39 protein-coding genes (2 of these 39 only partly in view) are annotated in these 57,671 nt (G+C 69.3%); 22 read left to right on the top strand and 17 right to left on the bottom strand.

The features are described 5' to 3' along the window. A protein-coding gene (locus ACWPXE_RS02225; protein WP_454016512.1) for a DUF3108 domain-containing protein crosses the window boundary here: on the top strand, window positions 1-566 show its 3' portion. The gene continues 229 nt to the left of window position 1, outside the view; 566 of the gene's 795 nt are visible here — the last part of the coding sequence; its start codon lies off the left edge, out of view; the stop codon is at window positions 564-566. Between the two features lie 6 nt (window positions 567-572). Here the strand turns inward: ACWPXE_RS02225 and ACWPXE_RS02220 are convergent, their stop codons facing one another. The 4 genes from ACWPXE_RS02220 to ACWPXE_RS02205 all read right to left on the bottom strand — a co-directional run bounded on the left by ACWPXE_RS02220 (window position 573) and on the right by ACWPXE_RS02205 (window position 8,882). Next, a complete protein-coding gene (locus ACWPXE_RS02220; RefSeq protein ID WP_237907663.1) occupies window positions 573-1,157 on the bottom strand; it encodes an RT0821/Lpp0805 family surface protein in 585 nt (194 codons plus the stop codon). 104 nt (window positions 1,158-1,261) lie between these two features. After that, window positions 1,262-3,346 (bottom strand): response regulator, encoded by a 2,085-nt coding sequence (locus ACWPXE_RS02215; protein WP_454016511.1) that lies wholly within the window; start codon window positions 3,344-3,346, stop codon window positions 1,262-1,264. Between the two features lie 10 nt (window positions 3,347-3,356). Continuing rightward, a complete protein-coding gene (locus ACWPXE_RS02210; protein WP_454016510.1) occupies window positions 3,357-8,306 on the bottom strand; it encodes a HAMP domain-containing protein in 4,950 nt (1,649 codons plus the stop codon). A gap of 141 nt (window positions 8,307-8,447) precedes the next feature. Beyond that, window positions 8,448-8,882, bottom strand: coding sequence for a response regulator (locus ACWPXE_RS02205; RefSeq protein WP_454016509.1), 435 nt, complete (start codon window positions 8,880-8,882; stop codon window positions 8,448-8,450). Window positions 8,883-9,309: 427 nt separating this feature from the next. On the opposite strand from ACWPXE_RS02205, the gene ACWPXE_RS02200 reads away from it, so the two are divergent. From ACWPXE_RS02200 to ACWPXE_RS02190, 3 genes are all read left to right on the top strand, one after another. Next, on the top strand, window positions 9,310-10,596 hold the full coding sequence (locus ACWPXE_RS02200; protein ID WP_454016508.1) for a pentapeptide repeat-containing protein: 1,287 nt from the start codon (window positions 9,310-9,312) through the stop codon (window positions 10,594-10,596). A gap of 294 nt (window positions 10,597-10,890) precedes the next feature. Next, entirely contained in the window at window positions 10,891-11,262 is a 372-nt protein-coding gene (locus ACWPXE_RS02195) for a c-type cytochrome (protein WP_454016507.1), read from the top strand. Between the two features lie 256 nt (window positions 11,263-11,518). Then, on the top strand, window positions 11,519-12,112 hold the full coding sequence (locus tag ACWPXE_RS02190) for a DUF4142 domain-containing protein (protein ID WP_454016506.1): 594 nt from the start codon (window positions 11,519-11,521) through the stop codon (window positions 12,110-12,112). Between the two features lie 60 nt (window positions 12,113-12,172). Here the strand turns inward: ACWPXE_RS02190 and ACWPXE_RS02185 are convergent, their stop codons facing one another. Then, entirely contained in the window at window positions 12,173-14,167 is a 1,995-nt protein-coding gene (locus ACWPXE_RS02185) for a methyl-accepting chemotaxis protein (protein ID WP_454016505.1), read from the bottom strand. A gap of 349 nt (window positions 14,168-14,516) precedes the next feature. Between ACWPXE_RS02185 and ACWPXE_RS02180 the strand changes: the two genes are divergently transcribed. After that, window positions 14,517-16,511 (top strand): methyl-accepting chemotaxis protein, encoded by a 1,995-nt coding sequence (locus tag ACWPXE_RS02180; RefSeq protein WP_454016504.1) that lies wholly within the window; start codon window positions 14,517-14,519, stop codon window positions 16,509-16,511. 33 nt (window positions 16,512-16,544) lie between these two features. Here ACWPXE_RS02180 and ACWPXE_RS02175 read toward each other — a convergent pair whose 3' ends face one another. The 8 genes from ACWPXE_RS02175 to ACWPXE_RS02140 form a co-directional block, all read right to left on the bottom strand. Further along, on the bottom strand, window positions 16,545-17,639 hold the full coding sequence (locus tag ACWPXE_RS02175) for a prohibitin family protein (RefSeq protein WP_454016503.1): 1,095 nt from the start codon (window positions 17,637-17,639) through the stop codon (window positions 16,545-16,547). Continuing rightward, window positions 17,636-17,833, bottom strand: a complete 198-nt coding sequence (locus tag ACWPXE_RS02170) for a hypothetical protein (RefSeq protein ID WP_040136327.1) — start codon at window positions 17,831-17,833, stop codon at window positions 17,636-17,638. The genes ACWPXE_RS02175 and ACWPXE_RS02170 overlap by 4 nt, the downstream gene beginning before the upstream one ends. A 118-nt stretch (window positions 17,834-17,951) precedes the next feature. Further along, a complete protein-coding gene (locus tag ACWPXE_RS02165) occupies window positions 17,952-18,497 on the bottom strand; it encodes a YcjF family protein (RefSeq protein ID WP_454016502.1) in 546 nt (181 codons plus the stop codon). Between the two features lie 214 nt (window positions 18,498-18,711). Beyond that, window positions 18,712-19,452 carry a thioesterase II family protein gene (locus ACWPXE_RS02160; RefSeq protein WP_454016501.1) on the bottom strand — a complete coding sequence of 247 codons (741 nt, stop codon included), beginning with the start codon at window positions 19,450-19,452 and terminating at the stop codon, window positions 18,712-18,714. After that, the gene (locus ACWPXE_RS02155) at window positions 19,452-21,104 is read right to left on the bottom strand and encodes a cyclic peptide export ABC transporter (protein ID WP_454016500.1); all 1,653 of its coding nucleotides are present in this window, start codon (window positions 21,102-21,104) and stop codon (window positions 19,452-19,454) included. The genes ACWPXE_RS02160 and ACWPXE_RS02155 overlap by 1 nt, the downstream gene beginning before the upstream one ends. Beyond that, window positions 21,101-22,750 (bottom strand): ATP-binding cassette domain-containing protein, encoded by a 1,650-nt coding sequence (locus tag ACWPXE_RS02150; RefSeq protein WP_454016499.1) that lies wholly within the window; start codon window positions 22,748-22,750, stop codon window positions 21,101-21,103. The genes ACWPXE_RS02155 and ACWPXE_RS02150 overlap by 4 nt, the downstream gene beginning before the upstream one ends. Beyond that, a complete protein-coding gene (locus ACWPXE_RS02145; protein WP_454016498.1) occupies window positions 22,747-23,763 on the bottom strand; it encodes a TauD/TfdA family dioxygenase in 1,017 nt (338 codons plus the stop codon). Before ACWPXE_RS02145 ends, ACWPXE_RS02150 begins: the two co-directional genes overlap by 4 nt. Then, window positions 23,760-36,347, bottom strand: coding sequence for an amino acid adenylation domain-containing protein (locus ACWPXE_RS02140; RefSeq protein ID WP_454016497.1), 12,588 nt, complete (start codon window positions 36,345-36,347; stop codon window positions 23,760-23,762). Before ACWPXE_RS02140 ends, ACWPXE_RS02145 begins: the two co-directional genes overlap by 4 nt. A 368-nt stretch (window positions 36,348-36,715) precedes the next feature. On the opposite strand from ACWPXE_RS02140, the gene ACWPXE_RS02135 reads away from it, so the two are divergent. After that, window positions 36,716-36,919, top strand: coding sequence for a DUF3008 family protein (locus ACWPXE_RS02135; protein ID WP_237907678.1), 204 nt, complete (start codon window positions 36,716-36,718; stop codon window positions 36,917-36,919). 39 nt (window positions 36,920-36,958) lie between these two features. Here ACWPXE_RS02135 and ACWPXE_RS02130 read toward each other — a convergent pair whose 3' ends face one another. Then, on the bottom strand, window positions 36,959-37,564 hold the full coding sequence (locus ACWPXE_RS02130; RefSeq protein ID WP_454016496.1) for a DedA family protein: 606 nt from the start codon (window positions 37,562-37,564) through the stop codon (window positions 36,959-36,961). A gap of 211 nt (window positions 37,565-37,775) precedes the next feature. Between ACWPXE_RS02130 and glpD the strand changes: the two genes are divergently transcribed. The 9 genes from glpD to ACWPXE_RS02085 all read left to right on the top strand — a co-directional run bounded on the left by glpD (window position 37,776) and on the right by ACWPXE_RS02085 (window position 47,887). Continuing rightward, a complete protein-coding gene (glpD, locus tag ACWPXE_RS02125; RefSeq protein WP_454016495.1) occupies window positions 37,776-39,317 on the top strand; it encodes a glycerol-3-phosphate dehydrogenase in 1,542 nt (513 codons plus the stop codon). 67 nt (window positions 39,318-39,384) lie between these two features. Next, window positions 39,385-40,488 carry an ABC transporter ATP-binding protein gene (locus ACWPXE_RS02120; protein WP_454016494.1) on the top strand — a complete coding sequence of 368 codons (1,104 nt, stop codon included), beginning with the start codon at window positions 39,385-39,387 and terminating at the stop codon, window positions 40,486-40,488. A gap of 16 nt (window positions 40,489-40,504) precedes the next feature. After that, entirely contained in the window at window positions 40,505-41,593 is a 1,089-nt protein-coding gene (locus tag ACWPXE_RS02115; protein ID WP_454016493.1) for an ABC transporter ATP-binding protein, read from the top strand. Continuing rightward, on the top strand, window positions 41,593-42,477 hold the full coding sequence (locus ACWPXE_RS02110; protein WP_059399526.1) for a carbohydrate ABC transporter permease: 885 nt from the start codon (window positions 41,593-41,595) through the stop codon (window positions 42,475-42,477). The genes ACWPXE_RS02115 and ACWPXE_RS02110 overlap by 1 nt, the downstream gene beginning before the upstream one ends. Before the next feature lie 15 nt (window positions 42,478-42,492). Continuing rightward, a complete protein-coding gene (locus tag ACWPXE_RS02105) occupies window positions 42,493-43,290 on the top strand; it encodes a carbohydrate ABC transporter permease (RefSeq protein WP_014242527.1) in 798 nt (265 codons plus the stop codon). A gap of 19 nt (window positions 43,291-43,309) precedes the next feature. Further along, a complete protein-coding gene (locus ACWPXE_RS02100) occupies window positions 43,310-43,603 on the top strand; it encodes a DUF2160 domain-containing protein (protein ID WP_094306232.1) in 294 nt (97 codons plus the stop codon). 58 nt (window positions 43,604-43,661) lie between these two features. Continuing rightward, window positions 43,662-45,416 (top strand): ABC transporter substrate-binding protein, encoded by a 1,755-nt coding sequence (locus ACWPXE_RS02095; RefSeq protein ID WP_454016492.1) that lies wholly within the window; start codon window positions 43,662-43,664, stop codon window positions 45,414-45,416. Window positions 45,417-45,595: 179 nt separating this feature from the next. Further along, window positions 45,596-47,101, top strand: a complete 1,506-nt coding sequence (gene glpK / locus ACWPXE_RS02090; RefSeq protein WP_454016491.1) for a glycerol kinase GlpK — start codon at window positions 45,596-45,598, stop codon at window positions 47,099-47,101. Window positions 47,102-47,113: 12 nt separating this feature from the next. Further along, window positions 47,114-47,887: an SDR family NAD(P)-dependent oxidoreductase gene (locus ACWPXE_RS02085; RefSeq protein ID WP_454016490.1), complete on the top strand. Its 774-nt coding sequence runs from the start codon at window positions 47,114-47,116 to the stop codon at window positions 47,885-47,887. On the opposite strand, the gene ACWPXE_RS02080 is transcribed toward ACWPXE_RS02085, so the two are convergent. After that, on the bottom strand, window positions 47,877-48,443 hold the full coding sequence (locus tag ACWPXE_RS02080) for an AAA family ATPase (protein ID WP_454016489.1): 567 nt from the start codon (window positions 48,441-48,443) through the stop codon (window positions 47,877-47,879). The two genes, ACWPXE_RS02085 and ACWPXE_RS02080, sit on opposite strands and share 11 nt — an antisense overlap. Before the next feature lie 49 nt (window positions 48,444-48,492). On the opposite strand from ACWPXE_RS02080, the gene ACWPXE_RS02075 reads away from it, so the two are divergent. Both ACWPXE_RS02075 and gltA read left to right on the top strand, forming a co-directional pair. After that, window positions 48,493-48,960 carry a flavodoxin family protein gene (locus ACWPXE_RS02075; protein ID WP_454016488.1) on the top strand — a complete coding sequence of 156 codons (468 nt, stop codon included), beginning with the start codon at window positions 48,493-48,495 and terminating at the stop codon, window positions 48,958-48,960. Window positions 48,961-49,083: 123 nt separating this feature from the next. Next, window positions 49,084-50,424 (top strand): citrate synthase, encoded by a 1,341-nt coding sequence (gene gltA, locus ACWPXE_RS02070; protein WP_454016487.1) that lies wholly within the window; start codon window positions 49,084-49,086, stop codon window positions 50,422-50,424. Between the two features lie 15 nt (window positions 50,425-50,439). On the opposite strand, the gene ACWPXE_RS02065 is transcribed toward gltA, so the two are convergent. Then, on the bottom strand, window positions 50,440-51,303 hold the full coding sequence (locus tag ACWPXE_RS02065; protein ID WP_454016486.1) for an aldose 1-epimerase family protein: 864 nt from the start codon (window positions 51,301-51,303) through the stop codon (window positions 50,440-50,442). A 22-nt stretch (window positions 51,304-51,325) separates the two neighbouring features. Next, a complete protein-coding gene (locus ACWPXE_RS02060) occupies window positions 51,326-51,952 on the bottom strand; it encodes a MarC family protein (protein ID WP_247889784.1) in 627 nt (208 codons plus the stop codon). A 197-nt stretch (window positions 51,953-52,149) separates the two neighbouring features. On the opposite strand from ACWPXE_RS02060, the gene ACWPXE_RS02055 reads away from it, so the two are divergent. From ACWPXE_RS02055 to cheB, 5 genes are all read left to right on the top strand, one after another. Continuing rightward, on the top strand, window positions 52,150-52,557 hold the full coding sequence (locus tag ACWPXE_RS02055) for a response regulator transcription factor (RefSeq protein ID WP_454016485.1): 408 nt from the start codon (window positions 52,150-52,152) through the stop codon (window positions 52,555-52,557). Window positions 52,558-52,599: 42 nt separating this feature from the next. Next, window positions 52,600-53,268, top strand: coding sequence for a chemotaxis protein CheC (locus ACWPXE_RS02050; RefSeq protein WP_454016484.1), 669 nt, complete (start codon window positions 52,600-52,602; stop codon window positions 53,266-53,268). Between the two features lie 89 nt (window positions 53,269-53,357). Continuing rightward, complete coding sequence (locus ACWPXE_RS02045) at window positions 53,358-55,331, top strand: methyl-accepting chemotaxis protein (RefSeq protein WP_454016483.1); 1,974 nt, start codon at window positions 53,358-53,360, stop codon at window positions 55,329-55,331. 22 nt (window positions 55,332-55,353) lie between these two features. Continuing rightward, window positions 55,354-56,919 carry a chemotaxis protein CheW gene (locus ACWPXE_RS02040; protein WP_454016482.1) on the top strand — a complete coding sequence of 522 codons (1,566 nt, stop codon included), beginning with the start codon at window positions 55,354-55,356 and terminating at the stop codon, window positions 56,917-56,919. Window positions 56,920-56,937: 18 nt separating this feature from the next. Continuing rightward, a protein-coding gene (gene cheB, locus ACWPXE_RS02035; protein ID WP_454016481.1) for a chemotaxis-specific protein-glutamate methyltransferase CheB crosses the window boundary here: on the top strand, window positions 56,938-57,671 show its 5' portion. 370 nt of this gene lie beyond the right edge of the window; 734 of the gene's 1,104 nt are visible here — the first part of the coding sequence; its start codon is at window positions 56,938-56,940; its stop codon lies off the right edge, out of view.

The following is a 57,671-nucleotide window of genomic DNA, read 5'->3' as shown; positions in this document are numbered from 1 at the left end:
AGTCCGCAGGACGGCTGGAGGCCGGCGCCGCCGAGCCGGACCACTTCCGCGGCGAGCGCCGCTTGCGCCGCAAGATGGACATCATGACGCTGACCTTCGGCCCTGACGGGGTGGATGTGACGGCCGATCCCCCGCTCAGCCCCGACAAGGCGGCGCGGGTGCCGCCGGACAGCCGCCGGGGCAGCATCGATCCGTTGAGCGCCGGGGCGGCGGTGATCCTGACCGCCAGCCGGGCGGGCGGCTGCGGCGGACGCTATCCCGTCTATGACGGGCGCCGCCGCTACGACATCATCATGACGCCGCAGGGCAAGGGCGACCTGCCGTCGTCGCGCTACCGCATCGCCACGGGAACGGCGGAGGTCTGCGCGGTCACCGTCCGCCCGGTGGCCGGCTTCCAGGGTGACCGTGATCGCGACCGCTTCTTCGCCGAGGGGGTGGAGCGCAAGGCGACGGTGTGGTTCGCCCGCGCACCGGAGAGCGGGCGCGTCGTCCCCGTGACGGTGGAGGTGCCGACCGACACGATGACGGTGCTGGTCCACACCGTCGGTGTGAAGGCCGGGTCGTAATCCGCGTTACGGATTAGCGGCGAGGCGCCACTGACCGTCGTCGCCGCGGCAGGCGGTGCCGGTGGCGGACTCCTGGCGGCCCTCGATGGTCACCTTGTGCTGGAACTCCTTGCACTCCCGCCCGGCGGAATCGCGCCCGGCGCGGATCGGGGTGATGGTGCCGCTGGTGTTCGTGCTGTCCGGGCTGTTCCAGCGGATGGTCTGGCCGACTGGCGCGTCGAGCGCGCGGGTCTCCGCGCTCTGCGCCGCGTTGCGGCTGCCCGGGCTCAACTGCTCCATCAGATAGCCGCCAGCGAAGTAGCCGAGCAGGCCACCGGCGCCAATGGCCAGCAGGTTGCCGCTGCCCTTGCCGATCTGCGATCCGGCGAGCGCCCCGACGGCGGCCCCGCCGAGCTTGCCCAGCAGGTCGTTGTCGATGCCGAAGGTCGTGTTGCCGCCGCTGCTCTGCGGGTTGGTTTGGGTCGGCGCGCCGTAACCGCCCTGGGTGAACACCTGCGCCGCGGCCGGCGCGGCGGTCAGGGGCAGGGCGACGGACAGGCCAAGGCACAGGACCGAGGCGAAGCGAATCCCGGACAGGCGGACAGCGGACACGTCGACTACTCCTTTATTGCAACGCGATGGTCATCTGAACACCAAGGCCCCGCTCACGGTTGAGGCAAAAGGGCGACAATGGCCTTCGACGAAGATGGCAACAGTCAGGCGCGCTTCAACTTCGGGAAGGCATCCGCCACGCTGCCACCCAGCGCCTTGCGGACGGCGCGGGCAAGGTCGCGGTCGCGGTAGGGCTTGATCAGGAACTCGGCCCCCGGCCCCTCACCGCTCAGGCCCCCGGCCACACCATGGGCGTAGCCGGAGGCGTAGAGCGCCTTCAGGGTCGGATAGCGGCGCTGCGCCTCCTGGGCCAATTCCAGCCCGTTCATGCCGCCCGGCATCACCACGTCGGTGAACAGCAGGTCCACCCGTGGCTCCCTGGCCAGCACGGCCAGCGCCTCCGGCCCGTTCTCCGCCTCGACCACGGTGTAGCCGAGATCCTGGAGGGTCAGCACGGCGACCTGACGCACGTCGCGGTCGTCGTCCACCACCAGGATGACCTCGCCGTGGCCGGGCAGCGGACCGGTGTCCTCGGTGTCCTCCGGCGTCTTCGCCTGACGGACGGCCGCGGGGGCGCAGGGCAGATGGAGGTGGAAGGAGGTGCCGCGCCCTGGCTCGCTCTCCACCCGGATCAGCCCGCCCGACTGCTTCACGAAGCCGTGGATCATGCTGAGCCCCAGCCCGGTGCCCTTGCCGATCTCCTTGGTGGTGAAGAAGGGCTCGAAGGCGCGGGCCAGAACCTCCGGCGGCATGCCGCAGCCGGTGTCGCTCACGGTCATCCGCACATAGCATCCGGGGCGCAACTCCGCATCCCCCTCCTTGGCCTCCACCATCGCAGTGGCGATGGTCAGCCTTCCGCCCGCCGGCATGGCGTCGCGCGCGTTGATGACGAGGTTCAGCAGGGCCGATTCCGCCTGAGTGCGGTCCACCAGCGCCGGGCAGAGGGACGGCGCGCTGTCGATCTCGACGGTGATCGCCGAGCCCAGCGTGCGCTCCATCAGCTCGCCCATGTTGCGGACCAGCGCCTCCATGTCCACGCTCTCGGGGTGGAGCTGCTGGCGCCGCGCGAAGGCGAGCAGCCGCCGCGTCAGGTCGGAGCAGCGCAGCGACGCCTGAAGGGCCATCTCCACCCGCCGCGCCGCCTTGGGGTCGTCGAAGGCCATGCGGCCCAGCCGCTCCAGGCTGCCGATGACCACGGTCAGCATGTTGTTGAAGTCGTGGGCGATGCCCCCGGTCAACTGGCCGATGGTCTCCATCTTCTGGACATGGGCGAGTTGGAGTTGAAGCTCCCGCGTGTCGGTGACGTCCAGCACCGTGCCGCAGAGTTCCGGCGGCCGCCCGCCCTCGCCCGGCAACAGCATGGCCTTTTCCAGAAGCGTGCGGTACTGCCCGTCGGCGGCGCGCCAGCGGTATTCGACGGTGGACACGCCACCCTGCCGCATCGCGTCGAACTGGACGGCGGCGCGCTCGCGGTCGTCCGGGTGCAGGCGCGATTCCCAGAAACCGCCGTCCGTCAGGAAGCGTTCGGCGGGGAAGCCGAACAGCGCCTCGACATTCTCGGTGACGTAGCGGAAGGGCGTGCCGCGCTCCGGCCCGGCGGTGTAGAGCAGGATCGGCAGGGAGCGGGCGATCATCGCCTGCCGCTCCTCCGACCGGCGGAGCGCCTGTTCTGCCTCCAGCTTCTCCGCCCGCACGCGGTAGTTCTCGGCCATCAGCCGCTCGCGCAGGGCGGCCTGGCGCTTGACCTCCTCGGTCTTGCGGTACAGTTCGACAAAGACGGTGACCTTGCTGCGCAGGATGACCGGGTCCACCGGCTTGAACATGTAGTCGACCGCCCCCGCGGAATAGCCGCGGAAGATGTGCATCTCGTCCTTGTTGATGGCGGTCAGGAACAGGATGGGGATGTGCCGCGACTTGCGGCGGTTGCGGATCAACTCCGCCGTCTCGTAGCCGTCCATGCCGGGCATGTGGACGTCCATCAGGATCGCCGCGAAGTCCTGGTCGAGCACGCGCTTCAGCGCCTCCTCGCCGGAGCGGGCGAGGATCACCGTGGCGTCGAGGTCGGCCAAGGTCTCCCGCATCGCCAGCAGGTTCCGCGGATCGTCGTCCACGACGAGCACGCGGACCTCCGGCGGCGGCAGGGTGGCGTCCTCGATCTCGGTGATGCTGGGAATCTGGGTGTGGGGCATGGGCTTCTCCTCACTCCCGTCCGGCGTTGTGGCCTACGGCGGGGCCGTCGTCCTGCCGGCGTCCGGCCCAGACCCGCAGCAGCGACAGCAGGTGGTCGATGTCCACCGGCTTGGCGAGATAGTCGGTCGCCCCCGCCTCGATGCACTTCTCGCGGTCGCCCTTCATCGCCTTGGCGGTGACGGCGATCACCGGAAGGCCGCGCCCGGCTGCGGTGGCGCGGATTTCCCGGATGGTCTGATAGCCGTCCATCAGCGGCATCATGATGTCCACCAGCGCCACGTCGAGGTCGGGGTGCGCCTTCAGCAGGTCCAGCCCCTCCAGCCCGCTCTCGGCGTGCAGCACCGTCATGTCGTGGGCCTCCAGGACGCTGGCAAGCGAGAAGATGTTGCGGAAATCGTCGTCCACGATCAGCGCCTTGCGGCCTGCCAGCACCGGGTCGCGCTGGCGGATCTGGTCGAGCGCGTTGCGCTTGTCGTCGGGCAGCCGGTCCACCGCCCGGTGCAGGAACAGCGCCGTCTCGTCGAGCAGCGAGTCCGCGGAATGGACGCTGCGCAGCACCACTGTTTCGGCCAGCCGGCGCAGCCGCGCCTCGTCCTCCGGCGCGATGGTGTCGCTGACATAGGCGACGACCGGCATCCAGGCGGTGGAATCGCGGGTGCGCAGGCTGTCGATCAGCTCGAAATCGCTGGGCTGGGGGATCGTCAGGTCGAGCACCATGCAGTCGAACCGCTCCTGCGCCAGCAGGGCGCGGGCGGCCTCGGCGGAGGTGACGGTGCTGATGTCGATGTCGTCACCGGCCCCGCCCCCGACGCCTTTGTCGTGGTCGATCAGGCCGGCGATGCCGCCGGTCTCCGGGTTGGGGACCTTCTCAACGATCAGCAGCCGGCGCTGGTGGCGCTCCACGAAGCCCTTGACCTTGGCGAGTGCCGCGAAGATCGCCTCGCGGTCGGCCGGCTTCTCGGTGTAGTCGAAGGCGCCCATGGCGAGGCCCCGGCGGCGCTCCTCCTTGGCGGAGATGACGTGGACCGGTATGTGGCGGGTGTGAGGGTCGCGCTTCAGCAGGTCGAGCAGCGCCCAGCCGTCGATGTCCGGCAGGCCGATGTCCAGCATCACCGCGTCCGGCCGGTACTTGCGGGCCATCGGCATGGCCGGGCTTCCGGCATGGGAAAGGATCGCCTTGAAGCCCTTCTCCCGCGCCAGATCGACCAGGATCGAGGCGAACTTCACGTCGTCCTCGACGATCAGCACCACCGGGTCGCCGGGGCGGATGCGCTCGCGGTCGTCGGCGACGGGGTGGTGCTGCGGCAGCGCCAGCCGCTCCTCCGGCCCCGGCACCACGATGGGCCGCGTCGGCGTCGGGAAGGGGGCCAGCTTCAGCGCCGGGTCGCCGTAGCGGGCGATGTCGAACTCCATCGGCACGTAGAGCGTGAAGGCGCTGCCCGCCCCGGATTCGCTCTGCACGCGGATCTCACCGCCCAGCAGGCGGGCGATCTCGCGGCTGATCGACAGGCCGAGGCCGGTGCCGCCGTACTTGCGGCTGGTCGTGCCATCGGCCTGCTGAAAAGCCTCGAAGATGATGCGCTGCTTGTTCTCGGGGATGCCGATGCCGGTGTCGATGACGGTGAAGGCCAGCACCCCCTCCGCCGCGTTCAGCACGGGGTGGGCCGCGCTCCAGCCCTCGCCGGCCAGACCGACGCGGAAGGTGACGCCGCCGGTCTCGGTGAACTTGAAGGCGTTGGACAGCAGGTTGTTCAGCACCTGCTCCAGCCGCTTCTGGTCGGTCTGGATGGCCGCGGGCAGCGGCTGGGTCATGTCGATGTCGAAGCGCAGCCCCTTCTCCTCGGCGAGCTGGGCGAAGGTGCGCTCGACATGGCCGCGCAAGTCGTCCAGCACCACGGCGCCGATCTCCAGCGTGACCGTGCCGGATTCGATCTTCGACAGGTCGAGGATGTCGTTGATGAGGTTCAGCAGGTCGGACCCGGCGGCGTTGATGGTGCGGGCGAACTCCACCTGCCGGGGGGTCAGGTTGTGGTCGCCGTTGTCGGACAGCAGCTTGGACAGGATCAGCAGGCTGTTCAGCGGGGTGCGCAGCTCGTGGCTCATGTTCGCCAGGAACTGCGACTTGTACTTGGAGGTGAGGGAGAGCTGCTCCGCCTTCTCCTCCAATGCCTCGTTGGTCTGGCGCAGCTTCTCCTGCTGGGCCATCAGCAGCTCCTCCGACTGGCGGAGCGAGGCGGCTTGATGCTCCAGCCGCTCGTTGGTGGTCTTCAGCTCCTCCTGCTGGCTCTGCAACTCGGCGGTCAGGCGCTGCGACTGCTTGAGCAGCCCTTCGGTCCGCATGTTGGTGGCGATGGTGTTGAGGACGATCCCGATGCTTTCCGTCAGCTGCTCCAGGAAGGAGCGGTGCGTTTCGCTGAAATGGCCGAAGGAGGCCAGCTCCAGCACGGCGTTCACCTCGTTCTCGAACAGCACGGGCAGGACGATGATGTTCAGCGGCGCCGCCTCGCCGAGGCCGGAGCTGATGCGCACATAGTCCTTCGGCACGTTGGTCAGCAGGATCGGCTTCTTCTCGTGGGCGCACTGGCCGACCAGACCCTGCTTCAGCGTGAAGCGGGTGCCCAGCCCGTCGCGCTCCTTCAGCGCGTAGCTGGCGACCAGATCGAGGACCGGCTCGTCGCCGTCGCGGCTGGTGACGTAGAGGACGCCGTGCTGAGCGTTCACCAACGGCGCGATCTCCGACAGGATCATGTTGGTGACGGTGACCAGATCGCGCTCACCTTGGAGCATCCGGGTGAATTTGGCGATGTTGGTCTTCAGCCAGTCCTGTTCCGCGTTCTTCTGCGTCGTGTCGCGCAGGTTGCGGATCATCTCGTTGATGTTGTCCTTCAGGGAGGCCACCTCGCCCGACGCCTCGACGGCGATGGAGCGGGTGAGGTCGCCCTTGGTCACCGCGGTCGCCACCTCGGCGATGGCGCGGACCTGGGTGGTCAGGTTGGCGGCGAGCTGGTTCACGTTGTCGGTCAGGTCGCCCCACACGCCGGTGGCGCCGGGGACCTTGGCCTGCCCGCCCAGCTTGCCCTCGATGCCGACCTCGCGCGCCACGTTGGTGACCTGATCGGCGAAGATGGCCAGCGTCTCGATCACGCCGTTGATGGTGTCGGCCAGCGCCGCGATCTCGCCGCGCGCCGCCACGGTCAGCTTGCGCTTCAGGTTGCCCTCGGCGACCGCCGTCACGACCTCGGCGATGCCGCGCACCTGACCGGTCAGGTTGGCGGCCATCATGTTGACGTTGTCGGTGAGGTCCTTCCAGGTGCCGGCGACACCCTTCACCTGGGCCTGTCCGCCCAGCTTCCCTTCGGTGCCGACCTCGCGGGCGACGCGGGTGACCTCGCTGGCGAAGCTGTTGAGCTGGTCGACCATCGTGTTGATGGTGTCCTTCAGCTCCAGGATCTCGCCCTTCACGTCCACGGTGATCTTGCGCGACAGGTCGCCGTTGGCAACGGCCGTGGTCACGTCGGCGATGTTGCGGACCTGATTGGTCAGGTTGCCGGTCAACAAATTGACGTTGTCGGTCAGGTCCTTCCAGGTGCCGGCCACACCCTTCACCTGGGCCTGACCGCCCAGCTTGCCCTCGCTGCCGACCTCGCGGGCGACGCGGGTGACTTCCGAGGCGAAGCTGTTGAGCTGATCGACCATCGTGTTGATGGTGTCCTTCAGCTCCAGGATCTCGCCCCTCACGTCCACGGTGATCTTGCGCGACAGGTCGCCCTTCGCCACCGCCGTGGTGACCTCCGCGATGTTGCGGACCTGGCTGGTCAGGTTGGTCGCCATCGCGTTGACGTTGTCGGTGAGGTCCTTCCAGGTGCCGGCCACACCCTTCACCTGGGCCTGACCGCCCAGCTTTCCTTCGGTGCCGACCTCGCGCGCCACGCGGGTGACTTCCGAGGCGAAGCTGTTGAGCTGGTCGACCATCGTGTTGATGGTGTCCTTCAACTCGCGGATTTCGCCCTTCACGTCCACGGTGATCTTGCGCGACAGGTCGCCGTTGGCGACGGCGGTCGTCACGTCGGCGATGTTGCGGACCTGATTGGTCAGGTTGCCGGTCAACAAATTGACGTTGTCGGTCAGGTCCTTCCAGGTGCCGGCTACACCCTTCACCTGGGCCTGACCGCCCAGCTTGCCCTCGCTGCCGACCTCGCGCGCCACGCGGGTGACTTCCGAGGCGAAGCTGTTGAGCTGGTCGACCATCGTGTTGATGGTGTCCTTCAGCTCGCGGATTTCGCCCTTCACGTCCACGGTGATCTTGCGCGACAGGTCGCCCTTCGCCACCGCTGTGGTGACGTCGGCGATGTTGCGGACCTGGGCCGTCAGGTTGGCGGCCATCAGGTTGACGTTGTCGGTGAGGTCCTTCCAGGTGCCGGCGACGTCCTTCACCTGGGCCTGTTCGCCCAGCTTGCCTTCGATGCCGACCTCGCGCGCCACCCGCGTCAGCTCCGCCGAGACGGTGACGAGCTGCTCGACCATCCGGTTGACCGTCCGGGCGGTCTGGAGGAAGTCGCCCTGGAGCGGACGCCCGTCGACCTCCAGCGGCATCGACTGCGACAGGTCGCCCTTGGCGACCGCGCCGATGACGCGGGCCATCTCCCGGGTCGGCTGGGTCAGGTCGGCGACCATGGCGTTGACGCTGTCCACGCAGGCGCCCCAGCCGCCCGAGGCGGTGGGCAGGCGCACCCGCTGGCCGATGCGACCCTCCTTGCCGATGGCGACGCTGACCCGGCCGACGTCCTCCACCAGGGCTTCGTTCATCTCCACCACGTCGTTGAAGGCGGCGGCGATCTCGCCGTCCAGCCCATCCAGGTCGAGCGGCAGGCGCACGGAGAAGTCGCCCTTGCGGAACTGGCGCAGCGCGCGCAGGAGAAGCTGGGGAGAAAGCCGGTCGTGAGCGTCGGTCATCGTCATGACGCGAGGGTCCCTAAGAAGTCCAGGCCTGTGTCTCGGGTGTCCCCTCGCGCAGGATCGACGGCGCGCCCGGCGGAACGCCGGAATGGCCGCGCGCCGGAGCGGCGCAGCCATGGGACGGCAAGCGGAAGGCGGCGGGGGCTAATGCCGGGGGGCGGCGTTGTTCAGCAGGGTCTTCAACTGGCGCTCATCGTAGGGCTTCTGGATGAAGCCGTGCGGGCCGGCGGCGCGGGCGCGCTCCAGCAGGACGGGATCGCTGGCCCCGGACATGAAGATGCTGCCCACGGCGAAGCGCTCGCGCAGGGCGTGCGCGGTCTCGATGCCGTCCTGCGGACCGGCGAGGCCAATGTCCACCAGGGCCAGGGCGGGGCGCTCCCGCTCGGCGATCTTCAGCGCGTCGGCGGCGTTGGCGGCGACGCCGCACACCTCGTAGGACAACTCCTCCAGCATATCGGTCAGATACATGGCGACGATCGTCTCATCCTCGACGACCAGGACCCGGACGGGGGTTGTGGCTGCGGCGGGCGCGGTCCCGTCCGCCCCGGCCCGTGGTGACCTGTTGATCGGGTTGGTCATCCCTTATCCCTCTTGTCGTTCTGCCGGCTGCGGTGCCGGAACGGCGTCGATGAGGCGCCTATCCCGCCCGCCGCCGGAACCCGAGCGGAGACGTCGGATGCCGGCGAAGCTGACCGGGACGAGTAGCACGGAGGGGTGAGGCAATTAAGGGAGAAAAGGTCAAATACCCCCAACAGGTTATACCCAGTAGGGTGAGTGCACTCCAAAAGAGAGCAAGCATATTCCTTAAATTCAATATGGAATAGCGCGAATCCGGTGCGTTTGGACCGTCTTTGCTTGGGTTCGATTGAAATGTGCGGTGCAAACGCGCGGCAGCTATGTAGAGATGTGCAGCCTTTTTAACAATTTTGCAAGTAATTTTGCGCGTAAACTTGCTACTGTCCACGAGGCGGGCGTGGAGTCGATTGCAGGGGTTCTAGGAAGCGGGATGAGCGGTGCCCCGACAAGCGGGCCGGGTGATGGGACAGACCTGAGCCTGGAGGATCTCGCGCAGGCCATCAGAGCCCACCGGCTCTATCTGGCGGCGCGTCCAAACGGTTTGCGCCTTCAATTGAAGGCGGCGGACCTGACCGGTTTCGACCTGACGGGGCTGCTCCTGTCGGACGCGATTCTGACCGGAGCGAATTTCCGGCGCAGCGTTCTCCAGCGTTGCAACTTCGACGGGGCGGATCTGTTCGGCGCCAGCTTCGTCTCCGCCGATCTGCGGGAGGCCTCGCTGGTCGGGGCGGACATGCGCGGGGCGAACTTCACCAAGGCCTGCCTGCGCAACACCCTGTTCGAGCGGGCGGATCTCCGCCCCGGCCAGCTCGTGCTGTGGAAGGACCGGCGCAAGGCCCGGCAGGAGGCGGCGCTTCGCGAAGCCGTGCTGGTCAACGCGAATTTCACCGACTCCGATCTGACCGGCGCCAACCTGACCCGGGCCAACCTGGAAGGAGCGGATTTCAGCAACGCCGCCCTGTTTGGCGCCAACCTCAGCGGCGCCGATCTGCGCGGTGCCGATTTCAGCATGGCGAAGCTGAAGGGCGCCATCCTGAACAACGCCGCCGTCGCCGGTGCCACTTTCCAGGGCGCCGATCTGCGCGACGCCGAGCTGCGCAACGTCGCCATGGCCACCGCCGACTGGGCGGATGCGCGGATGACGGGCGCCATCTACCACCGCAACCAGTCGGACTTTCCGCCGGAAATCCGGGAGGGGCTGGACGGCCATGTCCGCTGGATCAACAGCAACGGCAAGCAGGGCAAGCGGTTCGACGTGTCGGACGGGGCCTTCGTCGGGAGCGATTTCGATGGCTGCGACCTGAGCGGGGCGATCTTCCGCAACTGCGACTTTACGCGGGCGAGCTTCCGGGACAGCAAGCTGCAGATCGCCCAGTTTCCCGGATGCCGCATGCGCGAAGCCTGCTTCGAGAATTCGGAGCTGTCCGGCGCCAGCTTCGAAGGCTGCGACCTGACCCGCGCCATGATGCGCAACGCGGTGATGCGCGCCATTGAGCTTCTGGCGGCGGATGGCCAATCCACGGGGCGGATGTGGCCGACCAATCTGCGCAACGCCCAACTGGCCGACAGCGACATCCGCGGTGCCGATCTGCGGGGCGCGCGGCTGGCCGGGGCGGACCTGACCAACTGCAATCTGTCGGGGGCCGACCTGCGCGACACCGACATCGACAAGGCCGACACAGCCGGAACGACGCTGGTCCATTGCCGGTTGAAGTGACCGCGAATTTTAATCCCGAAAAATTTTCGAAAAGAGTCGGGCATTTTGTCGCAGGGGCTGCCCTCCACCCATGCCCGGCATTGTGCATACCAGTATGCGGGGATTAAAACGCCGGCCGAGGTGGCGGCTGGTTTCCCAAGCCGCTTGTCATGATCGAGGCCAAGTAACGGACCGGCGGACGCCGCGCGCCGATGCGACGAATATTGATCGTGGCGAAGCGAAGAACGCAGGACGTCCTGCGGGCCTTGGGTGGCCGTGCCTGTCTTTTGGGCATTGGAAATCGAGGATAGTGCAATGAAGCGTAATGTTGCCATTCTGGCCTTCGGTCTGTTCGCCGCCCTTCCCGGCATCGCCTCGGCGCAGGACGCCGATGCGGGAGAGAAGGTGTTCAACCAGTGCAAGGCCTGCCACACCATCGAGGCCGGCGGCCCCAACCGCGTCGGCCCGAACCTGCATGGCGTCGTCGGCCGCGCGTCGGGCTCCATCGAGAGCTTCAAGTATTCCGATGCGATGAAGGGCGCCGGACTTGCCTGGGACGAGGCCAATCTCGACAAGTACCTGACCGATCCGAAGGGCACGGTCCCCGGCAACAAGATGGCCTTCGCCGGCGTGAAGAACGAGCAGGCCCGCAAGGACCTGATTGCCTTCCTCAAGAAGAACAGCTGACACGTCCGCAAGGACATGCGCTGCGGGAACGGGAGGGGCGACGGCCCCTCCTGCGTCCGGCGCCCGGCCGTAAGGTCACGCCCGTCCGGTTAGGGCTGCACGTCTCCCTGCGGTCCATCCTATGAGGATGGCACCTATCAACCTGCCCTTGTGGACAGGGGACCCGTAAAAACGCTCATCGTCAGGCACAAGGAGAACAGGAGGCTGTTGGGGGACCCGTGTGTCCCAACGCAAGATTGCATATCGGGAGGTCGGAATGCCCATGCTGCGAACCGCGGCCCTTGCCGCCGTGTCCATCCTCACGCTCGTCGCCTGTTCGAGCGAGCCGGGCCTCGTGCCACCGATGGGCAGTTCCGGTGCCTCCACGTCCCAGATGGGAAGCACCGGGTCGGGCGCCTCCTCGACGCTGACGGTGGCGGACCAGTCCTTTCTGACCCAGGCGGCCTACGGCGGCTTCGGCGAGGTGGCGATGGGCACGCTGGCCCAGCGGCAGGCGTCCAGCGCCACCGTGCGCGACCTCGGCCGGCGCATCGCCGCCGACCACACCCAAGCCAACCAGGAACTCGCCCGGCTCGCCCAAGCCAAGGGCGTCATGCCGCCCACCGCCCCGGACCCCGGCCGGCAGGCGGTCGCCGACGCGTTGGCCTCACTTCAGGGCTCCGCGTTCGACCGGCAGTATCTGCAGCAGCAGATCGCCGAGCACGAGGTGTCGATCGCCCTGTTCAACGCGCAGTCCCAGGGCGGGACCGATCCGGACGTCCGGGCCTTCGCCGCCAAATGGTTGCCCGGCCTGCAAATGCACGCGCGCGAACTGCGCGCGCTCGGCAACCCGCTGGCACAATTGCCGTAGCGGTGGGCTTCTGTGGCCAAGCCCGCGGAGTCAGCCGCGGGCTTGGCCCGATGATCCGCCTCAGGCGACCGCCGGAAGCGGGTGCAGGCCCGCGGTGAGGCGTTGGACGTCCGCGGCGAAGCGGTCGGCGACGTCCGGCGTCAGTTCGAACCGGACATGCAGATCCTGCTCCTTGCCCCCCAGCACCGCGAAGGGGATGGAGACGGTGCAGCTGGGAATGGTCAGCACGCCACGGCTGCCGACCTGCGACCGGTCGAGACCGCGGATCGTGGCGCCGCCTTCCGACAGGTTGGTGAGGTGCCCCGACAGCGATCCCACCGCCCCGGCGATGGTGCAGGGCAGATTGACCTCGAAGCGCGGGGCGCGGCGGCGGTCCACCTCCGGCGTGGCGGTGCGCACGGCGCGGACCAGCATCTCTCGGAGATGATCGATGCTCCCCGCCACGTCGGACGCCACCCGGCGCACCTCATCGGCGCGGCTGCCGGTCACCGCCGCCTCCTCCGACACGTGGGCGATGCGGGACGACACCTCCTGCGCGGCGGCTGCGGTCTGGCCGACGTTGCGCGAGATCTCGCTGGTCGCGGCACCCTGCTCGTCCATGGCGCTGGCGATGCTGCTGGCGACCCCGTCGATCTCGGTGATGGTCCGCCCGATGTCCTGCACCGCGTCGACAGCCCCGGCGGTCATGCTCTGCAGATCGGTGATCTGGCGGGAAATCTCTTCCGCCGACTTGGAGGTTTGGGTGGCGAGGTTCTTCACCTCCTGAGCCACCACCGCGAAGCCCTTGCCGGCCTCGCCCGCGCGCGCCGCCTCGATCGTCGCGTTCAACGCCAGCAGGTTGGTCTGGCTGGCGATGTCCTGGATGAAGGTGGCGACCTCCCCGATGTGGCCGATGGCCTCGGACAGGGAGAGCACCACGTCCTCGGTCTTGCGGCCGCTTTCCACGGCGCGACGGGAAATCTGGCTGGCGAAGGTGACCTGGCCGGTGATCTCGGCGATGGAGGCGGTGAGCTGGTCGGTGGCCGCCGCCACGGCCTGGGCGTTGCCCAGCGCCTGTTCCGCTGCGGCCGCCACGCTCTGCGAGTTGGCGGAGACGGTTTCGGCCGAGCTGGCCATCGCCTGGGCGTTGCTGTCCATCGAGACGGAGCGTTCGGCGACGCGGTCCACGGCGGTGCGGGTCTCCTGCTCCACCGTGCGGGCCATGGATTCCAGGGCGGCGATCTTGGCGGCTTCGGCCTCGCGGCGCTCGCGCTCCTGCGCCTCGCGCAGGCGCTGGTTGTCGATGCCCTTCTGGCGGAAGACCTCGACGGTCTTGGCCATGGCGCCGATCTCGTCCTGGCGGTCCAGGCCGGGCACCGCCACCTCATAGCGCTCGTCGGCCAGCTGGAACATGGTGCCGCGGATCTGGTCCAGCGTGCGGAACTGGCGCCGGACCACCAGCAGCATCACCAGGGCCATGCCGATGGTGATGACCGCCGCCACTTGGATGATGTTGGGGACCACCTCCTCCAGAACGCGCAACGCGACGCTCTTTTTGAGGCCGACGAACAGGACGCCGATGACCTCGCCGTTCTGGTCGATGATCGGGTCGTAGGCGGTGAAATAGGCCTCGCCCAGGATGTCGGCCTCACCGCGGAAGGGCTCCTTGCCGTCGATGACGGCGCTGTAGACGGGACCGCGGGCCAGCTTCGTCCCGACGGCCCGGCTGCCGTCCGGGTTGTGGATGTTGGTCGCCACGCGGGTGTTGCCGCGGAAGATGGTAGCCACGCCGCCGGTCACGCTGCGGACGGTGTCGACGATGTCGTTCGCGCCGTCCAGCTTGAAATCGTCGATGTACAGCGCGCCGTCCTTGAGCCGGTACTCGGATCCTTTCTGGTCGAGCAGCATCCGGAAATTGGTGATCGCCTGCTCCCTCCGCTCCGCCGCGTCCTTGCTGATGCTGGAGGTGACCTTGACGATCGTCGCGTAGGTCAGGGCGCCGGACAAGGCAATCAGGCCGAGCGTGCACAGAATGGTCAGCTTTGTCGCAAGGCTGAGCGTGCGGAGGGGATTCATCGGCCGAAAACTCCTTGAAAAATCGTCGGGTCGCCCCGGAAGCACCGGGAAGGCGGCGCATTGGTAACCTTTGTCGCGCATTTGTAACAAATAGTTTTGTCAACGTCGGGACGCACCGGATTCATGCAATGTGAAGGTGCGGTTGCGGCTTTCGTCAGCTGTCTTGAGGAAAGTGTTTGTATTTCAAGGTTTATTCATTTCGTTCATGTTGCGCATTGAGCAAAATAAACCATCTGTTAATCATGAAGTGGGACAGCATGTCGCACGCGAATTCCTTTTAGAGATACCTTCGGTGTAGAGGAAATGTTATCGGTTGGCGTTCGTTCATTACAGAATGCAAACATTCGCCATGCCGGACACCCTGCACGCCCTTGACGTCACCAAGACCGCCTATTTCGATTTGGGACCGGATTCGGTCGGCAGTCTGCGGCAGGCGTTGCCGATCATCTCCAAAGCCCTGCCGGGGATTTTGGACCGCTTCTACGACCGCACGATGGCCCAGCCCGAACTGGTCGGCCTGTTTGCCAATCCGGCGCAGGTCGAAGGGGCCAAGCGCGCCCAGATCGCGCACTGGACCCGGCTGTTCGAAGGCCGCTTCGACGATGGCTACAAGGAGTCTGTGCGCGCCGTCGGCATCGCCCACCACCGCATCGGGCTGAGCCCGAGCTGGTACGTCGGCGGCTACGCCTTCATCCTGGGCGAGATCATGGCCGCCCTGGCGCAGAGCATGGGCGGCACGCTGCTGACCGGCAGCCGGCTCGGCTCGATCGTGACCATGCAGCGCGCCGTGGTGTCGGCGGTGCTGATGGATCTGGACGCCGCCCTGTCCGTCTATTGGGACCGCCTGATCGACGAGCGGCTCCAGGCGGTGGATGCGATGGTCGATTCCATCGACCACGAGGCCAACGACGTGGTGGACAGCGTCGCCAGCTACACCGCGGACCTGCGCCGCACGGTCGGCGATCTCGACGGCGTCTGCGCGGCGGTGAAGGACAGCATCACCGGCACGTCCGCCGACACGGCGGAGGCGCTGGACGCCGCCCAGACCGTCGCCGCCGGGGCGGAGCAGCTTCAGGCGGCGGTCGGCGAAATCTCGGAGCAGGTCGGCGGAGCCTCCCGGATCGCCGGGGAGGCGGTGGAGAAGAGCGGCGAGGCCCGCCAGATCATGGCGCAGCTCAGCACCGCGGCGCAGGAGATCGGCGGCATCCTGAACCTCATTCGTGCCATCGCCGGGCAGACCAACCTGCTGGCGCTGAACGCAACCATCGAGGCGGCGCGGGCCGGGGAAGCCGGCAAGGGCTTCGCCGTGGTGGCGACCGAGGTGAAGAACCTCGCCGGGCAGTCGGCCAAGGCGGCGGACGAGATCGCCGCCAAGGTCGGCGCCATCCAGGCGGTGGCGGAGCAGGCCATCACCGGCATGGACGGGGTGGCCACCACCATCACCACCATGCAGGAGATCAATTCCTCGATCGCCGCGGCGGTGGAGGAGCAGTCCTCGGCCTCGCGCGAGATCGCCCGCAACATCGGCGAGGTCGCCGGCATCTTCCGCGGCATCGCCAGCCGGATGTCCGAGGTCGGCGGCGAGACGCAGCGTGCCACCACCGTGGCCTACACGGTCGGCGAAAGCGCCAACCGCATGCAGGAGGCGCTGGACACCCTGCCGTCCCTGCTGGCGCGGGCCATTCGCACCTCCTCCGATCTGGCGAACCGGCGGCACACGCGCCGCCGCCCGGTTCTGCTGGACGGCAGCGTGGACCAGACGCCGGCGCTGGTCCGCGACATCTCCGAATGCGGCTGCTACGCCGAGACGAAGGGAGCGGCGCCCACCGGCGGGCAGGTCACCGTGTCGCTTCCCGGTTACAAACTGTCCCTGCGCGGGTCGGTGGTGGCGCGGCATGACAACCGGCTGCACATCCGCTTCGACGAGCGCAAGATCGGCCGCGAGGAGGTTGACCGGATGAGCCGCGACGGGGTGGGCGAACTGGTCCGGCTGGCCAAGCAGGACCATCTCGCCTTCGTGGACAAGATCATGGAGGCGGTGGGCGGCCAGCGCACGCTTCTGCCGGCGGACCTGTCCACCCATCACTCCTGCCGCCTGGGTCGCTGGTACGACAGCGTAAACGATCCTCGGACGATGCGCCTGCCCACCTACAAGGGCATGGCCACGCCGCACCGGACCGTTCATGAGTCGGGCCGCGAGACGCTGCTCGCTCTCCAGGCTGGCAACCGCATGGAGGCCGAACGCCACGCCGCCGAGATGAAGCGGGCCTCGGCGGAGGTGGTCCGCCTGCTCGACGAGCTGGAGCGCGATTTCGCCCGGACCCTCGCCGAGGCCGCCGAGTAGCCGGTTCCTTTGGGATCGGCGGTTCGCCGGGCGTCAGCGCCCGGCGGTGTCCGGCGGCGCTTCCGGCGCGCTGTTCTCCGGCGGCGGCTCGTCCAGGGTGGACAGGCGTCCGGCCAGACCGTCCGGCTCCTTGGCGGCGGTGCCGGTCGCGGAATTGGCTGCCGTGTTCGGCTTGGCATCGTCGCCGGTGTTCAGGATGACCGGCAGCCCGTCGCGTCCGCCGATGATGATGGTCTTGGCGTTCGAGGAGGTGGCGAAGGCCCGCGTCGCCTCGATGCCGCGCAGGCGCAAATACTCCGGCGTGATGTTGCGGGCGACGATGTCCTGGAAGTCGCGCACGCCCTCCGCCTCGATCCGCTTGCGGTCGCGTTCCTTGGCCTCGCGGGCGATGCGGAAGTCGTATTCCTCCATGATCTGCTGCTGCTCGATCTTGCGGTCGATGGCTTGGCGGACCAGCGGCGGGAAGCTGACCCCGGCCACCAGCACGTCCTCGATCCGGATCATCACGGAGCTGTAATCGTCCGCCGTCGTGCCGGGGGGCAGCTTCAAGGATTGCAGATCGGTCGGCGGGGTGGGGAACTGCTGGCGGGCCTCCCGCAGCAGGAAGCCTTGGATGTCCGCCCGATTGATCGAGTAGAAGTTTTCCGGATTGTGCTTCGACACGAATTCGTAGACGAGGCTGGCGATCTCCGGATGCACCAGCTTTTCCGCGTAATCGTCTCCGGCCAGCTTGTGGACCAGACCGGCGGCGGGCGGGTTGACGCGGTAGCGCAGCGCCACGTTCACCGTCATTGACATGCCGTTGGCCGCCACCGCCTCGTAGGTGCGGGTGTCGGTGCGCAGGCGCACGTCGTACATCGTCACCCGGTCCCACGGGAAGATCAGGTGGGTGCCCTCGCTGTAGACCCGATCGGTGACCGTGCCGCCGAAGAAGCGCAGCCACAGCACGCCGACATGGCCGGAGGGCACCTCGACGAAGACGGCGGGCGCAATGGCGAGGAAACCCAGGATCAGGGTCAGCGTCAGCGCGTAGATCGACACGCTGCGTCGCTTCAGCCAAAGGCCGGCGCGCTGCGGCAACGGCGCGCGGACAAGGCCGTCCCCGGCGGACTGGTCCAGCGTGGTCATCGCGGTCTCGTCGTCAGCATCTTCTCACGTTCCCGTGTGCTGGGGCGGCCCACCGCCTGGATCACGAAGTTCACCGGCGGAGTCAGGAAAAGGGCCAGCAGGAAATGGCCGATGAAGCCGATCGTGGTGTTGCGGCCCATGACGGCGCACACCAGACAGGCGAGGAGATAGAGCATGACGAGGACAAGGGGCATGCGCGTCCGGCCTTGGAATGGGAGCAGGGCGGAGAAGTGACGGCGTCTGGAGGGGGCGGGGAAGCGTGGAGGCGTCCCCGCCCGTCCTCCCGGTTCGCTGTGGCGTCCGTGTCTGCGGTCAGGCCGCGACCGGGGCCGCCTCCGGCGTCGCACCCTTGCGGCGGCGGGCCTCCTCGAACTTCTCGCGGAAATAGGTCTTCACCTTTTCCGGCTGGAAGGTCAGGAAGGTGCCCCCCGACGCGAAGTGCTGCTGGAAGACCTTGCCCAGCGCGTAGGTGAAGGCGCTGTTGAAGGCCGGCTGGGTGGCCAGCCGCGTCACCGTGCCGATCACCGGCACCGAGCGCAGAGCCATGTTGAACGCCATGGAGCCGAGCAGGCTGCCGCCCAGGGCGGTCGGGGCGACCGTGGCGAACAGCGTGCCGACCGCGGACCGGCCGATGTCGCCGCGGAAGTCGACGCCGTGCAGTTCCGACAGCTCCTTGAGCAGGCGGAGCTGGACGACGGCGAGCGCCGCGGTGTCCACGAAGTTCAGCGGGATGACGCCCGCCGCCGCGGACAGCAGCACATGCTTGCGGATGATCTCCGCCGCCTGCGCCTCGGTGGAGACCGGAGCGGCCGTTTCCGGCTTCGCCTTGCCACCCGTTGTTTCCTTCTCACTGACCATGCTGTGGTGCTCCAAAAAGGGACGTTGTCGAGAGAAAATCAGCAATGAACGCCGCGCACCGGCTGGTCCGCGGCGACAGTCGGCCCCGAAGGGACGGCCCGCTCCGAAAACGCCGCCGGTGATTGCCGGCGGCACCGTCATATGGGCTAACGAATGCGGTTGTTTCCGTCAAAGGATTTACCATCAAAAAGAATTCCAGCGATCAATGGGTGTTTCAAAAACTCTCCTCCGTTAGATATCGGACAATCGATGCGCGCTGCCCGTGCAGGAAGAAATGGCCGCCAGGAAGCGTGCGCAGTGTGAAGCCTGCCCCGGCCAGCCGTTCCCACCCGGCGACCTCCTCCACCGTGGCCTCGGTGTCCTCCGTCCCGGCGAAGGCCAGGATCGGCACCGAAAGCGGCGGCGGATCGGGTTCGAGGAAGGCGTCCGACATGCCGAAGTCGGCCCGCAGCATGGGCAGCATCAGCGCCATCAGATCGTCGCAGGCCAGCACCTCGGGCGGTGTGCCGCCCAGCGCGGCGAGGCGGGTGCGGAAGGTCGCCTCGTCCAGCCCGTGGACGGGTGAACGCCGCGACGTCCGGTGCGGCGCCCGACGCCCCGACACCGCCAGAAGGACGGGCGGGCGGCCCAGCGCCACCAGAGCACGCGCGGTTGCATAGGCCAGCGCCGCGCCCAGCGAATGGCCAAACAGGATCAGCGGGCGGTTCCCCAGCGGTTCCAGCGCGGACAGCAGGGCGGGCAAGGCGTCCTCGACCCGATGCAGCGGCGGTTCGCCGATGCGGCTTTCCCGTCCTGGCAGGCGCACAGCCAGCAGGTCCGTGTCCGGCCCGACGTCCGACGCCCAGTCGCGGAAAACGGCGGCGCCGGCCCCGGCGTAGGGGAAGCAGACCAGGGTGCGACGCGGCGCCGACACCGGCCGGACGCTGTGCAGCCAGGGGGATGGGGTCGGGGCCATCACGCTGGTTCCAGTGCGAACAGGTGATGGTGGTCGTGGCCTTCCTCGATGCGGCCCTCGTTCATGTGATAGACGCGGTCGGCGAGGCCGAACCAGCGCTCGTCGTGGGTCACGCAGATCACGATCTTGCCCAACGCCTTCAGCTCCGGCAGCAGCTCCTCGTAGAAGACGCGGCGGAAATGCGGGTCCTGGTCGGCGGCCCATTCGTCCAGCACGATGACCGGCTTGTCCTCCAACTGCGCGACCACGAGGGCGAGGCGCTTGCGCTGGCCGGTGGACAGGGCGACGGTGCTGAAACAGCCGTTCGCGACCGTCACCTTGTCCTGCATCTCCAGCCGCTCCAGCAGGGCGCGGACGCGCGCCGGATCGGGGTCGTCCACGCCGTAGAGGCGGCGCGACAGGTGATAGTCGGAGAAGATGGCCGAGATCATGTCGCGGTAGCTCTGCATCCGCTCCGCCGGCACCGGCTCCCCGTCGGCGAGGAGCTGACCGCCGCTCAACGGCATCAGCCCGGTCAGCAGGCGCAGCATGGTCGATTTGCCGGAGCCGTTGCCGCCGGTGACGAAGGTGATCTCGCCCGCCCGGAATTCCGCCGACAATGGCCCGACCACGAAGACCGGCGCGCCCTCGCCGTCATGGTAGGCGAAGCTGGCGGCCTTCAACGCGACGCTGGCGGGAGGGCCGGGCAGCCGCTCCGCCCCCTCGTCCGGGGCGCTGCCGGCGGCGGCGCGCAGCCGCTCCTCCATCGCCTCGATGTTGGACAGGGCTATCTCGGTCTGGGCGACCAGCGGGGTGACGAAGGAGACGGTGCTGACCGGCCCGACGATGAACAGCGCCGCCGTGGTCGCCGCCACCACCACTTGGTGATAGCCGGTGGTGAACAGCGGCACGACGAAGACCATCATGCCGATCAGCGTGTAGAACATCGCCTCGACCAGCGCGAAGTTGCGGCCCCATCGCTCCTTCATGTCCACGTTCACCGCGCGCGCCCGGGACGAGGCGTCGGCGAGGTCGCGGATCAGCCCATCGCCGCGGCGGCGGTTCATCCGCACCTCCTTGAAGCCGCGCAACAGGTCGGTCAGCCCGTCGAAGACACGCGTCTCGGCCGCCGCGGCCTCCACCATGCTGCGGCGCAGGCGCTGCACCCGCGCGACCTTCACGGCCACGGCGATCCCGGCGAAGGCGAAGGCCATCACGCAGGCCAGCGGCGACAGCCAGGCCAGATAGACCGCCAGGAAGACCAGCATCACCGCCTGCTGCCCGCCGATCGCCAGAAGCGGCAGGGTCTGGGCCAGCGTCTGGGTGTCCTGGGTCAGCACGCCGTGCAGCGACGCCCGCCCGATGCGGTCCACGGTCATGAGGTCGGCGCGGCGCACCAGATCGAACAGGCGCAGGCGGATCTTGTGGATCAGCCGCTCGGCGTCCTGGGACGCGGTGACCAGCGCGTAATTGTGGGTCACCCCGAACAGCGTCACCGTGACCGCGTACATCACCAGAAGCCGCGGGCTGATGATGCCCTTGGCGGCGTCCTTGGCAGCGACGTCGACCAGCCAGAGCAGCGCCGCGGTTGCGATCGCCGACAGGACGTTCATCAGGGCGAGCGTGCGCAGATTCTCCGGAAGCTCGCGCAGGACGATGGTAGCCAGCCTCATGCCACGCCCTCCGCCGCGAGAGTCAGTTCGGTCAGGTGGCCTTCCTCCATGTGCAGGCGGCGATCGGCGACGTCGAAATAATGGTCGTCATGGGTCACCGCCACGATGGTCAGGCCGCGCCGCTTCAGCTCCGGCACGACCTCGCGATAGAACTTGAAGCGGAAATGCGGGTCCTGGTCGGCCGCCCATTCGTCGAGGATCAGGATCGGCGCCTTCTCCAGGATCGCCGCGACGAGACCCAGCCGCTTGCGCTGACCGGCGGACAGGTCGCGCCGCCCGAAGCGGTCGCCCTCCAGGGCGGTGACCCGCTCCATCTCCATCCAGCGCATCAGGTCGGCGGCCTCCACAGGGTTGATGGCGCCCTGGCCGTAGAGCCGGGCGAACAGGTGGAAGTCGGCGAAGACGGTCGCCATCAGCTCGCGGTAGGCGGCGATGCGCTGCGGCCCGACCGGCACGCCGTCCACCGCGATCCGTCCACGCAGCGGGTGGTAGAGGCCAGTCAGCAGCTTGATGAAGGTTGATTTTCCCGACCCGTTGCCGCCCGTGATGAAGATCACCTCGCCGCGCCGGATGGTCAGGTCGAAGGGACCGACCGCGAAGGGCGGCTCGCCCGGCGGGGCGGGGAAGGCGAACTCCACCCCCTCCATCCGCACTTCCGCGAAGTTGACCGGCACCGGCAGGGCGGGACCGTCGCTCCCGGCCTCCGCCAGTTCCGAAAGCTGACCCTCCAGGGCCATCATCCGCCCAGCGGCGGCCTCCGCGGCGCTCATCACCGCCAGGGATTGCATCAGTCCGAAGACCGGGGCCGACATGAAGAAGATGGCGGCGGTGATCTTCACCAGCTCCGCCGAGATGGCGCTGGAGTAGGACGGCACGACGAAGACGACCACGCCCAGCATCAGGTTGAAGGCACATTCGCCGAACACGAACTGCTGCCAGGTGTGCAGATGCACCGCGCCGCGCGCCGTGATGGTGCGGCCGGACACGGTGTCGAAGGCGGCGTTCAGGTCGCGGCTGCGGGCGCTGTTCAACCGCTGTTCCTTGAAGCCGTCGAACAGGTCCGACACGCCTTCGAACAGGGCGGCCTCCTCCGCCATCATGGCGCGCTGCCGTTCCTCCAGCGCGCGGCCCAGCCGGATGTAGAACCATGTCCCGGTGCCGAGCAGCCCGCCGATCAGCAGGAAGGCGACCGGCGAGATGGTGGCGATGTAGAGCAGGATCGTCCCGGTCAGCAGGACCGAGCGCACCGTCAGCGCCAGGAACTGCGAATTCTGCGAGATGAGCTGGCTGCTCTGCGTCACGCTTTCGAACAGCGGAGTCTGGCCGAAGCGTTCCAGCTTCCACAGGTCGGCGCGGCGGATCTGGTCGAGCAGCCGCATGCGCAGGCTGTCCACGACCTCCTCCGCGTCGGCCGACAGGTGGGCGACCATGCGGCCTTCCAGGAGCATGTAGAGGAGGACGCTGACGACGAAGGCGGCGGCCAGAGGCACGTTGACGAAGTCGGCCTTCTCCGCGGCGATTTCCTCCGCCCCGCGGTTGACCAGGGCGAGCACGAGCGTGGAGAAAAGGGCCGACCCCAGGGCGTAGAGAACCAGCCGGCGCAGTGGCGCCGGTCCCAGCCGTCTCAGCAGGCGGAGGAGGTTCATCGCGCCTGATCCTGCAGCGCGCCATTCTGCGACGCGCCATCGTCGATGCGGATGCGCAGCGCGTGACGGTCCGGGTCGGCGAAGGCGCCACGGCCGTGGAGCGCCTCGTGGTTGTTCATCGCCAGCAGGCTGTCGGACTCCATGAAGGTCTCCAGCCGCCGCGCCGGGTTGTCCAGCTCCGCCTGGAGAATGGCGAGCGCGCGGCGGACCTCCGGCGTGTCGTGCTCCGGACAGGCGGCCAGCCCGCGGCGCAGCGTGTCGGTGCGGAAGCGGATGAGCGGACGGTCGCCGAAGATGGTGGCGAAGGTCACCTCCACGGCGTCCCGCGACCCGGTGCGAGTGAAGGTGGCGGGGATGCGGAAGGGCAGCGCCGTTCGCGACAGTAGGTCGAGCGCCCAGCGCCCCTCGTCGCTGCCTGCCAGAGCCTCGCGGACGCAGCGGGCGTCGCGCAGGCTGGACCGCCCGCCGCCGCAGGCCGCCGCCCGGGCAAAATAGAGCAGCATGTGGCGTTCGGGGTTCGGGAAATACTGGGTGTCGGTGTGGAAGTCGGCCTCGTCGGCGTGCTCGGAGAAGGTGGAGGCGCCTCCGCTGCGGACCATCTCGGGGCGGACCTTGATGTCCCACACCACCTTGCGGTCGATCCGGTCGGTCGCGGTCGGTGCGCCGATGCCGACGGCCAGCGCGTAGAGCAGTCGGCGCCGGGTGTCCAGGTCGTGGCGGCCGAGATGGGCGCGGCGGATCAGCACGCCGCTGTGGCTGGTCTCCAGCCGGTCGCGGATCGCCGTGGCCAGGGCGGACAGGCCGGGCGCGGCCTCCGCCAGTTCGTCGCGCAGGTCGGCTTCCCGCCCGTCCGGGACGAGAGCGGCGGCGTCGGTCTCTACCCCGTGGCGGGCGGCCAGGACGGCGAGGACCCGCCCGGTCTCCGCGTCGGGCAGCGGCTCCACGGTGAACTCCCCGGTGCGGAAGCCGAGGTCGTGGACGTGGTTCAGCATGGTGGCTCCGGAGGCGTTCATCGGGAGAAAAGATCCGCGGCGGCGCGCAGCATGTCGGCCTGCCCGGCGCGGGGGACCGGCGGCCAGCCGAAGCCCATGCGGCCGAGCAGCGCTTGCGTGCGTTCGGAGGTCAGTTCCTGCCGCCGCCCACGCGCCTGGGGGGAGCGCCCACTGTAGAGCCCGAAGCCCTCCAGCGTCTGGGCCAGGGCGCCGTCCATGTCGGGTTCGCCGATGGCGCGCTCCAGCCGGTCGAGCAGCGCGTCGAAGCCGACCGCCTGCACAGCACCCGCCATGCCCGCCGCCGAGGTGACGAAGTCGGCCAGCGTGTCGCGGCGGTGGTTCTCAACGTGATGCGTCTCGTTGGCGAGGCCGGCGGCACCGGCCAGCAGAGCCACTGCGCGGGCCACGCGATCGACGTGGCACAGCCAGACGTGCGAATCGTCGGGCACCACCCCCAGCCGCACGAAGGCGGCCAATTGCCGGAAGAAGGCGTTGTCCCGCAGGTTCAACTGCAGTGGCCCGCCCTCCGCCGCGAAGACGACGTTGCCGACGCGGTGGATGCTGGCGTTGCGCAGATCGCCGCGCGCCGCCGTGACCAGCCGCTCCGCCTCCTGCTTGCTGCGGACGTAGTAGTTTTCGTCGAGCGTCTCCGGCACCGCGTCGTACTCGGTTACCAGTTTGAAGCCATCCTCCGGCGCCTTGCCGGTGACCGACAGGGTGGAGATCAGGTGGAAGTCCGCCGGGTCGCCTCGCCGCGCGGTGGCGAGGTCGAGGAGCCGGCGCGTCGCCTCCACATTGTCGGCGTGGAATTCCGCGTAGTGGCCGAAATGGTTGACGTTGGCCGCGCAGTGGAAGACCGCCCGCACCCCATCCGCCAGCGCGCCGTGCACCGTGGGGGTGAGGCCCAGCCCGTCGCGCCGCAGGTCCCCGGCCCGGACGGTCAGCCGCGGATCGCCGATCAGCGCCGCCCCGCCCGCCGCTCCGAAATAGCCGGCCAGCACGCGGCCCAGCCGCGCACGGGCGGCCCCGTCGTTACCCCCGCGCACCAGTGCGGTCACCCGCCGCGCCGGGTCGAACAGAAGTTCCCGCAGCAGGTAGGCGCCGAGATAGCCGGTGGCGCCGGTCAGCAGCACATTGCCATAATCGCGCCGTTCCGCCCCGTCGAAGGCGTCGTAGGCCGCGTTCCGCGCCTCGTAGATTTGCTGCTGCTCGGCCAGCGCCCGGTCGCGGGCGGCGTCGAAGGTGGGAAGGGTCGCCTGATAGTCCCGCCAGTGGGTGCGGACGGCGGCGATGACGCGGTGCAGATGGTCCGGCTGGGGCCGGAGGCGCAGCGCGAAGTCGGCGAGCACCGGGGCCTCGTAGAGGTCGTTGATCCTGCAGGCGAATTCGCGGCGCAGGCGATTGACCACGGCGATCGCCCGCAGGCTGTCGCCGCCCAGTTCGAAGAAGCCGGCCTCCCGCCCCGGAACGGGCCGCTGAAGCTGCTCCGCCCACAGCTCTGCCACCCGCTGCTCCACCGCGTTGCGCGGCGGGGTGTAGGCGCCGGAGGCCGTGCCTTCGGAGGGCGCATGGTCGGCCAACGCCTGCAGCAGGGCCTTGCGGTCCACCTTGCCGGCCACCGTCACCGGGATCGCCGGCACCCGGATCACCGCTGCCGGCACCATGTAGGCGGGCAGCGCCGCCGCCGCATGGGCGGCCCAGGCGGCTTGCGTCGGCTCCGCGGCGTCGGGGGCGAGGCTGACGAAGGCCCACAGCGTCTGGGCACCGCCCGGCGGCGTGTCCACCAGGGCCACCGCCTGCTGCACGCCGGGATAGGCTTCCAGACGGTGCTCGATCTCGCCCAGCTCCACGCGCTGGCCGCGCAGCTTCACCTGGCTGTCGGAGCGTCCAAGAACCAGAAGCTCGCCGTTGGGCAGCCAGCGGCCGAGGTCGCCGGTGCGGTAGCGGCGGCCCTTCGCCGTCTCGACGAAGGCGGCGGCGGTCAGATCGGGCCGGTTCAGGTAGCCGATGGCCAGCCCCAGGCCGCTCAGCCAGACATGGCCGATGGCGCCGGGGGGCACCGGCTCGCCAACCTCGTCCAGGATGTGGATGGCGGTGTTGGGCAGCGGGCGCCCGGCGCTCATCCACGGCGAGTCCGGGTGCAGGATGCCGATGCTGGCGGCGGCGGTGTTCTCGGTCGGGCCGTAGCCGTTGATGTAGCGCAGCCGCGCCGCGTAGTGCAGGGCATCGGCGGCGTTGGGCGGCTCGCCCACCGTCATCAGGATGCGCAGGGTCGGCAGGTCCGCCTGCTCGAACAGCCGCAGGTAGGAGGGCGGCAAGGTGGCGGAGGTGACGCCCAGCCGTTCCATCTTGGCGCGCAGCCCGGCGGTGTCGTCCATCTCGGCGCGGCGGATCGGAACCAGCGCGCCGCCGATCGCCCAGGTCATCACGGAATCGGAGATCCAGGCGTCGAAGGAGGGGGAGGAGCTGAGAAGCGTCCGTTCGTCCGGCTGGACGCCCATCATCCGCGCCATCGACAGGCCGAGGTTCAGCAGCCCGCCATGATGCAGCACGACCCCCTTCGGCACCCCGGTGGATCCCGAGGTGTGGATGATGTAGGCGGGATCGCCGGGATGGCTGCGTTCTCCGGCCTCGGGCTCATGGGCGTGGGCGGCGCGGAACTCCTCGGCCAAGGATTCCGGGCGGAGGACGGCGTATCCGGCCTGCGCCAGCGCGTCGGGCAGGGAATGGCCGTCCAGCGCCACGACTGAGCGGATGGCCGCGTCGCGGGCAATGAAGGCCAAGCGTTCCGCCGGCAGGTCGCGGGTCAGCGGCAGATAGGCGGCCCCGGCCTTCCAGATCGCCAGCACCGCTTCCGGCAGGGCGGGCGAACGCTCCGTCAGGACGCCGACCGCGTCGCCGGTCCGCACGCCCTGCGCCAGCAGCGCGTGGGCCAGCGCGTTGGCGCGGGCGTTCATCGCGGCGTAGCTGACCGCCCCGTCGTCGGTGATGAGGGCTGGGCGGTCCGGCTGCGAGCGCGCCAGCGCGGCGAACCGGTGGTGGAAGCAGGGAGCCGGATGCGGCATCGCCGGGCCGTGTTCCCACGCGGCGAGCAGCGTTTCCTCGTCCGGCAGCAGGGCGGGCAGCGGGTCGCCCGGCACCCGTTCCGGATCGGCCAGCCGCCGCGCCCAGCCGGCCAGCGCCGCGGTCCAGGCCTGCGCGGTTTCCCGCTCGTAGAGGGCGGCGTTGGCGTAGAGCTGGAGGACCAGCCCGCCGTCCGCCTGCCCCTCATGGACCAGGACGAGGTCCTGGGCGGGGGCGCAGCGGCGCAGCTCGTACCGGATGCCGTCGCCGTCGAACGTGTCGACGGCCGCGAAGCAGAGCGCGTCGCCCCGCGGGGCGGGCATCGCCGGATTCTCCGTCACCGCCAGATCGAACAGCGGGTAGCGGGCCGGGTGATGCGCCTGCGGTTGGCTGCGGCGGAACTCCTGGTGGATGCGGGCGAAGGGCTGGCGGCCATGGCGCAAGGCTTCTGCCAGACGGCTTTGGGTGGCCTTGACCGCCTGTTCCAGCGGCTCGCTCCGGTCCACCCGGAAGGGCACCGGCAGCATGTTGACATAGTAGCCGACGACGCCCGCCTCCTCCGCCGTTTCGCGGGTGGAGGCGGCGGTGCCCATCAGGAACGCCGCCCGGCCGGTGCGGCGCCGCACCTCGCGCGCCATCAGCGTCATCATCAGGGCGTGCAGGCTGGCGCCGTTGCGCCGGGCGATGGCACGCAACGCCTCCGCCACGTCGGGGGCGAGGCGTACGCGGTGGCAATGGCTTCCCTTGGCCGTCTCCGCGCTGCGCACCGGCGGACGAGGGGTGTCGAGCGGCCACTCCTCGAAGGCGGCGGGGTCGATTCCGGCGAGCAGGCGCCGCCAATGCTCCGCGTCCACCCGGGCGGTCTCGCCGACGAGATAGTTTTCCTCCCGGGCGGCGGAGCGGCCGAAGCCGGGCGCGCAGTCGGGCAGGGACACCCCGCGCAACAGTGCTGCGAGGTCGTCGGCCAGCAGGCCGAGCGACAGGCCGTCGCCGATGGAATGGTGCAGCGCCAGCCAGAACAGGGCGCCGCTGCCGTCCGCCACCCGCACCAGCCCGGCCCGCCACAGCGGCGGAGCGGCCATGGCGAAGGGCGCTGTCTGGCAGGCCCGGATGAAGTCCAGCGCGGCGGTTCGGTCGGGGGCTGTCCCAATCTCCAGAGCGTCGGTCATGGGATGGACGACGCGGCGGAGCGTGCCACCTTCATCCTCGTGGAAGCCGGTACGCAGTGCCTCGTGCCGTTCGGCCAGGGTGGTCCAGGCGGCTTGCCAGCGGTCGTCGGCCGGGACGTCGCCTTCCACGACCAGTGTCAGGGGGATGTTGAAGCCGCGGGTGTCCAGCCCGGCCTGCTCGGCCACCCAGAACTCACGCTGACCTTCGGTCGCGCGGTCGGATTCGGCATCGGATGGGAATTCCGTGGGAATGGCGGCGGTGAGGCGGGCGGCGAAGCCGCGCAGGGTCGGCTCGGTGAACAGGTCGCGGGCGGAGACCGGGCACCCCAGCTCTGTCTCCAGCGCGTGGGCGATGGCGATGGCGAGCAGGCTGTGGCCGCCGAGCGCGAAGAAATTGTCGTCGCGCCAGACCGGGCCGCGGCCCAACCGCTCCGCCCAGATGCGGGCAACGGTCTCCTCAAGCCGGCCCTGCGGCGCCATCTGCGCACCCTGCGGGGCGTGACCGGCGATCAGCCCTAGCAGGGCCGCGCGGTCCACCTTGCCGGACGCCGTGACCGGCACCATCTCCACCGCGATCAGCCCGGACGGGATCATCACCGCGGGCAGCCGTTCGGCCAGCCAGCCGCGCCAGGACTCCTCGGCCGGGACCGGCGTGCCGGGGATGGGGCGGACGAAGGCCCACAGGCTCTGTGCGACGCCGGCCCTGCCCTGCACCAGGGCCACCGCCTGCGCAACGTCGGGGTGGGCGCCCAGCGCCTGTTCGATCTCGCCGAGTTCGATGCGGATGCCGTTCAGCTTCACCTGATCGTCGATGCGGCCCAGCACCTCCAGCTCCCCGTTGGCGCGCCAGCGCCCGAGGTCGCCGGAGCGGTAGAGCCGTCCAGCGCCCGTCCCGACGAAGGCCGCCGCCTCTTGCTCCGGGCGGTTCAGATAGCCGCGGGCGAGGTTGGCGCCGCCCAGCCAGATCTCCCCCACCGCCCCCGGCGGCACCGGGCGGCCCGCCGCGTCGCGGATATAAACCGACGTGTTGGGCAGCGGGCGCCCGACGGGCAGGAAGCCCCGGTCCTCCGCGCCCAACAACCCCATGGCGCTGGTGATGGTGTTCTCGGTCGGGCCGTAGGCATTGTAATAGCGCAACCGCCCGGCGTAGGCGCGCACGTCCGCCGCCAAGGGCGCCTCGCCCCCGGTCACCAGGATGCGCAGCGAGGGCAGCTCCGCCCCGTCGAACAGGCGCAGATAGGTCGGGGTGAGGTCGGCGACGGTCACCCGCTGCTCTGCCAGGAAGGCCATCAGGCGAGCCGGCGCGCTCAGCACCGCGTACGGAACCGCGCAGAGCGTCGCCCCGGCGGCCAGCGGCACGCCGATGTCCGACAGCGACACGTCGAAGGACGGCGAGGCGAACATCAATGTCCGGTCCGCGGCGGTCAGGCCGAAGGTCTCGACGGCGCCCAAGACCATGTTCACATAGGCGCCGTGGCTGACCGGCGTGCCCTTGGGCCGACCGGTGGAGCCTGAGGTGTAGAGGATGTAAGCGGTGTCCTCCGGCCCCGTCGCGGCTTGCTGACGATGGGCGTGGGCGGTGCGGAAATCGGCGGAGAGATCCTCCGGACGCAGAAGCGGCAGGGCCAACAGCGCCTCGGGCACCGCCGCTCCGTCCAGCGCCAGCAGCAGGGCCGCCCCGGCGTCTTCGGCGATGAAGGCCAGCCGTTCCGCCGGCAGGTCGGCGGCGAGCGGCAGATACACGGCGCCCGCCTTCCACACGCCGAGAAGCGCGGCGGGCAGGTTGGGCGAGCGGCCGGTCAGCACGCCGACCACGCTGCCGCGCTCCGCCCCGCGCTCCTTCAGGGCGTGGGCGATGGCGTTGGCCTCCGCCTCGACGGCGCGGTAGGTCAGAACCCGGTCGGCGGCGATGACCGCCGGACGCCCGCCCTGGCCGGTGCCGGGCCGGTCGATCAACCGCTCGAACAGCGCGTGGAAGGGCAGCGCCGGGCGCTCCACCGCCGGGCCGTGCTCCCACGCCGCGAGGATCGTCTCCTCTTCCGGCAGCAGGGCGGGCGGCGTTGCCTCGGCGCGGGCGGTATCGTTCCCCAGCCAGCGCGCCCAGCCGGCCAGCGCGTCGAACCAGCGCTCTGCCGTGTCCTTGGCGTAGAGCGCGGCGTTGACGTGCCATTGCAGCAGCAGCCCGCCGTCGGCCAGCCCTTCATGGATCAGCACCATGTCCTGGCCCGGCGAATGGCCGGTGCGTTCATAGGCCAGCCCGTCGCCATCGGGGCGGACGAGGCGCAGCGCGCCGGGGACGGGGCCGGCTTGCGGGTTTTCCGTCACCGCGATGTCGAACAGCGGGTAGCGGGCCGGGTCGCGCTGCTGCGGGCGATCCGCCCAGAAGCCGTGGCAGATCCGCGCGAAGGGCAGGCGGGCGTGTTGCAGCGCTCCAGCCAGAGCCGCCTGGGTGGCGCGCAACTCCGCTGCGAAAGGCAGCCCGGCAGCGGGCCGGAGGGCCAGCGGCAACATATTCACGCCGTAACCGACGACCCGCGCATCCTCGGCGGTTTCCCGGATGTCGCCGGTGGTGCCGATGGTGACGGCGCCGCGCCCGGTGCGCCGCCGCACCTCGCGCGCCAGCAGGGTCAGCAGCACGGCGTGCAGGCTGGCCTCGTGCCGACGGGCAACGGCCTTCAGCCCCGCGGCGGTGGCCGGGTCCAACCGCAGCTCGAAGCGGTGGCTGCCCGGTGCGACCCCGGCAGCGCGCGGCGTGTCGAGCGGCCAGTCGTCGAACGCCTCGGCGGGCAGGGCGGACAGGTGCTGCCCCCAATAGGCCTCGTCCGCCGCGCGGTCCGGGCCATCCAGATAGCGACGCTCGCGGGCGGCCATGGCGGCGTTGCTGGTGGGCGAGGGTGGCAGGCGCTCACCCGCCAGCAACGCGGTCAATTCCTCCAGCAGGATGCCGACCGAGCGCCCGTCGCCGATGGAATGATGCATCGCCATCCAGAACAGCGGCGCACCGCCGTCCGCCAGCGTCACCAGCCCAGCGCGCCACAGCGGCGCGGTCGCCATAGCGAAGGGCTCACCCTGGCGGGCGCGGATGTGGGCGAGAGCCGCGGCGCGGTCGGGTTGCTTGGACAGTTCCGGAGTGACGTCGATGGTGGGGCTGATGCAGCGGCGCAGCCGTCCTTCGGCGTCCTCGGCGAAGGTCGTGCGCAGCGCCTCGTGCCGCTCGGCGAGCGCCGTCCAGGCGTCCGACCAGCGGGCCGCGTCCGGAAACTCCCCCTCCACGGTGCGGATCACCGGGATGATGAAGGGCCGCGTGTCCAGCCCCGCCGCCTCGGCCACCCAGAACTCGCGCTCCCCTTCGGTGGCGAGGTCGGATTCGTCGGCCTGAGGCGCTTCCGCGTCGCGCAGCTCCGCCACCTTGCGGGCGAAGCCGGCCAGGGTCGGGGCGGCGAACAGGGCGCGCGCCGGAACGGCCACACCCAGGTCCTGGGAAAGCCGGTGCGCAATGGTCACCGCCAGCAGGCTGTTGCCGCCGAGCGCGAAGAAATTGTCGCCGCGCGCGACCTCCTCGCCCAGCAGACCGCCCCACAGGGCGGCAATCCGGCTTTCAAGCCCGTCCAGCGGTGCCTGCCGCTCCGCCCTGGCGGCGTGGCCATCGGAATGGGAATGGGCAAGGCGGAGCAGGGCGTCACGGTCAATCTTGCCCGCCGGTGTCAGGGGGACGCTGTCCACCGCCGTCACGTTGGCCGGCACCATGAAGGCGGGCAGGCGGTCCGCCAGGAAGGCGCGCCACGCCTCCTCGTCGGGCAGGGTGGCGCCGTCCTTGGCACGGACGAATGCGCGCAGGGCCTTGGTGCCCTCCGCCACGGCGTCCACCAGGACGACCGCCTGCGCGGCGGCAGGGTGGGCCAGCAGGTCCTGCTCGATCTCGGCAAGCTCGACGCGCTGGCCGTGCAGCTTCACCTGATGGTCGATACGTCCGCACAGGACCAGTTGACCGTCCGCCGTCCAGCGGCCCAGATCGCCGGTGCGGTAGAATCGGCCTTCCGCTGTCTCGGCGAAGGCGCGCGCGGTCAGTTCCGGGTTGTTGAGGTAGCCGCGGGCGAGGCCCAACCCGCCCAGCCACACTTCTCCCGGCAGGCCCGGAGGAACCGGCGCACCGTCCGGACGACGCAGCGTGACGCGGCAATTGGGCAGTGGGCGCCCGGCGGGCACCGGCCCGCCGCGTCCGCTGTCGGGTAGGATGCGGCCCATGGACGCGAGGATGCTGGCCTCCGTCGGGCCATAGGCGTTCCAGAAGGCGAGATCGGCGGCGTGGTGGCGGGCATCGTCGGCGTTCGGCGCCTCTCCGCCGGTCAGCAGGACACGCAGGCCGCGGAAAGGCTTCTCCTGGCTGACCCGCAGGTAGGAGGGGGCGTGGAAGGCCACGGTGACGCCCAGCGCCGCGTAGGCGTCCTTCAGCGCCCAGGGGTCGTCGCGCTGGTCCGGCGGCACGGGAACCAGCGCCATCCCATGCAGCAGAGCCAGCCCGAGTTCCCACAGCGAGGCGTCGAATCCCGGCGTCGCCGCCAGCGCCATGCGGTCGTCCGCCCGCAGGCCGACCGTCTCCCCGGTCGCAAGCGCGGCGTTGATGAAGCCATCGTGCCGGACCGCCACGCCCTTCGGATGCCCGGTGGTGCCGGAGGTGTAGATGATATAGGCGAGGTCGTCCGGCGCCCCAGCCACGGCGGTCGGTGTGGCGGAGCCTTCGAGGATGTCCGAGCGGATCAGCGTCGGCACGGCTTCGGCCAGGGCGGACGGGACGGGCTGGCCGTCCAGCGCAATCAGCAACCGGATGCCGGCGTCGCGGACCATGTAGGCCATGCGCTCCGGCGGCAAGTCGTGGGCCAGCGGAAGATAGGCCGCCCCAGCCTTCCAGATTCCGAGCACCGCCGCAGGCAGGCTTGGCGAGCAGCCGGTCAGCACCGCCACGGGCTCCTGCCGCGCCACACCGCAGCGCAGCAGGGCGGCGGCGATCCGGTCGGCGTCCCGGTTCAGGTCGCCATAGGTCTGCACGCCGCTGAGGGTGACCACGGCGGGGCGGTCTGGATTGCGGGCGGCGATCTCCTCGAACAGCTCATGGGCGCGGCGGGCCGGGCGCGGGCGCTCCTCGCCGTGCTCCCAGCGGTCGAGAAGGGCCGTCTCCTCCGGGAGCAGCGCGGGCAGCGGGGATTCCACCCGTGCCGGGTCGGCGGCCAGCCAGCGCGCCCAGGCGGCGAAGCCAGCCAGCCAGGAGCGCGCGGTGGCTTCCGTATAGACATCCGGGTTCCACAGCAGCGCCAGTTCCAGTCCTTCGCCGTCCTCCGCCGTCACCGGCTCGTGGCTGAAGGCGAGGTCGAGGCCGGCGGCGGGGTGGGCGAGCGCGCCGGGCAAGCGGCGTGGGGACAGCGACAGGCCGCTGGCCGGATCGGCGCTGGTTCGCGGAGGGTTGGCGGTCAGCGCCACCGAGAAGAGGTTGGGGCGGGCTGGCGGCAGCGCGTCGGGCCGGCGCTGGCGGAACTCCCGCTGGATCAGGTTGGCGGGCAGACCGGCGTGTCCGACTGCCTCCGTCAGCGCCTCCTGGGCGGCGCGAATCTGTCCGGCCAGTGCCGCCGCAGCGCCGGGCAGGACGACCGGCACAAGATTGACGAAATGCCCAACGGTGTCCTCTGCACCCGCCGGGCGCAGCGAAACGCCGGTACCCAGGATCAGGTCGCTCCGTCCGCCACGCCGCCGCACCTCGGCCGCCAGGATCGCCAGCAGCAGCCCGTGCAGACCGACGGCCTGCGCCTTCGCGATGGCGGCGAGGGCCGTGGTGGTCGCGGCGTCCAGCCGCTCCGCCAGGGGTGGGGTGGGGTGCCCGCCGGGCGTGGTGGGGCGGGGTTGGTCGAGCGGAAGCTCCTCGAACGCCTCCGACGGCAGGGCGTCCAGCTTGGCGTTCCAGAAGGCGCGGTCCTGCGCCGCCCCGTCGGAACGGAGGTGGGGCGTCTCGTCCCGCGTGGCCAGCGCGATGCCGTGCGGCGCCGGCGACAGGGCGTGGCCAAGCAGCAGGGCCAGGACATCCTCCTGCACGGTGCGGGCGGATTGGCCGTCCACCACGGCATGATGCAGCACGAACCAGAACAGCGTTTCGTTGCCGGATTCGACGAGCATCAGTCCGGCGCGGGCCAGCGGCGCCTGGGTCAGGGCGAAGGGCGTCTCGGCGTAGCCGGCGATCAGTTCCCGCGCCTCCTCCGGAACGTGGCAGCGGTCGATGGAAAAGCCGGCAGAGGGCGGCAGGGCGGTGGCGGGAACCGTGCGCCAGCCCACCCGCCCTTCGGTGTCGGCGTGGAAGGCGGTGCGCAAGGCGGGGTGACGCTCCAGCAGGGCGGCCCAGGCGGCGCGCCAGCGCTCCACCTCCGGAACCGGGCCGCGCACCGACAGGACGCGCACGACGTGCGATCCGGCGGCGGCGAGGCCGAGCTTGGCGGCGACCCAGAAATCCTCCTGTCCGGCGGTGGCAGGACCTTCGCTCAGGTCCGGCGGGCCAGTGTCCTCGTCGTTCCGCCCCGCGATTCGGCGGGCCAACGCCTCCACCGTCTGGGAAGCCAGGATTACCGGCACCGTCACCGGATGGCCGAGCGCGTGCAGGCGCTGCCCCACCGCGATGGCGAGCAGGCTGGTGCCGCCGATGGCGAAGAACGGGTCGTCCCGCATCACCGGACGGGTGTCCAGAACCTCTTCCCAGACCGAGGCAATGGCCCGCTCCAGATCGCCTTGCGGCGGCGTTCCGCCCGTGCCGCGCGCGGCGGTCAATGCCTTTTTGGCGAGCGCCAGCAGGGCGCGGCGGTCGGTCTTGCCGGCGGAGCTGATCGGCATCCGCGCCACGGCCTTCACCTGCGCGGGCACCATATAGGCAGGCAGGCTGCGGGCGAGGAAGGCGCGCCAGTCTTCCGACTGCGCCGCCTCCGGATCGGCGCTCTCGACGATGGCGGTCAGGCGGCCCTGGTGTTGAAGGGCGGCAGCGCGACTGACCAGCGGGTGGCGCAGCAATGTGCGCTCGATCTCACCCAGCGACACCGACTGGCCGGACACCTTCACCATGTCGTCGGCGCGGCCCAGCGTCTCCAGGTCGCCGTCTTCGTTCCAGCGCCCCAGATCGTGCGTGCGGTAGGCGCGGCCGAAGCGCGTCTCGACGAAATTCTCCGCCGACAGTTCGGGCTGGTTCAGGTAGCCGCGCGAGACGCCGCGCCCGACGACGTGGATCTCCCCGACCGCGCCGTCAGGGACCTCGTTGCCGTGGCGGTCGAGCAAATGGACGGCGTTGTTGGTGAAGGGCCGTCCGCTGGGCAGCGGGCCGTCGCCGTCCGGATTCACCTTGTGCATGCAGATGGTGCCGCAGACCTCGGTGGCGCCGTGCATGTTCCAATAGTCGAGGTGGCGGGCGTAATGCCGCGCGTCGTCGGGGTTCGGCCGCTCCCCGGCCGTCAGGATCATGCGCAGCCCGGCCGGCACCGCCCCGCGCAGAAGCCGCAGGTAGGAGGGGGTGAAAAGGGCGATGGTCACGCCCAGCCGGGCCATATGATCGAGCAGCCGCGTCGGATCGTCGATCAGCGCGCGCGAGGCCGGGACATAGGCGGCCCCGGAGAGCAGCGGCAGGCACAGCTCCCGAAAACCCAGGATGAAGCCAGGGGAGGTGGACAGCAGCACCCGGTCACCCGGCCCGACATCCTGCGCTTCCGTGTGGCCGAGCGCCAGATTCACGCAGGCGTCGTGCTGGATCAGCACGCCCTTCGGCTGGCCGGTGGAACCGGAGGTGAAAAGGATGACCGCCAGTGCATTCGCCGGACCGGACCGGTCCGGGCGCTCCGCGGACTTGGCGAGGCTGGCGCCGTCCAGGGATTCGGGGCGCAGGACGGCCTGCGGTCGTTCCGTGTTGCCATTGGCGGCCAGGGCATCGGCCAGCGCGTCCGGTATAGGCAGCACGTCGAGGGCGATCAGCAGCCGCATCCCCGCTTGACGCGCCATGTTCGCCAGCCGCTCCGGCGGCAGGTCGGCGACCATCGGCACATAGACGCCGCCCGCCTTGAGAATGCCGAGGAACGCTCGCGGCAGATCGCCCGATCGCTCCGCCAGAACGCCGACCGGCTCCTCCCTGCCCAGCCCCAGCGCCAGCAGCGCGTGGGCCAGCGCGTTGGCCGCCGCGTCCAGCCCGGCATAGTCGAGGATGCCGGCCTCCGTCACCACCGCCGGAGCGGTGGGATGCCGCTCGGCAAGCCGTTCGAATCCTTCGTGCAGACGAAGATCGGGCCAGATTTTGACCGGTCCGAAACTGTTGGACAGATGAAGGCGGTCGTTGGGGAGGTGCGGCGTGGTGTCGGGCATCGAAGTCCCCACAAATCCTTCGGCGTTGCAATGATCCGACGGGAAAATTCGCGACGAATTTTTACAAAAACGTCATATGCGTCCCAAAAAGGGATTAGGTCGCCGAGAATACGTCCTAAAGGAGGATTGTCAACGAATGATACAACTCAGAGAGATTCTGACAGTCGGGAAAGCCGCATTACGGATATGGAATGAATCCGCGCACACCCGTGTGTGGTTATTGGGTTCCGACGGACATAGCTTCCGTCACGGCGAGGGGGATGGGATGCGGCGGGTTGATCAAAGGTTGCAGCGTCGGCCCCGCAAGAGCGGAATCCGCTCTGATCCTGTTGATGGAAGGAGCGTTCACATCACGGGGGAGGGATCGGATGAGCAAGGCGGAGTCCAAGAAGCAGCAGATGGCTGCGGGTGCGGCGCTGGCCGCCAAGCGTGGGGAGCAGCCGGAATCCAGCCTGCGCGGGGCGTCGAAGGAAATGGCCAAGTCGATGAGCGAGAAAGAACTGCGGGAGATGGCCTCCGCAAAGCGCAAGGATCTGCCCGCCCGCAGTTCAAAGGATGACGCAAAGGATTGATGTCAGGCTGTTTCTGCGGAACTGACGGGGGTGACCCCGTCAGTTCTGTTCCTGCGGACGGAAGGTGGCGACGCGGTAGGCGTACCAGGCGGCGATGGCGGCGATGACCAGCTTGGCCACCGGGTCCATCCATCCCGACACCTTGTCGTACTGGCCCTCCAGCAAATAACCTGCACCGGCGAGAACCAGCGACCACAGCGCCGTTCCGATGCTCGAATAGGCCATGAAGCGGGCCAGACCCATCCCGGCGATCCCCGCGGGAACAGAGATCAGCGTGCGCACCGCCGGGATCAGGCGCCCGATCAACACCGACGCCCCGCTGTGTCGGCGGAACCAGCCCGTCGCCTCGTCAACCTGCGCGGGCGCCACCGTCAGCCAGCGGCCATGCCGGGCGGCCAGCCGCTTCAGCCGCTCGCTGCCCAGCCACAGTCCGGCGTAGTACCAGAACAGCGCGCCCGCCACAGAACCCACGGTGCCAGCCAGAACCACCAGCGGCAGGCTGAGGTCCCCACGGGCGGCGACGAAGCCGGCCAGCGGCATGATGAGTTCCGATGGGATGGGCGGAAAGACGTTTTCCAGCAGCATCAGAAGCGCGATGCCGGCGTAGCCGCCGCTTTCGACCAAGTCAGTGATCCACTCGAACACGCGGTCCTCCGGTTCCGGTTGCCTGGATAAACCCGCCGGTGGCGCCGGAGTTCACCGGCTCCCCCAACGAGGGAGGGGTGACGGTGCCATGGCCTTTCGTATTGCTTTCACTTTTTTCGTATTGCGGCCTGCCGAACCCTCGGCTACCGTTTGAAACGAAAACGAAGGCGCAGACCGCAAGGGGCGGGCGCACAGCGGAGAGGAGGGATGGATGGCCGGGGTCTACGACCTTGCCATCGTCGGCGGCGGCATCAACGGCTGTGGCATCGCGCGCGATGCCGCGGGGCGGGGCTGCTCCGTCTATCTGTGCGAACAGAAGGATCTGGCGTCGGGCACGTCCTCGGCCTCGACCAAGCTGATCCACGGCGGCCTGCGCTACCTGGAATATTATGAGTTCCGGCTGGTCCGCGAGGCGCTGCGCGAGCGCGAGGTGCTGTGGCGCATGGCGCCGCACATCATCTGGCCGCTGCGTTTCGTCCTGCCCCATCTGCCCGGCCTGCGGCCCTCCTGGTTCCTGCGGCTCGGCCTGTTCCTCTACGATCATCTCGGCGGGCGGGAGAAGCTGCCGGGCACGCGCGGGCTCGATCTGCGCAGCGATCCGACTGGGAAGCCGCTGAAACCGGGTTTCGCACGCGCTTTCGAATATTCGGATTGCTGGGTCGACGACGCGCGTCTGGTGGTTCTGAACGCGCAGGATGCCGCCCGCATGGGCGCGACGATCCGCACCCGCACCCGCTTCCTGAGCGCCGCCCGCGAGGACGGGCTGTGGACCGTGACGGTGGAGGACACGCGCAGCGGCCAGCGCAGCAGCATCCGCGCCCGCGCCCTGGTCAACGCCGCCGGCCCCTGGGTGTCGGAGGTGATGCGGCAAGGGGCGCGGTCGACGGTGGACGCGCGCATCCGTCTGGTCCAAGGCTCGCACATCGTGGTGCCAAAGCTGTTCGACCACGATCGTTGCTACATCTTCCAGAACGCCGACAAGCGCATCGTCTTCGCCATCCCCTACGAGCGCGACTTCACACTGATCGGCACCACCGACAATGACTATCAGGGCGATCCGGCGGAGGTCCGCGCGTCGGAGGCGGAGATCGCCTATCTCTGCGCCGCCGCCGGGGACTATTTCGCCAAGCCGGTGACCCCGGCCGACGTGGTGTGGACCTATTCCGGCGTCCGCCCGCTCTACGACGACGGCGCCTCGACGGCGCAGGCGGCGACCCGCGACTACGTGCTGGCGCTCGACGCGCCGGGCGATGGCAAGGCGGCGCTGCTCAACATCTTCGGGGGCAAGATCACCACCTACCGCCGTCTGGCCGACGCGGCGATCGCCAAGCTGGCGCCCTTCCTGCCGAAGCTCGCCCCGGGCGCGTCGGACTGGAGCAGCGCCGGGACCCTGCCGGGCGGCGATTTCCCGGCGGACGGCGTTGCGGCGCTGGTTTCCGAACTGCGCGGGCGGGCGCCCTTCCTGACCCAGCCGCATCTGGAGCGGCTGGCGCGCACCTACGGCACCCGCGCCCGCCGGATCCTCGACAGCGCCGCGCGGCCGGAGGATCTCGGCCGTGACTTCGGCGGGACCCTGACCGAGGCCGAGGTCCGCTATCTGATGACGGAGGAATGGGCGGAAACCGCCGAGGACGTGCTGTGGCGCCGGACCAAGTTGGGGCTGCGGCTGGACGCCGCCCAGGCCCAGGCGCTCGACGCCTTCATGACGGAGGAGCGCAGCCGCAGGGAGAGGGCATCCGACGCGGCCGAATAGGAGGCTGGAAACACGGCGACAAGAACCATCTCAATAAAGAAAAAATGAATATTGGGGAGGAAGGCCGGTGGGCTTGGTTCTGGACAAGGTCAGCAGGCATGTCGGCGGCCACGTTCACCTTGAGAACGTGTCGCTGAGCCTGGAGCGCGGGTCGCTGAACGTTCTGCTGGGGCCGACCCTGTCGGGCAAGACGTCGCTGATGCGGCTGATGGCCGGGCTGGACGTGCCCAGTGCCGGGCGCGTGCTGGTGGACGGGGTGGACGTGACGGGGCGGCACGTCCGCGAGCGCTCCGTCGCCATGGTCTACCAGCAGTTCATCAACTACCCCTCGCTGTCGGTCTACGAGAACATCGCCTCCCCCCTGCGGGTGGCCCGCCGGCCCAAGGACGAGATCGACCGCAAGGTGCGGGAAGCCGCCCGCCTGCTGAAGCTGGAGCCCTACCTGCAGCGCACGCCGCAGCAGCTCTCCGGCGGCCAGCAGCAGCGCACCGCCATCGCCCGCGCCCTGGTGAAGGAGGCGCAGCTCGTCCTGCTCGACGAGCCGTTGGCCAACCTGGACTACAAGCTGCGCGAGGAACTGCGGGAGGAACTGCCGAAGATCTTCGCCGCGACCGGCGCCGTCTTCGTCTACGCGACGACTGAGCCGGCGGAGGCGCTCCTGCTCCGCGGCAACACGGCGACGCTGTGGGAAGGGCGGCTGGCGCAGTTCGGGCGCACCCCGGACGTCTATCGCCGCCCGGCCAACCTGATCAGCGCGCGAGTCTTCTCCGACCCGCCGCTCAACACCATGCGGGTGCACAAGCGCGGCTTGCAGATCGTTCTGGCGACCGGCGAGCACGGGCCGGCCCGCGGCGTTCTGGCGGAGTTGCCGGACGACGACTACACCATCGGCTTCCGCGCCGACCACCTGCACCTGACGCGGCCCCACGCCGACGCTATGTCCCTGAGCGGTGCGGTGGCGGTCAGTGAGATCACCGGCTCGGAGAGCTTCGTCCACATCGACCTGCCGCGCACCGATGGCGGAACCGACCGCTGGGTGGCCGTCACGCGGGGCGTGCTGGAGGTCGAGCCGGGCGAGCGGATCGACTGTTTCATCGACCCGCGGCGGCTGTTCGTGTTCGGCCATGACGGGCGGCTGGCCGCGGCGCCGCCGCTGGTCATGGCGGCGTGACGGGAGGGCGGACGGCATGGCGCGCATCGACCTTCAATCCCTCGGCCACAGCTACACATCCAATCCCAAAGGCGACGACGACTACGCGCTGAAGCCGATGACCCATGTGTGGGAGCAGGGCGGGGCCTACGCGCTGCTCGGGCCGTCGGGCTGCGGCAAGACAACGCTTCTCAACATCATCTCCGGCCTGCTGACCCCCAGCGAGGGGCGGGTGCTGTTCGACGGCAAGGACGTGACGGCGCTGCCGACCGAGGCGCGCAACATCGCCCAGGTGTTCCAGTTCCCCGTCGTCTACGACACCATGACGGTCTACGAGAACCTCGCCTTCCCGCTGCGCAACCGCGGCCTGCGCGGGGCGCCGCTCGACGCGCGGGTGCGGGAGATCGCCGGGCTGCTCGACCTGACGGCCGACCTGAACCGGCGCGGGCGGAACCTGACCGCCGATGCCAAGCAGAAGATTTCGCTGGGGCGCGGGCTGGTCCGTCCGGACGTGGCGGCCATCCTGTTCGACGAGCCGCTGACCGTCATCGACCCCCATCTGAAATGGGAGCTGCGGTCGAAGCTGAAGGCGCTGCACCGCGCGCTCGACCTGACGATGATCTACGTGACCCACGACCAGACGGAGGCGTTGACCTTCGCCGACAAGGTGGTGGTGATGCATGACGGGCGCGTCGTCCAGGTCGGCCGTCCGCAGGAGCTGTTCGAGCGGCCCGCTCACGTCTTCGTCGGCCATTTCATCGGGTCGCCGGGCATGAACGTCCTGCCAGCGGAGGTGTCGGGCCGCGCCGCGCGGGTCGGCGGGCACGTCATCGCGCTGCGCCGCGGCTATCCCGCCCTGAATGGCGGAGCAAAGATCGAGATCGGCGTGCGGCCGGAATTCGCCACGCTCGTGCCCGCCGGGGCCGGCGGCGTGCCGGTGCGGGTGCGCCGGCTGGACGATCTGGGGCGCACGCGCATCGCGCGGGTGGAACTCTCGGGCCTGCCCATGGCGGCGACGGTGCCGGAGGATCTGACGCTGGCGGGGGATGAGGCGTCGCTGCTGCTCGATCCCGCCATGGTGCATGTCTACGCGGACGGAACGCTCGTGGAAGGGGAGGCGGCGTGATGGACAAACCCGTCAACCAGGGGGCTTGGCTGCTGGTCCTGCCGGTGCTGCTGATCGTCGCCTTCTCGGCCATCCTGCCGCTGATGACGGTGGTCAACTACTCGGTGCAGGACACCTTCGGGAACAATCAGTTCTTCTGGAACGGCATCGGCTGGTACCAGGAGCTTCTCGACCCCTCCACCGACCTCGGCGGACGCTTCTTCGACGCGCTGTGGCGCAACCTGCTGTTCTCGCTGCTGATCCTGCTGATCGAGGTGCCGCTGGGCATCGCCGTGGCTCTGAGCATGCCGCGCCACGGCTGGCGGGTGGCGGCGACGCTGGTGGTGCTGGCGCTGCCGCTGCTGATCCCGTGGAACGTCGTCGGCACCATCTGGCAGATCTTCGCCCGCGAGGACATCGGCCTGCTGGGCTGGGCGGTCAACCGGCTGGGCATTCCCTACAACTACACGGCGGACCCGCTGTCGGCCTGGGTGACCATCGTGACGATGGACGTCTGGCACTGGACCTCGCTGGTGGCGCTGCTCTGCTACGCCGGCCTGCGCTCCATCCCCGACGCCTTCTACCAGGCGGCCCGCATCGACGGGGCCTCGCGCTGGGCGGTGTTCCGCAACATCCAATTGCCGAAGATGCACCGGGTGCTGCTGATCGCCGTGCTGCTGCGTTTCATGGACAGCTTCATGATCTACACCGAGCCCTTCGTGGTGACCGGCGGCGGCCCCGGCAACTCGACCACCTTCGTGTCGATCGACCTTGTGAAGCTGGCGCTGGGGCAGTTCGATCTGGGCAAGGCCGCGGCCCTGTCCATCGTCTACAACCTGATCATCCTGGCGGTCTGCTGGGTCTTCTACACGGTCATGACCCGCATGGACGCGCAACGGAATTAGCAAAGGAAACGGGCCATGCTGCGCGCACGGATCGTCCTCACGCTCTACATCCTGTTCCTGATGCTGCCGATCTACTGGCTCGTGAACATGAGCCTGAAGACGAACACCGAGATCGTCAGCGGCCTGACGCTGTGGCCGCACACCCTGACCTTCGAGAATTACCGGCGGATCTTCACCGATTCGTCCTGGTATTCAGGCTACCTGAACTCGTTGCAGTATGTGGCGCTGAACACGGTGCTGTCGATCGCGCTGGCCCTGCCGGCGGCCTACGCCTTCTCGCGCTACCGCTTCGTGGGGGACAAGCATCTGTTCTTCTGGTTGCTGTCCAACCGCATGGCCCCGGCGGCGGTCTTCGCGCTGCCGTTCTTCAACCTCTATTCGGCCATCGGGCTGTTCGACACGCCGCTGGCCGTGGCGCTGGCCCACTGCTTGTTCAACGTGCCGCTGGCGGTGTGGATCCTGGAAGGCTTCATGTCCGGGGTACCGCGGGAGATCGACGAGACCGCCTATCTCGACGGCTACAGCTTTCCGCGTTTCTTCGTGAAGATCTTCATGCCGCTGGTGGCCAGCGGGATCGGCGTCACCGCCTTCTTCTGCTTCATGTTCAGCTGGGTCGAGCTGCTGCTGGCGCGCACGCTGACCTCGGTGGACGCCAAGCCCATCGCGGCGACGATGACGCGCACCGTCTCGGCCTCCGGCATGGATTGGGGGCTGCTGGCGGCGGCGGGGGTGCTGACCATCCTGCCCGGCGCGCTGGTGATCTGGTTCGTGCGCAACTACATCGCCAAGGGCTTCGCCCTGGGCCGCGTCTGACGGGAGGGAGGACGCCGCCATGGACACCGTCACCGAACATCTCGCCTGGATGGCCTGGACCTGGCAGACCGGCGCCTTCTTCGCCGTCATCGCCGGGCTGCTGACCCTGCTGACCGTCCTGGCGCTCAACCGGCCGGAGGTGGCGCGCCCCGGCGTTCTGGGCATCACCACGACGCGCGGCGACCGGCTGTTCATCACGCTGCTCGGCAGCGCCTTCATCCACCTCGCCTGGCTGGGGCTGGTGGGCGGGGAGGTGCAGTACGCGACCGCGCTTTCGCTTCTCTACGCCGCGGCGGTCTTCCGCTGGGTGTGACGGCCGGCCTGTGCCGGCCGGAACGGGCCTAAAACAATGGAAACGGGAGGAATAAACGATGCGTACCCTGTATCTCGCCTCCGCATCCGCGGCGGCGCTTCTTCTGTCATCGGCCCCGGCCTTCGCCGACATCGAGGCGGCCAAGCGCTGGATCGACAGCGAGTTCCGGCCTTCGACCCTGTCGAAGGAGGATCAGCTGAAGGAAATGCAGTGGTTCATCGACGCCGCCAAGCCCTTCGCCGGCATGGAGATCAACGTCGTCTCCGAAACCATCACCACCCATGAGTACGAGGCCCGGACGCTCGCCAAGGCCTTCAGCGAGATCACGGGCATCAAGCTGCGCCACGACCTGATCCAAGAAGGCGACGTGGTCGAGAAGATCCAGACTCAGATGCAGTCCGGCAAGAACATCTACGACGCCTGGATCAACGACAGCGACCTGATCGGCACCCATTTCCGCTACAAGCAGGTGGTTCCCCTCACCGACTGGATGGAGGGGGAGGGCAAGGATGTGACCCTGCCGACGCTGGACGTGAACGACTTCATCGGCAAGTCCTTCACCACGGCGCCTGACGGCAAGCTCTACCAGCTCCCCGACCAGCAGTTCGCCAACCTCTACTGGTTCCGCTACGACTGGTTCACCAACCCGGACATCAAGGCGAAGTTCAAGGCCAAGTATGGCTACGATCTGGGCGTCCCGGTCAACTGGTCGGCCTATGAGGACATCGCCGAGTTCTTCACCAACGACGTGAAGGAGATCGACGGCGTCAAGGTCTACGGCCACATGGACTACGGCAAGAAGGACCCATCGCTGGGCTGGCGCTTCACCGACGCGTGGCTATCGATGGCCGGCAACGGCGACAAGGGCCTGCCCAACGGCAAGCCGGTGGACGAGTGGGGCATCCGCATGGAGGGCTGCCGCCCGGTCGGCTCCTCCGTCGAGCGGGGCGGCGACACCAACGGCCCGGCCGCCGTCTACTCGGTCACCAAATACGTGGAATGGCTGAAGAAATACGCGCCGCCGCAGGCCGCGGGCATGACCTTCTCCGAATCCGGCCCGGTGCCGGCCCAGGGCAACGTCGCGCAGCAGATGTTCTGGTACACCGCCTTCACCGCCGACATGGTGAAGGACGGCCTGCCGGTGGTGAACGCCGACGGCACGCCGAAATGGCGCATGGCCCCGTCGCCCAAGGGCGCCTACTGGAAGGACGGCATGAAGCTGGGCTACCAGGACGCCGGGTCCTGGACTCTGCTGAAATCCACCCCGGTGGACCGCCGCAAGGCGGCGTGGCTCTACGCCCAGTTTACCATGGCGAAGTCGGTCAGCCTGAAGAAGAGCCATGTCGGCCTGACCTTCATCCGGGAAAGCGACATCTGGGACAAGAGCTTCACCGAGCGCGCGCCGAAGCTGGGCGGGCTGGTCGAGTTCTACCGCTCTCCCGCGCGCGTGCAGTGGACGCCGACCGGCGTGAACGTGCCGGATTACCCGAAGCTGGCGCAGCTCTGGTGGCAGAACATCGGCGACGCTTCGTCGGGCGCCAAGACGCCGCAGGCGGCCATGGACGCGCTGGCCGCGGCCCAGGACTCGGTGATGGAACGGCTGGAGCGGTCGGGCGTGCAGGGCGAATGCGGGCCGAAGCTGAACAAGAAGGAGTCGGCGGAGTTCTGGTTCGCCAAGGCCGAGAAGGACGGCACCACCGCGCCGCAGCGCAAGCTGTCCAACGAGAAACCCAAGGGCGAGACGGTGGACTACGACCAGCTCATCAAGTCCTGGCCGGCCTCGCCGCCGAAGAAGGCCGCGATGGCGCAGTGAGGCGATGACTTGAATCCCTCTCCCGTCCCGGGAGAGGGTGGCCCGAAGGGCCGGGTGAGGGTCGTTCGAGGATCAAGGTGCTGATCCTTGCCAGTACCCTCACCCTCCCACGCTGACGCGTGGGTCCCTCCCTCTCCCGAGACGGGAGAGGGGAAAGAAGAAAGACCATAGGAAAGACCATGTCTGAAGCCGGCCACGTCCTCGCCATCGATCAGGGCACCACCTCCACCCGCGCCATCGTCTTCGACCGGCGGGGCGTTCCCGCCGGGGTGGCCCGGCGCGAGTTCGCGCAGCATTATCCCGCCGACGGCTGGGTGGAACACGATCCAGAGGATATCTGGCGCGACACCGTGGCGGTGATGCGGGGCGCCGTGGACGAAGCCGGGCTGAGCGCTACGGACATCGCCGCCATCGGCATCACCAACCAGCGCGAAACCACCGTCGTCTGGGATCGCAGCACGGGTGAGCCGGTGCACCGCGCCATCGTCTGGCAGGACCGCCGCACCTCCGACCTCTGCCGCAAGCTGGTGGAGGAGGGCTGCGGGCCGCTGGTGCGGCGCAAGACCGGGCTGCTGATCGATTCCTACTTCTCCGCCACCAAGATCGCCTGGATTCTCGACCATGTCCCCGGCGCGCGGGAGCGGGCGGAGCGGGGCGAACTGTGCTTCGGCACCATCGACAGCTTCCTGCTGCACCGCCTGACCGGCGGGCGGGTGCACGCCACCGACGCGACCAACGCCTCGCGCAGCATGGTCTTCGACATCCACCGCCAGGACTGGGACGACGAGCTTCTCGCCCTGTTCCGCATCCCCCGCGCCATGATGCCGGAGGTGCTGGACAGCAGCGCCGAGTTCGGCGCGACGGAGCCGGACCTGCTGGGCCGCGCCATCCCGATCACCGGCATCGCGGGCGACCAGCAAGCGGCCACCTTCGGGCAGGCCTGCTTCGAGCCGGGGATGGTGAAATCCACCTACGGCACCGGCTGCTTCGCCCTGCTGAACACCGGCAACGAGCCGGTGGACTCGCGCTCCAACATGCTGACCACCGTCGCCTATCGGCTGGACGGGCGGACGACCTACGCGTTGGAGGGCTCCATCTTCATCGCCGGGGCGGCCATCAAGTGGCTGCGCGACGGGCTGGGGATCATCACCCACGCCTCCCAGACCGACGACATGGCGACCCGCGTACCGGACAGCCACGGCGTCTATCTGGTGCCGGCCTTCGTGGGCCTGGGCGCCCCCCATTGGGACCCCGAGGCCCGCGCCGCCGTCTTCGGCCTGACGCTGGACGCCGGCCCAGCCCACATCGCCCGCGCCGCGCTGGAGGCCGTGGCCTTCCAGACGCGCGACCTGCGCGACGCCATGGTCTCCGACTGGTCGGCCTCGCACAAGGCGACCTCCGACGCGCTGCGGGTGGACGGCGGCATGGCGGCGAACGACTGGCTGTGCCAGTTCCTGGCCGATGTGCTGGACCTGCCGGTGGAACGCCCGGCGGTGATCGAGACGACCGCGCTGGGCGCTGCCGGGCTGGCCGGGCTGAAGGCGGGGGTCTATCGCGATCAGGCGGCGTTGGCCGGCGCCTGGCGTTGCGACCGCCGGTTCGAGCCGCGAATGGACGCGGCCAAGCGCGTCCGCCTGTACGAGGGATGGCTGGACGCCGTGCGCCGCGTGCGCCGCGAACGCTGAGGGATAGGGGCCATGACTCTGTTGGGCGAGGATCTGCGCGGCAAGCGCGTGCTGGTGACCGGAAGCAGCCGGGGCATCGGGGCGGCGGTGGGCACCGCCTTCGCCAGCCTGGGCGCGCGGGTGGCGCTCCACGGGTCGGGCGGCAGCGATGCCGCGGCGAGGCTGGCGCTCGCCCTCACGGCGGGCGGGACGGAGGTCTACGCCGTCACGGGCGACTTCCGCAACCCGCGCGCCGTGGAGTCGGCGGTGGACGCGGCGGTGCAGGCGCTGGGCGGGCTGGACATCCTCGTCAACAACGCCGGCACCATGGTCGGGCGGGTGCCGCTGGAGCGGATCGGCGACGATTTCCTGGACGAGGTGATCGACCTCAACCTGCGTTCCGTCGTCGTGGCCTGCCGGCGCGCCCTGCCGGCCCTGCGCGCCTCCGGGGGCGGGGCCATCGTCAACACCGTCTCCATCTCGGCCCGCACCGGGGGCAGCCCCGGTTCCTCGATCTACAGCGCGTCGAAGGCCTTTGTCTCGACCTTCACCCGCTCCCTGGCGGCGGAGCTGGCGCCGGACCGTATCCGCGTCAACGCCGTCTCGCCCGGCACCATCGACACCGACTTCCACCAGCGCTACTCCTCGCCGGAGAAGCTGGCGGCGACGGCAGCGCGCATCCCGCTGGGCCGGCTGGGCACGGCGGAGGACTGCGTCGGCGCCTATCTGTTTCTGGCCTCGGAGGCGCTCAGCGGCTACATCACCGGTCAGGTGATCGAGGTGAACGGCGGCCAACTCATGGCGTGAGCGGCTCCGGTTGGCCAAGCCGGTCCAGGACGAAGCGCAGCCGCTCCGCCACCGGCGCCTTGGGCAGTTCGACCAGCTCGTAACCCAGCCCGCCGTAGGTCTCGACCATGGCGTCGTGGGTCGCCACGGCTTCGGCCAGTGTCTGCCGGCGCTCGGTGTCCGGCCCGAAAATCTCCGGCCAGGGCGGCGCTATGAAGACGGTCCGGTGATAGCGGAAGCGGCGGGCCGCTGTTTCCAGATGCGCGGGCACCGGACGCTTCATCAGGCGCAGATAGCCGATGACGTCCGGGATGCCGCGGTCGAAGAAGACCGCTCCCGCCTGCTCCCGCGCGAGGCGGAGGGAGCGCAGTTCCCAGCACAGCATCAGCTCCGCGAAGGCCGACGGGTCGATCCAGGGCAGCGCCGGCCCGCCGATGGACATCTGGTCCTGGATGATGGCGCGGCCCGCCTCCACGCTGTGGGCGTGGCCTTCGCTGGCCAGCGCGTCGATCAGGGTGCTCTTTCCGGAGCCCGGGCCACCCGTGACGACGACGAAGCGGCGCGCGTCTTCGCTCATGGGACGTCTTCCTGTGTTGTTGGTACAGTCGCCGTGGAAAGGACGAATCATGCCGCCCAAACGCCTCCTCGTCGTCGCCCACTGCCCGTCGCCCAACACGCGGGCGTTGCTGGACGCCGTGCTGCGCGGGGCGCGGTCGCCGGAGGTGCAGGGGGTGGAGGTGGTGGCGAAACCACCGCTGGAGGCCGGGCCGGAGGACGTGCTGGAGTCGCAGGGCGTGATCCTCGGAACGACTGAGAATCTGGGGTACATGAGCGGGGCGCTCAAGGATTTCTTCGACCGCAGCTATTACCCCTGCCTGGAGCGCACGCAGGGGCTGCCCTACGCGCTGTTCGTCCGGGCGGGCCATGACGGGACGGGGACCTGCCGCGCTGTCGCCTCCATCGCGACGGGGCTGCGCTGGCGTCCGGTGCAGGAACCGCTGGTCTGCCGCGGCCCGTACCGCGACGATTTCGCCGCCTCCTGTGCGGAGCTGGGGCTGCTGATGGCCGCCGGGCTGGAGGCGGGGATTTTCTGATGGCCTATGCCCGGTGGGGTGGCATCTATCGGGAGTGCTATTGACGACACCCCCCATTCATACAGTCTCCTACGTGCAACGAAACAGCGTCACGCCCGATGACGCGTGCATAAGGAGGGGCCGATGGAGAGCAGCAAGGGCCGGCCGGTCTGGCGCGGCGAGGTCAAACAGGTCGGGACCATCACGGTCACCGACGACACGACCGGAAAAACCGTCAAGCTGCCGCTGCTGGAAGGCGAAACCGGCCCGCGCGCCATCGACGTGCGCAAGCTCTACGCGGAAACCGGCTATTTCACCTTCGATCCCGGCTTTACCTCCACGGCGAGCTGCGAGTCGGCGATCACCTACATCGACGGCGACGAAGGCATCCTCCTGCACCGCGGCTACGCCATCCAGGATCTGGCGGAGAACTGTGATTATCTGGAGGTCTGCCACCTCCTGCTGCGCGGCGAGCTGCCGAATCCGCAGCAGAAGGAGGATTTCGAGCGCACCATCACCTACCACACCATGGTGCATGAGCAGTTGAGCCGCTTCTACAGCGGGTTCCGCCGCGACGCTCACCCCATGGCGGTGATGTGCGGCGTGACCGGCGCGCTGTCGGCCTTCTACCACGACTCGACGGACATCCTCGACCCGCGCCAGCGGATGATCGCCGCGCACCGGCTGATCGCCAAGATGCCGACCATGGCCGCCATGGCCTACAAATACTCGGTCGGCCAGCCCTTCATGTATCCGCGCAACGACCTTAGCTACGCGGAAAACTTTCTCTACATGACCTTCGGGACGCCGTGCGAGACCTGGAAGGTCGATCCGGTCCTGGCCCGCGCCATGGACAAGATCTTCATCCTGCACGCCGACCACGAGCAGAACGCCTCGACCTCCACCGTGCGTCTGGCCGGCTCGTCGCACGCCAATCCCTTCGCCTGCATCGCCTCGGGCATCGCGGCGCTGTGGGGTCCGGCCCACGGCGGCGCCAATGAGGCCGTGCTGCTGATGCTGGAGGAGATCGGCACGGTCGAGCGCATCCCCGAATTCATCAAGCGCGCCAAGGACAAGAACGATCCCTTCCGCCTGATGGGCTTCGGGCACCGGGTCTACAAGAACTACGACCCGCGCGCCAAGATCATGCGCCAGACCTGCTACGAGGTTCTGGACGTGCTGGGCATCAAGGACGAACCGCACCTCGCCATCGCGATGGAGCTGGAGAAGATCGCGCTGGAGGACCCCTACTTCGTCGAGAAGAAGCTGTATCCCAACGTCGACTTCTACTCGGGCATCATCCTGAAGGCGATGGGCTTCCCGACCAGCATGTTCACCGTGCTGTTCGCGCTGGCCCGCACCGTCGGCTGGATTTCCCAGTGGCAGGAGATGATCGAGGACCCGCAGCAGAAGATCGGGCGCCCCCGTCAGCTCTACACCGGCAATCCGGGCCGCGCCTTCGTTCCGCTGAACAAGCGCGGCTGACGGAACGCCGGTCCATTATCCCACGGCGATGCGGTAGCTCAGCTCCCGCATCGCTCCGGGGGCGAGATGCAGCAGCCCCGGCTTGTCCGCGAACTCCCCGTCGAAATCCGCCGGGGAGGCGTGGCCGTGCCAGGGCTCGATGCACAGGAAGGGCGCGCCGGTTGGCTTCGACCAGATGCCCAGTTCCCGGAACCCCTCCCAGGACATGGTAAGGGTCGGGGTGCCGGGCGCGCCGTAGCGGACGGAACGGCTGGCTGGCCGGTCGAGGATCACCGCGTCCCGCGTGAACAAACCCTCGCTCAGCGGCAGGCGGCGGCCCTCGATGGGCGTCGGCTCCGGATGGGGCGACAGCAGGCCGCCATCGACGCGGCGGATCGGTTCGGGCTCGTCGGTTTCGAACAGAAGCTCGTGCGCCTCCTTCGGAACGCTGTCCTGCAACGGCCAGAGAAAGGCCGGATGCACGCCGAGCGAGGCAGGCATCGTCTCATCGCCCGGATTGGTGATGCGGTGGCGGATGGTCAGCCCTTCCGCGTCCAGCTCGAAGATCAGCTCCAAACGGAAGGCGAAGGGATAGAGCGCGCGGGTCTGCGCGTCGTCGGACAGCGACAGGCGGCAGAGGGTGGCGGTGTGTTCCCCCCAGGCGAAGCGGCGGTCGCGGGCGAAGCCGTGCTGGGTCATGCGGTAGGTCCGGCCGCGGTGGCGCAGCGTGTCGTCCTTCAGCCGGCCGACGATCGGGAACAGCACCGGCGCGTGGCGCGGCCACTCCGGACCGGCCTGCCAAAGCAGTTCCCGCCCGTCGAGGGTCAGGGAGGACAGCTCCGCCCCATCGGCCTTGATCGCGGCGCCGAGGCGTCCGTTGCTGAGCGTGTGCCGGTCCATGGGGCTGTGTCCTTTGTGAAGATCAGTGGGGCGGATAGACCGCGGTGATGCCTTCGATGATCGTCTGGGCGGCCAGCGCCGCCAGGACGATGCCTAGAACACGGCTGACCGTGTGGATCACCGTGCGGCCGAGCAGCTTGTTCACCAAATCGGCAACGACCAGCAGCGCCATGACGCTGCCCACGGCGACCGCGGCGGCGCCCAGCACCATGCCCTGGCCGCCCAGAGTCGCGCCGTAGCGGTCCATCAGCAACAGCGTGGAGGTGATGGCGCCCGGCCCGGCGATCAACGGAATCGCCAGCGGGAAGACGGCGAGATCGTGGGCCTCCTCCTCCGTCCGGGCGTCGTCGGCGGTGCGCTCCTTGCGCTCGGCCCGGCGTTGGAACAGCATTTCGAAGGCGATCCAGAACAGCAGCGCACCGCCGGCGATGCGGAAGGCCGGCATGCCGATCGACAGGGCATTCAACACCAGTTCGCCCAGATAGGCGAAGAAGACGATAATGGCGAAGCTGATCAGCGGACCGCGGAGGGCGATGGTGCGCTTGCGCCGGCTGTCGAAGCCGCGGGTGAGGCCGAGATAGATCGGAACCAGCCCGATCGGATCGACCACGACGAGAAACACCACGAGCGCGCTGATGAAATCTTCCACGGACGGAACCCCGGACGGCATGACCCTGTTGACCCACCTTCTGTTAGCAAAGCCACCGCGGGCGGCCAAGGGGAGGCGCGCCGGGAGCGGCGTTAAAAAAACGGTGAATGTGAACTGCAATCCATGCTGGCGCGTGGCGTGCCGGTGGCTATAATCGTTTCACAATTCAAATTTTCTCCCCTCCCGGAGCACAGGCGTTGAGCAAGACCGTAATCGTCGTGGACGACAGCAAGCTGTCCCGCATGCATGTCCGCGGCATAATACTTCGGAACAAGCCGGATTGGACGGTCATCGAGGCGGCGAACAGCGCTGAGCTTTATGGAAAACTCGACGAAAGTGATATCCATATCGCCATAATCGACTTCAATATGCCCGGCGACAACGGCCTGGAGGCCGCCGCCCGACTGCTGCAGGCGAAGCCGGACATCCGTGTCGCCATCATCACGGCCAACGCCCAGGATTCGGTGGTGTCCGGCATCCGCGCACTGGGCGCCGCCTTCATGCCCAAGCCGCTGGAGGAGGAGCAGATGGCCCGCTTCCTGGCCGCCGCCAGCCTGCCGCGCCGTCCTTTGTCCAGCGATGCAGCCGGCGGGGACGCCGGTTGACCGGCACGGTCCGGCCGGCGCGCGCCGATGGACCCGACCCCTATGGGCATTGACCTAGGCGGCGTTGGCCCGGCCGGCATTGACCCAAACGGCTTTGGTCTGGACGAGCTGGAACGCGACGCGCTGACGGAGCTGGGCAACATCGGCGTCGCCCGGGCGTCCACGGCGCTCAGCCGGATGATCGGCGGGCCGGTGGAGATTTCCGTGCCGATGGTCAGCCTCGTCCCCGGCGACCGGGTGTGCGGCCTGCTTCGGTCGGCGATGCCGGGGGAGCTGATCGCGGTGACGGAGTGCCTGTCCGGCGCCTTCCTCGGTTCGGCCATCCTGCTGATGCCGGAACGCAGCGGCCTGCCGCTGGCCGCGGCCGCGCTGCCGCCCGGCGTCCCCAAGGAGGACGCGGCGGAGCTGGTGGAGGAGGCACTGGCCGAGGTCGGCAACATCGTGCTGAACAGCTGCCTGTCCTCCATGGGGAATCTGCTAGGCGTCGCGGTCGGCACCACCCTGCCGCAGGTCTTGCGCGGCGTGGGGGACGACCTCCTGGAGCGCTGCGGCGTCGCCCTGACGGCGGAGGCGCAGGCCATCCTGCTCCACGTCACCTTCCGCACACCGCCCCACGATGTCGAGGGGACCGTCGTCCTGGCGCTCGACGCTGGATCGGCGGTGGAGTTGAAGGCGGCCATCGGGCGCTACATCGGCCGGGTGCTGGCCTGAGGGCGGGCAACAACCGGCAATCATCACACGCCAATCAACACGAGTCCCCGATAGGGAAACACGGGCTCACGGGGTAGGGGGTTTGGATCATGGCCTTGGTCAAGAAGAAGCGGATCGACACGGCGAGCGCCTCCCGCGACGCGGACACCGGCGAGGACGCGGTGGGGCTTCCCAATGACGCCGGTCTTCCCGGTCCGCCCGACAACGCCCTCTCGACCCGTCGCGCGGCGGAGGTGCGACGGCGCGCCCGCGCCGGAAACCGGCGGCGCAAGGCGGCGGAGGGCATCGCCGCCGCGTCGAACGAGCTTGCCAGCGGCGTGACCCAGGCCGCTGCCGCCGCCGAGGAACTGCGCAAGGCGATGGAGCAGGTGGCCGCCGGCGCGGAGGAGGCGGCGAGCGCCACCCAGCAGTCGCAGCGGATGATCGACCGCAGCGCCAGCCTGATCGGGCGGGCGCGCGGCAACGCCGAAGCCTCGCTGTCGCGGATCGAGGCGCTGCAGGCGCTGATGAAGGATGTCAGCGCCCAGATCCTCACCTCCGTCGATGGCCTAGTCCGCGCCGCCGCGCGGCAGGAGGCCGCCGTCGCGCTGGTTCGTGACCTGGAGCGGCAGGCGGCGGAGATCGGCGCCATCGTCGAAGGGGTGGCGGTCATGGCCGACCAGACCAACCTCCTGGCGCTGAACGCCGCCATCGAGGCCGCCCGTGCGGGTGACGCCGGGCGCGGCTTCGCCGTCGTGGCCGACGAGGTGCAGGCCCTGGCCGAGCGCTCCGAACGCTCCGCCAACGAGATCAACCGCATGGTCGCGGAGATACAGAAGGCGGTGAGCGCCATCGCGGAGAGCATCGTGGCCGGCGCCGACGCGTCCAAGACCGAGGTGGAGCGGGGGCGCCAGATCGCCACCCAGCTCGACCGGGTGCGTGACGGCATGGGTGATATCGCCCGCGGCTCCCAGGAGACCATCAAGGCCGCGTTGGAGGCCGATTCGGCCGGACGTGAGGCGCAGCGCGGTGCCGAAAGCGTCGCCTCCGCCGCGGAGGAGCAGGCGGCGGCGAGCGAGGAGGCGCTGAAGACGGTCGGCGAGCAGGCCAAGGCGCTCGCCCAGAGCGAGCAGGCCGCCGGCCAGCTGTCCGACCTCGCCGACGAGCTGACCGGCAGCACCGACGTCCATCGCGCCGCCGGTGATCTCGCCTCCGCCGCCGAGCAGCTCTCCGCCGCCATCGAGGAGATCAACCGCGCCGCTGCCCAGATCATGGCGGCGATCACCCAGATCTCCCGCGGCGCCCAGGCTCAGGGGGCGGCGACCCACCAGTCGAGCAGCGCCATCGCAGAGATCGAGGCCAGCGCTCGGCTCAGCCACAGCCGCGCCGAGGATGCGCTTCAGCGCTGCGTCGGGCTGGAGGCGCTGCTGTCCGAGACGCAGGACATGGTGGGCGCCCTGACCGCCGGGGTGGGTGAGGCGGTGGCCGCCAGCCGCCGCACGGTGGAGCGGATCGGCGCCATGGAGCAGATCGGGCGGCGCATCGACAAGGTGGTCGACGCGATCTCGATCATCGCCATCCAGACCGGCATGCTGGCGGTCAGCGGCTCCATCGAGGCGGCGCGGGCCGGGGAGTTCGGGCGTGGCTTCACCGTCGTCAGCAACGACATCCGCAACCTCGCCCGCGACAGCTCGGAGAATGTGGAGCGGGTGAAGGACATCGTCCACGCCATCCAGGATCAGATCGGGCGCGTCCGCCGCGACATCGAGGACATCGGGACCGAGACGGCCCGCCAGTCCCTGCGCCACCAGGAGTTTGCCGGCAGCCTCGCCGCGGCCATCGCCGACCTGCGCACCGTGACCTCCGGCAGCCGCGAGATTGTCGAGAACGCCGGCGAGGTGCAACGCGCCGTGGCGGAGGCGCAGAAGGGTGTGGAGCAGGTCGCCGTGGCGGCCAACCAGGCCAACCGCTCCGCCAACGAGGCGGCCAAGGCCGCGCGGGAGCAGGCCAAGGGCGCCGAGGAACTGGCCGCCGCCATCGAGGAGATCGCCGCCATGGCCGAAGAACTGCAAGGGGCCGGCTGACCGGCCGGCGGGGAGACGACCCATGGCCGCGATCATCCGCCGCGACGGCGCGCGTTCCTTCGTCCTCTTCACGGTCGGCGGCATGGGGTTGGCCCTGCCGCTCGACAGCGTGCTGGAGATCCTGCGCCCGCCCGCGCTTGTGCCCATCCCGTTGGGACCGCCCAGCCTGGAAGGGCTGGCCCGGCGGCACGGCGCCGTGTTGCCAGTCATCGGGCTGCGCCGGATCCTGGGCCTTGATGGGGCCGGGGCCGGGGAGGGTGGCACCGACGATGGGGATACGAAGGCGGCGCGACTGCTGATTCTCCGTCACAACGGACAGCCGGTCGGCCTGCTGGTGGACCGCGTGTCGGGCCTGTCCGCCGTGGACGAGGGCCGCATCGCCGACTCCGGGGCGACGCCCGATCCGTCCATCGACGCGGATCTCCTGGCCGGCGCCATCCTGGCCTCGGACGGACGGGACGGCGCTCTGATCCTCGATCCCGGGCCGCTGATCGAACGGCAGTTCGCCGACCTCGGGCGGATCGGCAGCCCTGCAGGGGCCGTGGATTTCAGCGCCCCAGCCCAGCTGAAAAGCAACGCTGCGGCTCCGCAGGACGAGGAACAACTCGTCGTCCTCACCGTTGCGGAGCAGGAGTTCGCGTTGCCGGTGGCGGCGGTGCGGGAAGTCGTTCCGGTCCCTGAAGCGGTGACCCGCGTTCCCCGCGCCCGCGCCCATCTTCTGGGCATGATGACGTTGCGCGACGCGTTGCTTCCCCTGGTCGGGCTGAGGGAGCTGTTCGGGCTCGACGCGGAGAAGGATCGGGGGGGCCGCGGAAAGGTGGCGGTCCTGCGCACGGCGGAGGGGCTGGTCGGTGTGGTGGTGGAAGATGTGCGGGAAATCCTGCGCGTTTCCCGCGAACGGATCGACCCGGTGCCGCCGCTGATGGCACGGGAGGCGGAGTTCGAGGACATGGACGGCATCGCGCGGCTGGACGGCGGCGCGCGGCTGATCCCGGTCCTGTCGGCGGAACGGCTGTTCCGTCATGGCGCGGGAGATGGCGCCGGTTCGGCCGCTGGATTCGGCGGTGGCGCTCAGGGACGCGAGGGAGAGGCGGCTGTGGCAATGGAGGCGGAGCGGGCGGAGGCCTTCGTGGTGTTCCGGCTGGCCAGTGCGGAATACGGCCTGCCGGTCGGGGCGGTGCAGGAGGTGCTGCGCGTGCCCGACGCCGTGACCCCGCTGCCCAATGCACCGGACTTCGTCAGCGGCGTGACCACGCTGCGCGGCGCCGTCCTGCCGCTGGTCGCGCTGCGCCGCCTGCTGCGCCTGCCGGAAGGGCAAGGGCAGGGGGGCGCTGGTGACCGGAGCCGCGTGGTGGTGATCGCCGCGGGGGCGGCACGCGCCGGGCTTCTGGTGGACGGCATGGCGGGGATCGTCCACATCCCGGACGGCGACATCGGGCCGGCTCCCGTCGTGTCGCAGGCCCAAAATCGGCTGATCCGCCGCATCGGCGCGCTGGAGAGCGCCGGGGAGCGGCGGATGATTCTGCTGATGGACCCGGCGGAATTGCTGGACATGGACCAGCTCGCCGACTTGCTGGCCGCCGTCTGATCGGAAGGTGGTCCCGTCATGCTGAAGGTTCTGGTCGTCGATGATTCGGCGCTGATGCGGCGGCGCATCGGCGATATCCTCTCGTCCGCCGGTTTCGAGGTGGAAACCGCCGCCGATGGGGCGGAGGCGCTGAAACGGCTGCCCGCCTTCGATCCGGATGTGGTGACCTTGGACGTCACGATGCCCGGCATGGACGGCCTCGCCTGCCTGAAGCGCATCATGGTCGAGCATCCGAAGCCGGTGGTGATGGTCTCGGCCCTGACCGCGGACGGGGCGGAGGTGACGTTGGAGGCCTTGAGGCTCGGGGCGGTGGAGGCGGTGCGCAAGCCGTCAGGGATTGGCGCCATCGCCGGCATCGCCGAGGAGCTGGTCGACACCGTGCGCGCCGCCGCCGGGTCGCGCCCGCGTCGGGTGCTGGGGCTGCGGGAACGGCTGCGCCGGGCGCGCGAGCGCATCGCCGGGGCGGACTTCCTGGCGGACTCTTCCCTGTCCAAGCCGCGGACCGTGGCCGACGGCGACGAGGATGGCGACGAAGGGCCGGGTGAGGGGCTGGTGCTGATCGGCGTGTCCACCGGCGGGCCCCGCACGCTGGAAGACATCCTGCCGCTTCTGCCGGCGGATTTTCCCTGGCCGGTGGTGGTGGTCCAGCACATGCCCGCCAGCTTCACCGGGCCGCTGGCCCGCCGCCTCGACACCATTTCCGACGTGACGGTGGTGGAGGCCGCGACGGCCACAGCGCTCCAGCCGGGTAT

The sequence above is a fragment of the Azospirillum sp. Marseille-Q6669 genome, from assembly GCF_965111635.1.
Note: the sequence above shows the minus strand (reverse complement) of the source record. Positions and strands in the feature narration are given on the sequence as shown.

Excerpts from the sequence above, each read along its gene's own strand:
- ACWPXE_RS02215 (WP_454016511.1), bottom strand. The coding sequence starts at position 3,346 with ATGCCCCACACCCAGATTCCCAGCATCACCGAGATCGAGGACGCCACC.
- ACWPXE_RS02210 (WP_454016510.1), bottom strand. The coding sequence starts at position 8,306 with ATGACGATGACCGACGCTCACGACCGGCTTTCTCCCCAGCTTCTCCTG.
- ACWPXE_RS02205 (WP_454016509.1), bottom strand. The coding sequence starts at position 8,882 with ATGACCAACCCGATCAACAGGTCACCACGGGCCGGGGCGGACGGGACC.
- ACWPXE_RS02200 (WP_454016508.1), top strand. The coding sequence starts at position 9,310 with ATGAGCGGTGCCCCGACAAGCGGGCCGGGTGATGGGACAGACCTGAGC.
- ACWPXE_RS02195 (WP_454016507.1), top strand. The coding sequence starts at position 10,891 with ATGAAGCGTAATGTTGCCATTCTGGCCTTCGGTCTGTTCGCCGCCCTT.
- ACWPXE_RS02190 (WP_454016506.1), top strand. The coding sequence starts at position 11,519 with ATGCCCATGCTGCGAACCGCGGCCCTTGCCGCCGTGTCCATCCTCACG.
- ACWPXE_RS02185 (WP_454016505.1), bottom strand. The coding sequence starts at position 14,167 with ATGAATCCCCTCCGCACGCTCAGCCTTGCGACAAAGCTGACCATTCTG.
- ACWPXE_RS02180 (WP_454016504.1), top strand. The coding sequence starts at position 14,517 with ATGCCGGACACCCTGCACGCCCTTGACGTCACCAAGACCGCCTATTTC.
- ACWPXE_RS02175 (WP_454016503.1), bottom strand. The coding sequence starts at position 17,639 with ATGACCACGCTGGACCAGTCCGCCGGGGACGGCCTTGTCCGCGCGCCG.
- ACWPXE_RS02170 (WP_040136327.1), bottom strand. The coding sequence starts at position 17,833 with ATGCCCCTTGTCCTCGTCATGCTCTATCTCCTCGCCTGTCTGGTGTGC.
- ACWPXE_RS02165 (WP_454016502.1), bottom strand. The coding sequence starts at position 18,497 with ATGGTCAGTGAGAAGGAAACAACGGGTGGCAAGGCGAAGCCGGAAACG.
- ACWPXE_RS02160 (WP_454016501.1), bottom strand. The coding sequence starts at position 19,452 with ATGGCCCCGACCCCATCCCCCTGGCTGCACAGCGTCCGGCCGGTGTCG.
- ACWPXE_RS02155 (WP_454016500.1), bottom strand. The coding sequence starts at position 21,104 with ATGAGGCTGGCTACCATCGTCCTGCGCGAGCTTCCGGAGAATCTGCGC.
- ACWPXE_RS02150 (WP_454016499.1), bottom strand. The coding sequence starts at position 22,750 with ATGAACCTCCTCCGCCTGCTGAGACGGCTGGGACCGGCGCCACTGCGC.
- ACWPXE_RS02145 (WP_454016498.1), bottom strand. The coding sequence starts at position 23,763 with ATGAACGCCTCCGGAGCCACCATGCTGAACCACGTCCACGACCTCGGC.
- ACWPXE_RS02140 (WP_454016497.1), bottom strand. The coding sequence starts at position 36,347 with ATGCCCGACACCACGCCGCACCTCCCCAACGACCGCCTTCATCTGTCC.
- ACWPXE_RS02135 (WP_237907678.1), top strand. The coding sequence starts at position 36,716 with ATGAGCAAGGCGGAGTCCAAGAAGCAGCAGATGGCTGCGGGTGCGGCG.
- glpD (WP_454016495.1), top strand. The coding sequence starts at position 37,776 with ATGGCCGGGGTCTACGACCTTGCCATCGTCGGCGGCGGCATCAACGGC.
- ACWPXE_RS02115 (WP_454016493.1), top strand. The coding sequence starts at position 40,505 with ATGGCGCGCATCGACCTTCAATCCCTCGGCCACAGCTACACATCCAAT.
- ACWPXE_RS02110 (WP_059399526.1), top strand. The coding sequence starts at position 41,593 with ATGGACAAACCCGTCAACCAGGGGGCTTGGCTGCTGGTCCTGCCGGTG.
- ACWPXE_RS02105 (WP_014242527.1), top strand. The coding sequence starts at position 42,493 with ATGCTGCGCGCACGGATCGTCCTCACGCTCTACATCCTGTTCCTGATG.
- ACWPXE_RS02100 (WP_094306232.1), top strand. The coding sequence starts at position 43,310 with ATGGACACCGTCACCGAACATCTCGCCTGGATGGCCTGGACCTGGCAG.
- ACWPXE_RS02095 (WP_454016492.1), top strand. The coding sequence starts at position 43,662 with ATGCGTACCCTGTATCTCGCCTCCGCATCCGCGGCGGCGCTTCTTCTG.
- glpK (WP_454016491.1), top strand. The coding sequence starts at position 45,596 with ATGTCTGAAGCCGGCCACGTCCTCGCCATCGATCAGGGCACCACCTCC.
- ACWPXE_RS02085 (WP_454016490.1), top strand. The coding sequence starts at position 47,114 with ATGACTCTGTTGGGCGAGGATCTGCGCGGCAAGCGCGTGCTGGTGACC.
- ACWPXE_RS02080 (WP_454016489.1), bottom strand. The coding sequence starts at position 48,443 with ATGAGCGAAGACGCGCGCCGCTTCGTCGTCGTCACGGGTGGCCCGGGC.
- ACWPXE_RS02075 (WP_454016488.1), top strand. The coding sequence starts at position 48,493 with ATGCCGCCCAAACGCCTCCTCGTCGTCGCCCACTGCCCGTCGCCCAAC.
- gltA (WP_454016487.1), top strand. The coding sequence starts at position 49,084 with ATGGAGAGCAGCAAGGGCCGGCCGGTCTGGCGCGGCGAGGTCAAACAG.
- ACWPXE_RS02065 (WP_454016486.1), bottom strand. The coding sequence starts at position 51,303 with ATGGACCGGCACACGCTCAGCAACGGACGCCTCGGCGCCGCGATCAAG.
- ACWPXE_RS02050 (WP_454016484.1), top strand. The coding sequence starts at position 52,600 with ATGGGCATTGACCTAGGCGGCGTTGGCCCGGCCGGCATTGACCCAAAC.
- ACWPXE_RS02045 (WP_454016483.1), top strand. The coding sequence starts at position 53,358 with ATGGCCTTGGTCAAGAAGAAGCGGATCGACACGGCGAGCGCCTCCCGC.
- ACWPXE_RS02040 (WP_454016482.1), top strand. The coding sequence starts at position 55,354 with ATGGCCGCGATCATCCGCCGCGACGGCGCGCGTTCCTTCGTCCTCTTC.